The sequence below is a fragment of the Fodinicola feengrottensis genome, assembly GCF_010993775.1.
GTDB lineage: Bacteria > Actinomycetota > Actinomycetes > Mycobacteriales > HKI-0501 > Fodinicola > Fodinicola feengrottensis.
The window spans coordinates 55,414-111,695 of record NZ_WOTO01000007.1 but is presented as its reverse complement, the minus strand read 5'-3'; the positions used below and the strand labels follow the sequence as shown (position 1 = coordinate 111,695).

Below are 56,282 nucleotides of genomic sequence, written 5' to 3'. Positions count from 1 at the left end.
CGCACCCGGGGTGACCGCGAGCAGTTGGCGCAGGTCCGGGTCGCTGGCCTTGAGCTGACCGGACAGGCCCGCGAGCGAGGACGCCCACTGCCGGATGTCGCTGGCCGAGGCCTCCTGAGTGCTGAGCACGATCCTGCCGTCGGCGATCAGCTGCAGCGTCTGCGGCAGGTAGATCTGCGCGTCGTTGACCAGCGCGGTGGTGTTGTCCAGCAGCCGGTCCAGGTTCTGCCCGGCCTCGCCGTTGAACGCCTTGCCGAGCTCGTCGATCACCACCGACAGGTCCTGCTGGTTGACCGAGCCGACCAGCTTGTCCAGGTTCAGCAGGATGTCTTCCAGCGGCAACGGTGTGCCCGTACGGGACATCGGGATGGTGTTGTCCACCAGGAACGGCCCCGCGCCGGTGGCCGGCCGCAGGTCGATGTACTGCTCACCGACCGCGGACCGGTCGGTGACCACTGCCCGGCTGCTGGACGGGATCTTGGTGTCCCGGGTGAGCTGCATGGTCGCTCTTACGCCACCGGGGATCAGCGAGACCTGCAGCACCTTGCCGACCTGGAAGCCGCGGTACGTGACGGCGGCGTTCTGGAAGATGCCGCCGGCCCGGCTGAAGTCGGCGCTCACCACGTACGTGCGGTTGAACAGAGTGTCGCCCAAGCCGACGTAGTTGGCCGACACGAAGCTCACGCCCAGCAGCGCGACCAGTACGAAGACGGCCACCTGGATCTTCGTCCGCAGGGTGATCACGAGGTGCCTCCTAACAGGATGCCGCTCAGACCGCCGCCTCCGGACGAACCGCCGGGCGGTCCCGACGTGATGCCGGGCAGGTCCTGGATCCCGCCGTTCACCCCCCGGAGTCGGCTGGCTGGCCGGTATGCGACGAATCCGGCGGCAGCACCGGGTTGGTGCCGGTGCCACCGGTCTGCGGCGCCTGTATCGGGGTCTGGTTAGGCGTGAGCAGGTTGCCGAGCACGTCGGTCAGATTGAGGTCGAGGTTGATGTCGATGTTCGCGTACGCACGACCGTTGCTGATGAAGATCGCGTCGACCACGTTCTTCGGGGAACGGGAAGGTGGACAGCAGCTCCAGTCCGTTGGGCAGGTCGGTGCCGGCCTTGGTGAGCTGCGCCAACGTCGGCTGCAGGGCTTTGAGGTCAGCGATCGTGTCGGCCTTGCTGGCGTTGATGACGTGCGTACCAACCGCCCCCAGCTTGGACAGCGCCGTCAGCGTCTGGGTGAGCTGCTGGCGCTGGTCGGCCAGTACGGCAAGGCCTGGGCCGATGCTGTCCAGCGCGTTGGTGAACACGGTCTTCTGGCTGTTCAGCACCGCTGCCAGCCGGTTCAGGCCCTGCAGCGCCTTGATGATGTTCGCCTTCTGCGCGCGTCCAGACTGCCCACGAAGGTGTCCAGCTCGTTCAGCAGCGAGCGGACCTGCGGCTCGCGGCCGGACAACGCGGTGGACAGCTCCTTGTTGATCGTCTGGATCTGTTGCAGGGCCCCGCCGTTCAGGACCAGGGACAGCGCACCCAACACTTCCTCGATCTCCACGTCCCGGCTGGTACGGGACATCGGGATCAGGTCACCGGAGGACAGCCGGCCGACCTCCTGGCCGGCCGGCGGGCTCTGCAGGTCCACATACTTCTCGCCGAGCAGGCTGGTCTGCCGGATGCCGGCGGACACGTTGTCCGGCAGCACCACCGACTTCTCCAGGTTGATGGTGACCATCGCCGCGTATTTGGCCGGGATGGACGCCGGCACCAGGTCGATCTCGCCGACGCTGCCGACGGTCACGTCGTTGACCTTCACCGCTGACTGCGGCACCAGGTCGAGCACGTCGGCGAACTCGATCTTCACCTGGTAGCCGCCGGTGCCGGCGACTCCGCCAGGCAGCGGTACGCCGTACAACCCGTCGAACTTGCAGCCAGCGACGAAAACCACCAGGCAGCTGAGCAACGCGACCCAGCGCACCACCGGTCTGCGGCGGGAGAGCACCATCAGTTGCCCTCCGCTCAGGATGCCGCCGACCGTACGGTCGATGGTGCCGGTCAACCCGGAGCCAGGCACCGGGAGGTTGACCCCGCCTCCAGTGCCCGTGGGCGTGCCGTTGGCGGGTGAGGCACCGTTGCCGAAGGTCGGGTACGTGCCGCCGGGCAGCGCGGAATAACTGCAGGGCAGCGCTCGTACCGGCGGGAGCGCGGCCAGCGGCTTGAGGATCGCCGGCACGATGCCGGTGTTGCAGCGGGTGATCATCTGCACCAGGCCGACACAGGTGTTCCGCAGCGACTCGTCCTTGGCCAGCACGTTCGCGAGCTGGAACCCGCCACACAGGGTCAGCGCCGGGTCGAGCCCGGAAATCGCGTCGTCGCGGGTGTCCAGGGTGCCCGAGGTGGCGTTGTACGCCAGCTCGACGTTGCTGATCGCGAGCGGCGCCACATCCAACACCTCGGCCAGCGACGCCTTCTGCTTGACCAGGATCGCGGTCAGGCTGCTGAGCTGGGCCACGTCGGTGGACAGCGACGTCCGGTTCTCCTTCACGAACGACTGCACCTGCGCGAGCGCGATCGACAGCGCCTTCAGCGACGCGGCAAGGTCTGCCCGCTCGCCGTTGAGCTGGCTGGACACCTGCGCCAGCTGGCTGTTGAACGTCCGCACCTGGGAGTCGCTGGCGGCGGCCAGCGTGCTGACGAACTGCTGCAGGTTGGCGATCGTCCCGAAGGCGTCACCGCGGTGGTCCGCGAGGGTCTGGATGGCCTGCGACAGGTTCTTCGTGGTCGTGTTCAGGTTCGTACCGTTGCCCTGCAGGTTCGCGCGGCCGGTGGCGAGCAGCCGGTTGAGCGCGCCGTCCCGGTTCGCGCCGCTCGGGCCGAGCGCCACGTTCAGGTCATTGAGCGACTGGTAGATCTGGTCCAGCTCGACCGGCACCGCGGTCCGGTCGGTGCCCAGCACCGCGCCGTCCACCATCTGCGCGCCGCTCTGATAGACCGGCGAGAGCTGCACATATCGGTCGGAGACCAGCGACGGCGGCACGATGACCGCGACCGCGTCGGACGGCACCTTGTATTTGCTGTCGTAGTTCAGCTCGACCCGAACCTGGCCGCCGATGGGCGTCACCGAGGTGACGGTGCCGACCTTCACGCCGAGGATGCGTACGTCCGAACCTGCATAGACGCCGACGGTCTCGCTGAAATTCGCGGTGATCGTACGCAACGACGGCGTAGTGGCGATCCAGACGACCCCACCGATGACGGCGATCAGCAGGATGACCAGCCCAATCGGCAGGAATTTCATGCCTGGCCGATCGATGAACCGGGGCGTCTTCTCAGCGGTCTGCGCGCTCATCCGCCGCCTCCCAGCGGGTTGGTCGGCTGGCCTGACTCCGGGCAGGCGGCGGGGCTGATCGGCGGCGGCGGGGGAGCAGGCAGCCGATGATGTACGAGTCGAACCAGCGGCCGTTGCCCAGGACGTTGGCGAAGGTGCGTACGAACGGGGCGAACCGTTGCAGCGCCGCGTCCAGGTTGTTCTGGTTGGCCTGAAGCAGGCTCAGCACGCCGTGCAGCTGGTCCAGCGCGGGCTTGAGCTGGTTGCGGTTCTCCACGATCAGCGCCGTCAGCTGGTTGGCCAGCGCGGTCGAACTCACCAGCAGCGTGTGGATGACCACCCGGCGCCGGTTCAGCTCGGCGAGCAGCAGGTTCCCGTCGGTGATCAGCTGCTGGAACTGGGTCCGCCGGTCGGCCAGCAGGCCGGTCACCGTGTTGGCGCTGGCCAGCAGCTGGCCGAGCTGGGCGTCCCGGCTGGCGATCGTGGTGGACAGCTTGGACAGTCCGGTCAGCGCCGAACTCAGGTTGGCCGGGCTGCCGGCGAAAGTCTCGGAAATGGTGTCGAAAGCGGCGGCCAGCTGGGTGGTGTTGATGTCGCCGACCGTCTGGGCGAGTCCGCTGACCGCCTGCACCACGTCGAAGGGCGAGGTCGTCCGGCTGGTCGGGATGTCGCCACTGAGCTTCCCGCCACCGGTCGGCACCACCGCCAGGTATTTCTGGCCGAGCAGCGTCTTGATCCGGATGGAAGCCGTCGTCGTGCTGCCCAGCGTCAGCTGGCCACTGTCGATCTTGAAACTGACCACCACATGGGTGCCGCTCAACGAGAGGTCCTCGACCTTGCCAACCCTTACGCCGGCGATCCGCACTTCATCGTCCGGCTTCAGTCCGCTGGCGTCCCGGAAATCCGCCGCATACGTGGTGCCGCCGCCGATCAGCGGCAGGTTGCCGGCGTTGAACGCGATCAGCATGACCAGCGCGATCACCACCACGCCGACGATGCCGATGACCAGCTGGTTGCGCTCCCGAAACGGCTTCACTGGCCACCCCCGCTGCAGGGGTAGCCGGACCGGTCGATCGGGCCGACCTGCACCTTGCCGACCACCGGGAGGGTCGTGTAGCCGCCCATCGAGCACAGGTAGAAGTTGAACCACCCGCCGCCGTAGCCCAGCGCGGTCAGCTTGCTGAGCTTGGTGGGCAACCGCTGCAGGACACCGTTGACCACGTCCGAGCTGCCGTTGAGGGTGGCGGCCACGGTGTTCAGGGAGGCAATGTCCGACTTGATCGACGGCCGGGCGTCGGTGAGCAGACCCGCGGTGCTGCTGCTCAGGCTGGCGATGTTCGCCAATGAGTCACCGATGGCCGTACGGTCCGAGGCCAACCCGGAGACGAACCGCTGCAGCTGGACGATCAGGTTGGACAGCTGCGAGTCCCGGCTCACCACGGTGGCCAGCACCGAGTTCAGGTTGGTGATGACCTGGCCGATCAGCGCGTCCCGGTTGGCGAGCGTGTTGGTCAGCGAGGACGTACTGGCCAGCAGGCTGTCCACCGTGCCGCCCTCGCCCTGCAGCACCTGGATGATCTCGAAGGCCAGGTTGTTCACGTCTTTCGGGTTCAGCGCGGTGAAAAGCGGCTTGAATCCGTTGAACAGCACGGTCAGGTCCAGGGCCGATTCGGTACGGGCCACCGGGATCAGCGCGTCCGGCTGCAGGTCACCGACCGGGCCGGGGCCGTCGGTGAGCGCCAGATAGCGGGTGCCGACCAGGTTCCGGTAACGGATCCGTGCGTTCGTACCGACCGACAGCTTCACCGTGTTGTCGACGGAGAAGGAGATCTCGGCGAGCTTCGCGCCGATCACCTTGATCGAGCTGACCGACCCGACCCTTACGCCGGCGACCCGCACGTCGTCGCTCACGTTCAACCCGGTCACGTCGGTGAACTGCGCCCGGTACGTGATTTTGCCGCCGAAGCTGGTGGACGCGATCGTCACGGCCAGCGCGGCGGTCAACACCGCGGTGACCGAAATGAAGATGATCAGCTTGGTCAGCTGGCTGGAAACGCTGAGTGCCGACTTCACCCGATCACCTCTTCCGTTCGATGTGAGAGCGTCACGACAAGCTCACCTGGGCTCCTCTGGCCATCGGCCCGAACAAGAGTGTGGCGACCGGTGGCACCTTGCTCGGCGACACCCCCAGCACCGGCGCCAGCATCAGGTCAATGGTCTGCCGGTCCGCGGTCGTACCAGCGGTGCCCATGTCGCCGCCGCGCGGATCCGCGCCGGCTGTCAGCAGGTCCGTCGTGGTGCCGCCCAGCGGCAGCGGGTTGCGGGCGATCCCGAAGTCGTAGCCGGACGGCGCCTGCGCTGCCGGGAACGGCACCGGTGGGTTCGGCATCCCCCAGCAGTTCGGGCCGCTGTTCGCGCCGTACTCCGGCTCGTCGTGGCCGGGCAGGTATTTGCCCTGGTTGCGAACGACTTCCACGGTGATGTGGATGCGGTTGTCGTAGATGATCTTCTCGGCCCTGGCCTCGGTGTCCGTCAGACCCTTGAGGAAGCATGGGAACTCCGGCGAATACTCGGCCAGCAGCTGCAGGATCGGCCGGGACGAGTCGGCCACCTGGATGATCTGGTTGCCGTTGGTCTCCAGCAGCTGCCGGGTGGTGTTCGCGGTGACCGTGGTGGACGCGAACAGCTTGGCGAGGTTGGTCTTCTGGTCGACCACTGTGTTCGCGGTGGTGGTCAGGTTCTTCAGCAGCGCGAGGATGTCCGGGGCGGCGTCCGCGTACGTGTTGCTGACCGACGCCAGCTTGCGGATGTCCGCCTGCAGCGCCGGCAGCGCGCCGTTGAGCTGACCCAGGTAGTCGTTCAGCGTCACCAACGTGTCGCCGAGCTCGTTGCCGCGCCCGTTCAGCGCGGTGGCCACCGCGTTGAGGGTGATCGACAACTTCTCCGGCTGCAGCGTGTGCAGCAGCGGCAGCAGCTCGTTGAGCACCTGCTGCAGCTCGGCGGAGTAGGCCGAGCGGTCCTGGAAGATGGTCTGACCAGCGCGAACACTGTCGCCGGAAGGCTGCTGCCCTGGGTGACCAGCGAGACGTACTTCTCGCCGAACAGCGTCTTGGGCAGCAGCTGCGCGATCACGTTGGCGGGAATCAGGCCGACGCTGTCGGGCTGCAGCGCCAGGGCGATCTTCGCGCCGGTCCCGTTGGTGGAGATCGTTCTCACGTCTCCGACAATCACCCCGCGCAGCTTCACGTCCGCGCCGGTGTTCAGCTGGTTGCCGGCCTGGTCGGTCTGCAGCGTGACCATCACGACCGGCGTGAAGACGTGCTGGAACTGCAGGATCGACAGGGTCACCAGGATGGCGAGCAGCAGCAGGAACCCCAGGCCCAGCAGCCGGGTTTTCAGCACCTCACCGAACTTGCTCATTCCCGTCCCCTCTACCCGGTGATCCGGACCGTCGTGGTGGCACCCCAGATGGCCAGGCTGAGGAAGAAGTCCACCACGTTGATGGCGACGATCGCGGTTCGTACGGCACGGCCCACCGCGGTGCCCACGCCAGCTGGGCCGCCGCTCGCGTAATAGCCGTAATAGCAGTGGATCAGCACCACGATGACGGCGAACACCAGCACTTTGACGAAGGACCAGAGGACGTCGACCGGGGGTAAGAAGAGATGGAAGTAGTAGTCGTACGTGCCGGCCGACTGCCCGTTGTAGAGCACCGAGATCGTACGGGTGGAAAGGTAGCTGGAGAGCAGCCCGATGATGTAGAGCGGGATGACCGCGATGAAGCCGGCGATCATCCGGGTCGTCACCAGGAACGGCAGCGACGGCAGGCCCATCACCTCGAGCGCGTCGACCTCTTCACTGATCCGCATCGCGCCCAGCTGGGCGGTGAAACCGCAGCCCACGGTCGCGGACAAGGCGAGGCCGGCGACCAGCGGCGCGATCTCGCGGGTGTTCACGTACGCCGAGACGAAACCGGTGAACGCGCTCGTACCGATCTGGTTCAGTGCCGCATAACCCTGCAGGCCAACCTCGGTGCCGGTGAAGAACGACATGAACGCGATGACGCCGATGGTGCCGCCGATGACCGCGAGACCGCCGGTCCCGAACGAGACCTCGGCGAGCAGCCGGAGAATCTCCTTCTTGTAGCGGGTGAGCGTGCGCGGAGTCCAGGCCAGCGACCGGACATAGAACGACATCTGGCCGCCCAGGTCGTCCAGGGCGGCGAGCGGTCGCTTGTAAAGCGAGCTCAGGTCGGCCATCTCCCTACGAGCCCTTCGCCGGCACGACCTGGAAGTAGATCGCGGTGACCACGAAGTTCACGAAGAACAGCAGCATGAACGTGATGACCACGCTCTGGTTCACCGCGTCACCGACGCCCTTGGGACCGCCGCCGGCGTTCATGCCCTTGTACGAGGCGACCACCGCGGCGATGAAGCCGAAGATCACCGCCTTGATCTCCGCCGACCACAGGTCCGGCAGCTGCGCGAGCGCGGTGAAACTGGCCAGGTAGGCACCCGGCGTACCACCCTGGATGATCACGTTGAAGAAGTAGCCGCCGGACACGCCGACCACACTGACCAGGCCGTTCAGCAGCAGGCCAATCAGCATGCAGGCGACCACCCTGGGCACCACCAGGCGCTGGATCGGGTTGATGCCGAGCACCTGCATCGCGTCCAGCTCTTCGCGGATCTTCCGGGAGCCGAGGTCCGCGCAGATCGCCGAGCCGGCGGCACCGGCGATGAGCAGCGCGGTGACGATGGGGCTCGCTTCGCGTACGACCGCGAGCACGCTCGCCGCACCGGTGAACGACTGCGCGCCGAGCTGCCGGGTCAGGGTGCCCAGCTGCAGCGCGATCACCGCGCCGAACGGGATGGACACCAGCGCGGTCGGCAGGATGGTCACCGACGCGATGAACCAGGCCTGCTGGATGAACTCACGGATCTGGAACGGCCGGCGCGGCAGCGACACGACCGTGTCCAGACCGAACGAGAACAGGTTCCCGGCGGTCCGCAGGCCGCCGGTGATCGGTTCGGAAGCCATCAGCTCCCGTTCCGGTCGGCGAGTGTGCGTGGTCGACGCTGACCAGGCTGGATGTGACATGCAGCTAACCCTCCACGCGGGGTAATGCCAGGGTGTCGTCGTCCGCACGGCCAGCGGGTTTGGTCCAGCCCGAACTCTGCGCGTGCCTGGCGTTGCCAGCAGAGCCTGCCACCCCGGGCGGGTCCTGGAACGAGCCGGGCGGCGGGGTGACCCCGTTCGCCTGGCACCACGCGCCCGGCGGGCGCTGGCCGGCCCGGACCTGGCCGTCGGTGGGCAGCAGCTGCAGCGCGATCGGCGGCAGCGGGGGCATCTCGTACCCGGCCTGCCGCTCGGCCTCCAGCTCACCCACGTCCTTCTCCTCCGACATCCCGATCGGGCCCTGCCGCTGGGCGTTCAGGAACTGTCTGACGACCGGTTCCTCGCTGGACAGCAGCATCTCCCGCGGCCCGAACATGGCCAGGTGCCGGCGGTAGAGCAGGCCGATGTTGTCCGGCACAGTACGCGCGGTGTTCACGTCGTGGGTGACGATCAGGAAGGTCGCGCCGATTTGCTGGTTCAGGTCGACGAACAGCTGGTTGATATATGCCGTGCGGACCGGGTCCAGGCCCGAGTCCGGCTCGTCCACCAGCACGATCTCCGGGTCCAGCACCAGCGCTCGGGCGAGGCCGGCGCGCTTGCGCATGCCGCCGGAGATCTCACCGGGCAGCTTGCGCTCGGTGCCGGCCAGGCCCACCATTTCCATCTTGTCGTCGACGATCCGCTTGACCTCGGACTCGGACTTGCGGGTGTGCTCGCGCAGCGGGAAGGCAATGTTGTCGTACAGGTTCATCGAGCCGAACAGGGCGCCGTCCTGAAACAGCACGCCGAACAGCTTGCGGACCTCGTAGAGCTTGCGCTCGGACAGCTTGGTGAGGTCGTTGCCCTGGATGGTGATCGAGCCGCGGTCGGGCTTGAGCAGCCCGATCAGGTTCTTCAGGAAGACCGACTTGCCGGTGCCGGACGGACCCAACAGCACCGAGATCTCGCCGGCCGGCAGCGTCAGGCTGACATCGGACCAGATGACCTGACGCCCGAAAGACTTGGTCAGACCCTCGACCTTGACCTCAACGCCCATCACGCACCCCCTCCCGGCTAACCGAACCAACGACCCTGGAAGTCGTAAGTGACGCGGAACGCATCATGCCGCCTACCGTCTCAGCTGTCCGTGGAATGCGCTGATTGCCGACGAGCTTGTGGCTCCGTACGGCAGCAGCGCCGAGGTCCGGCTGACCCGCTGCACCGAGGCTGTCACGTGACGCAGCCCACGGTGATCGGCATTACGTTACTTCCCAGTAACGGGTACGTCGAGTCACTCGTAGGAAGTCACAGCACGCAATTGTTCCTTACCGCACATAGGTGACAATCCCCTGCCCCCAGTTTTTGGCCCGCCAGCGCTCGCCCCTCGCGGCGCGGAATGCCAGGTCTGGGTGTTGCCTCACCACGTCGAGTGCGGGACTTTATCCCGCAGTCACCCTCGAGTGCGGGATAAAGTCCGACACTCGAGGAAATCCTGGTGTTCTGTCCAGCCAATCGGGCCGCTCTACATAGGGTGCGGCGCGAAACTGTCGTACCCGGGTGACATTTTGAGCCCCCGCCCTTTCAGAAGGGTGGGGGGTGGGTGGCGGGTTTTCATTACGTAAGTTGACGCGCGCGCGAGATAAGCGCGCGTTCAATTGGTCCAGAAAATGCCCGCAAATGCGCGATTGTCACTTTTTTTGCCCACCTACCGCGCTAGAACGGGCAACAAAGTGGCAATCGGGCACCACCATTGGATGTCCGATTGTCACGTCCCGGCTCATTTCCGCAGCTCAAGCACCGACCGTCGTGATAATCGGAATCCGATTGTGCAGTTCCATCAAGATCATGCTGTGGTTTCGAAAGGGAGTGGGTACGCGTCTGGGAAAGGACCGGTCACCCACAGCTGGCCGCGCACGCGGGCGTGCGTTGCTGGAGGATCGCCGGCCAGGAGGAGCAGCATGCCGGTGGCGCCGGGTGGTACGGACGCTGGCACATACAGGCCGTCGAGCAACTGGTTGTCGCTGCTGATCAGACCCATCCGGGGCGCTGGTGCGTCCTGCCACAGGTCGGCTGCCTCGACCGCCAGCCGGTGTGGATCCAGCTGCAGCGTCACCGGTGTCACGCCGATCGAGGTGAACCGCAGGGCCAGGCTCGAGCCGGCCGGCAGCGAGAGAGAACATCGGCGGCCAATCGGATCGCGGCGACCGGCTCTTGGACCGCGCGCTTGCGGAGCAGTTGAGCGTACGCGCCAAGCTCACCGGCGAGCGCCGATCCGACTTCCACTTCGCGGCTCTGGTCACCGGCGCGACCAGCAGCCGCGGCCCGCTCCCTGACTGGCCGGCGGCGGCGCGTACGCGCTCGGCCAATCGGCCAGCGGTGGCGAGCTCACCGTCGGCCACCGTGGTCCGGAACGTGCCGGCGAGGTCTCGCTGGTCAGGCTCACCGGAGGTCAGCAGCCAGTGCCAGGCCGTGCCGTCCGGCCACACCGCCAGCACTTCGTCGATGCCGGGCAGCCGCCAGGTCACCGACAGGACGGCTCCGGACAGCGGCAGGTCCATGCTCACACCGTCTCGGCTTTGAACGGGTCTTCCCGGTCGTGGCGCAGCCCAGGCGCGCTGTTGAACTTGTTCGCGAGGTCACTGAACTGGTCCGCGCGGAAAGTCAGGCTGTTGTCGCTCATCATGTTGGCCGTACCGTACGTGACCGCCTGCGGCGGCGCGGTGGTCCCCGGATTGACCGCGGTGGAGCCGGCGGCGGCACCCTGAGCGGCGGTCGCGGCGGCGGCCTGGGTGGTCAGCTGGGTGTGCATTGAGGTGGCCAGCGCGGCGATCGCCGGATCCTTCGGGGCGGTGGTCGCGACGGAGCCAGCCGGAGTGGCCATCACGGTGTCCACCTCCTGGCCGACCGCGGTGGTGAGCGCGGTGACACTGGTCTGCAGGACCGGCGTGATCTCCGCGCTGAGGAAGGCTCGTACGGCGTTCTGCGCCGCCAGCGTGGCGGCGCCGCGCGGATGGAACCGCTGATCGCGTGGGCCAGCGCCCGGCCGCTGGTCAGGGTGGCCGGCGTTGGGGTGACACCGAGGGCACGGAAAGCGGCGGCGACCGACAACGCGCTGGTCAGGTCGGTCTTGAGAGTCGCGGTGTTCAGGGCAGCCGGGGCGGCCGCGGAGAATGCCGCCCAACCGGCCGGCAGGGACTCCAGTTGGCGCAGGATCGAGCTGGACGGTCGTACCCGGTGGCACCCGGCCGGTCTGCAGCGCACCCACCGACTGATTAGTCACCGCCTGAGCGTCAGCCGCGGACGGGCCGCTCATCGCCGCTGCCCACAACCCGCTCGGGGTGATGCCGCTGCCCTGGATGTTGATGTTGATGCCGATCCCACCGACGTTGGCGGCCGTGTTGTGGACCGCCATCAGCGCGTTCCAGTACTGGCTGGTCACCAGTGCGTTGACGGCCGCCGGCGCCATCTCCGCCTTGACGACCTTCCCGGCCATCGCGGCCGCGCCCCTGGCCGAGCCGGTGACGCCACGTACGGCCGCGGCTACCCGAGGCGCGAGCCGGGCACTGGTCGGCGGCACGGCAGACTCGAACAGAGCGCGGACGGCCGGGTCGGAGATCGCGGCGCGCAACTGGCCGCCGAGCGCGGTGACCATCGGCACCGACCCACGCTTGAGCGCGGCCGCGATGTTGCCGGTGGCCCTGGCCAACTGGTCGTAGAGCGGGCGGGCGAGCGCGGCCAGCACCATCCGGCGCACCGCCTGGTTGTCCATCGCGGCCTGCCGCACGGCCGCGGTGCCTGGGTCCATGTCGTGCAACAGTGCGTGCATCTGTGGGTTGGACTGCGAATACTCGTCCGGGAGACCGATCAGGTGGCCGTACTCGTGGGCATAGATGGCGGTCTCGGGGAAGGGGTAGTTCGCGCCCTTGGTCATGTAGTAGTGGCCAGCGTCGATCGGATGCTGCGGACCGCCAGCCGTGGTCGCCTGCCCGAAAACCGCGATCTCCACGTCCGCCGGGGAGGCCAGGTCCCACACCGGCACCGCCCGGAACACCAGCGGCAGCTGGACCGGGCCGCCCGGGTCCGGCGAGAACCACGAGCCGACGCCGGTCTTGGGCTTGCGTACGCTCACCAGCTTCCCGCGGTTGTTCCAGGTGCCAGGTGCGTCGGTGCAGACCTTGGTCGCCCACGCGATCCGCGGGTCATTGGGCGCGAGCGCTGTCCTCGGCCCGGTGTTGCCACCAGTGGGCGTACGGGCCTGGTCGAAGAACCGGATGCGTACGGTCACGGTGGCCACCTCGGGCGTACCACCGCGGCTGATGTCGGCACGCGCGCCGGTGTTGCCGCCATAGACAGCCGGTGCCGCCGTCGCACCCGGACCGGCCTGGTTGAACAACGTCTCCTGCCGAGTCCCAAGCGTCACCGGCACCCGCTGGACAGCGGCCCGGTCGGCGGTCACGGCCCCGGTCACAGCCCGGTTGCCAGCGCTCTGTTGAAGACGCAGCAGCTCTTGGGTCGCCGTGCCCGCCCGGGACCGGGCCGGCGCGGCCCGGTCGCGCGAGTCCGCAGGTGTGCTCAGCCGATCCTTCATCAGCACCCCCGGGACACTCCGTCCGCGCTTTACCCCACGCTAGCGCAGTAACTTTGGCGGCAGTACCTGCCGCGCGCATCGATTCACGCCGGACGGGGCGCCCCCAAAAAAACGGGCACCCGGCAACGCGAATCGGTCGGCCTACGGCCGACGCGGTGTCTCCGGCGGCAGGGTTCCTGGCGAGGGTGGGTACGGCCGTCAGCCTCTGGATCGCTTCCCCGGATCCGTCATCAGCCCTCTCTCACCTCACCGATGCACGAGAGCCCACCAACGGTTTCCTCCAAGGGGAAAACCAACAGGGCGGCCATCCGGAGGATGACCGCCCTGTTGGGATGAAACGTGGAACTACTTGAGGGTGACGGTCGCGCCGGCGCCTTCGAGCTGCTCCTTGGCCTTCTCGGCCGCTTCCTTGTTGACCTTCTCCAGGACGGCCTTGGGAGCACTGTCGACCAGGTCCTTGGCCTCTTTCAGGCCGAGGGAGGTCAGCGCGCGGACCTCCTTGATGACCTGGATCTTCTTCTCACCAGCGGCCTCGAGGACGACGTCGAACTCGTCCTTCTCGGCCTCGGCCGGCGCGGCGTCAACCGGGCCACCAGCGGCCGCGATGGCGACCGGAGCGGCGGCGGTGACGTCGAAGGTCTCCTCGAACTCCTTCACGAAGTCCGAGAGCTCGATGAGCGTCATTTCCTTGAACGCGTCGAGCAGTTCAGTGCTGGACAGCTTCGCCATGTCAGGTTTTCCTTTCGTGCACATTCGGGGCCGGCAGCCGACCCGCAGATCTTTCGGGTTCGGGCTGCTAGCCCTCGGCGCCAGCCTCGGCGGCTGCGTCGGTCGTACCAGCGGCCGGGGACTCGGCCGCCTTCTTCTCCTGCAGGGCGGCCATCGTACGGGCGAACTTGGAAGCCGGCGCTGCGAAAACAGCGGCCGCCTTGGCCATGTTGCCCTTCATGGCACCAGCCAGCTTGGCCAGCAGAATCTCGCGGGATTCCAGGTTGGCCAGCTTGGTGATGTCCTCGGCGGTCGCCGCGCGACCCTCGATGACACCGCCCTTGATCACCAGCAGCGGATGCGCCTTGGCGAAGTCGCGAAGGTGCTTCGCGGCCTCGACCGGGTCGCCGCCGACGAACGCGATGGCCGTCGGGCCGACGAAAAGCCCGTCCAGCCCGTCCAGCCCGGCGTCCTTGGCAGCCCGCGAGGTGAGGGTGTTCTTGGCGACGGTGTATGTCGTCTCGCGCCCCAGCGAGTGACGCAGCTCGGTCAGCTGCGCCACCGTGAGGCCGCGGTATTCGGTCAGCACCGTAGCGGACGAGTCACGGAACTTGCCCGCGAGCTCGGAGACCGCCTGGACTTTCTCGGACTTCACCGTTGTCTCGGCAGCAGTGGCCACTTCGACCTCCTCTCGTACAGCTCGGCTGGCGCCCCACGGAACGAAAAAAACGCCCCGGCGCGAGAAGGCACGGGGCGTGGGGCGAGCTGCTCTTTCGAGGCCCGGCAACACTGTCCGTCCATCCTGCGCGGGCCGCTCACACGTTCGTGAGCCCTTCGGCCGAGCCCTACGGCCCAGCAACCAGCGGTCTTCGGTTGGATCAACTACTGAATATACGTCACCGCTCGTACCCGCTGCGCGGCACCCCCACAAACGCCACGATGCCCTGCCGCTTTCGCAGCAGGGCATCGTGGAAACCGAACTAGGCGGTCGCGTCGTCCTCGACGAGGAAGTTGCGGGTCCGGTTCGGGTCGACCTGAATGCCCGGGCCCATCGTGGTGGCGAAGGTGACCTTCTTCAGGTATTTGCCCTTGGCCGCGCTGGGCTTGGCCCGGCTGACCTCGTCGAGCGCGGCGGCGTAGTTCTCCACCAGCTTCTCCACGTCGAAGCTCGCCTTGCCGATCACCAAGTGCAGGTTGGACTGCTTGTCCACCCGGAAGTTGATCTTGCCACCCTTGATGTCGTTGATCGCCTTGGTGACATCGGGAGTGACGGTGCCGGTCTTCGGGTTCGGCATCAGGCCGCGCGGGCCGAGGATCCGGGCGATCTTGCCGACCTTGCCCATCTGGTCCGGAGTGGCGATGGCGGCGTCGAAGTCCAGCCAGCCGCCCTGGATGCGCTCGATCAGGTCTTCCGAGCCGACCTCGTCGGCGCCGGCGGCGGCGGCCTCGACGGCCCGGTCACCGATCGCGAACACGATCACCCGGGCGGTCTTGCCGGTGCCGTGCGGCAGGTTGACCGTGCCGCGGACCATCTGGTCGGCCTTGCGCGGGTCGACGCCGAGCACCATGGCGACCTCGACGGTCGCGTCGTACTTGGTCACCGAGGTCTGGGTGGCCAGGCGCGCGGCCTCCAGCGGGCTGTAGAGCTTCTCCCGGTCCACCTCGGCGGCCTTGCGGTATCCCTTGCTGCGCTTCACGTGCTTTCCCTTCGATTCCTGCTGGGGTGTGGTTGGCGGGCCAGCGCGTGGCCCTCCCACGTACGGGCGGATGGTCCGCCCGCGACAACTACTGACCGACGTTGATGCCCATGGAGCGGGCCGTGCCGGCGATGATCCGCTCGGCCTGGTCGATGTCGAGGGCGTTCAGGTCGGCCATCTTCAGCTCGGCGATCGCGCGGACCTGGTCCTTGCTGACCGTGGCGACCTTGAGGCGGTGCGGCTCGCCGGAGCCCTTCTCGATGCCAGCGGCCTTCAGCAGCAGCCGGGCGGCGGGTGGCGTCTTGGTGACGAAAGTGAAGGACCGGTCCTCGTAGACCGAGATCTCCACCGGCACCACGTCGCCACGCTGGGCCTCGGTGGCCGCGTTGTACGCCTTGCAGAACTCCATGATGTTGACGCCGTGCTGGCCGAGCGCCGGACCCACTGGCGGCGCCGGGGTGGCCGCGCCGGCCTTGATCTGGAGCTTGATGATGGCCGAGAGCTTCTTCTTCGGGGGCATGTCTGTCTTTCCTGAGGTGATGTCTGGCTGGGAGTGGTGGGTGGCTAGATCTTCGAGACCTGGTTGAAGTTCAACTCCACCGGAGTTTCCCGGCCGAAGATCGAGACCAGCACCTTCAGCTTCTGGGCGTCCGGGTTGATCTCGCTGATGCTGGCCGGCAGGGTCGCGAACGCGCCCTCGGTGACCGTGACCGAGTCACCGACCTCGAAGTCTACGACCTTGATGGACTGCTTGGCCGGCTCCTTCTCCACCGTCGGAGCAAGGATCTTGACGACCTCTTCCAACGACAGCGGGCTGGGCCGGTCGGCCCGGGTGGTGGCACCGACGAAGCCGGTGACGCCGGGGGTGTTGCGAACCGCGGACCAGGACTCCGGCGAGAGCTCCATCCGGACCAGGATGTAGCCGGGGAAGACCTTGGCCTGCACCTGCTGGCGCTTTCCGTTCTTGACCTCGGTCACCTCCTGGGTGGGGACCTCGATCTGGAAGATGAAATCCTCCATGTCCAGCGACGAGATCCGGCTCTCCAGGTTGGTCTTCACCTTGTTCTCGTAGCCGGCGTACGAGTGCACGACATACCACTCGCCGGGGGCGATCCGGAGCGCCTCACGGAGCTCCTCCACCGGGTCGACCTCGTCGGCCTCCTCGGCTGCCTCGCCCTCGGCTGCCTCGTCCTGCTCGTCGCCCACCGCTTCAACGTCGCCCTGGGCGTCGGCGTCAACCACACCGACGGGTGCGGTCTCGCCGGCCTCGACGCCGTCAACTGACGGGCCGGCCTCGTCCAACTCGGGCACGCGTTCGCTCTCTTCCTGGTTTGACATTGCCTTACTCAGCCTTACTTGGTTTCGCCGGTGGCTAGCTGCTGGTGCCGCCGCCGAAGACGAGCAGCGCCAGCCGCTCGAAGCCGACATCCAGCCCGGCGACCAGGGCGACCATGACCACCAGGAACACGACCACGACCAGCGTGTAGGTGATCAGGTCCTTACGGGTCGGCCAGATCACCTTGCCGAGTTCCGCGACGACCTCCCGGACGAACCGCAGCACCCAGCAGCTGACCGGATTCGTACGCCCGCCGCCACGCTTGGACTTCGGGCGGTCCGACTTGCGGTCGCTCTTGTCCGATGAGCGCCGCGACTCGCCGGACTCCTCAGCGGAGTCGTCAACCGCATCAGCGTCGTCCTGCGTCGTGTCGGTGTCGTCCGGCAGCACCGCGTCAGCCTCATCGTCGGCCGGTGCGGAGCCTTTGCCCTTAGCCACGCTCGCCTCTTCCATCGTCGGTTTCCCACCGGGAAACGGCCGGTGTCACGTCGTTGTTCCGTGTCTTGGAGCGCCACCGTCGCCCAACAGTGCAGGGGTGACAGGACTCGAACCTGCAACCTGCGGTTTTGGAGACCGCTGCTCTACCAATTGAGCCACACCCCTCTGACCTGCACCGCGTCTTTTTGCGACAACCGGCCCGCACGCGCCGACTGCCGATCCAACCCGGCCGAACCACACTGCCTCCCGCCAACAAGCCCCTGCCAGGGGCATGCTTGCACAGAGGGCGGTGTGACCCCAGTGCGCCAGTGTAACGAACCCACTGTGGGTTCTCCCCATCCGGGATCCGTATTTCTGGCGGCAGTGCCTGCCGCGCACGTCGTTTCTGGCGGCAGTGCCTGCCGCGCGCATCGAATCACGTCGGACGGGGCGCCCAAAGAGCGGGCACCCCGGCGACGTCATTCGGTCGGCCTACGGCCGACGCGGTGGTGGTCGAGCTGGGAGCATCCCTGTCGCGTCTGCGGCTGACGTGACGGATGAGGCGCCTTTGTTGTTGATCAACACAGTCAGCCGGAACAAGTCACTCCAGCAACTACAGCCTCAGACACCTCAGGACACGTCAAAATTTTCGTCGACGCGCGTCCTCAAACCCACCCCCCACCCGATCTGGGTGGGGGCTAATTTAGACAGGGGGGTACGACAGTTTCGCGCCGTAGCGGGTACCTCGGTGGAGCACCTAACGCACACATCGTGGCGAAGCCGGGATCACGCCGCCCAACCGCGGGCGGTGGACGTAGCTCGCCGTGAGAGTAGTGGTGCCCGCCCTTTTGGGCACCCACCCGACTCGACCACAACGCGCCGTACACGCCCAACTCATCCACCACCGCGCCGCGCCCACCCAACCCAACACAACCCCCCCGCGCCGTGCCTACCCCCAACCCAACCCAACCACCACCGCGTCGGCCGTAGGCCGACCAACTCGCGCCGCCGGGGTGCCCGCCCTTTGGGCACCCCGTCCGGCGCGAGTTGACGCGCCGCGGCAGGAACTGCCGCCAGCTACTCAGAGTAGTCGGCCGTGATCCAGCGGTCTGGTCGTACGGTGAACAGGGCCGCACCTTCGCCGGGCATGGCGGCCGCGAACTTCTTGCCGTCTTCCTCACCGAGATAGCGGATCGCGATCGCTTCCCGGATGTCGGTCGGAGTCGGCTTCGCCACGTCGATGATGGTGCCTTCGACGATGACGTACTGGTACGGCGGCTCTTCCTGTTGGACGATGACGGTCACCGCGCCGGCCTTCTCCCATGCCCGCGCTTTGCGACTGGCGGCGCCGGTGTTGATCAGGATGTTGCCGCCCGGCTCGTATCCGTACCAGATCGGTAGGGCCACTGGCGGTCGCCCGTCGTCTGCAGCCGCGGCGACCACCGCCACGTGCTTGCCCGCCAGGAACTTCTGCCGGTCCTCTTCGCTGAATGGCTTGGACATCTGGACCCCTCGTCGGTTGGGAGAGCTGTGACCGGAGCAACCAGCCGGCTGCCGAGTTGATTCCGGGCCGGGTTGCCGGTTTTGGCCGGTAACAGTGTGATAACTCCGTACCTTTCCAGGCCCCCGCTGCGACTGCCAGCACTAGGGTCCGGAGGATCTGACATCCAGCGACGAACGAGGTCACACCTGTGAGCGCGCCGACGGCGGAATCCGCCCCTCGCGACACCCGTTTCTTCGGCCAGCCGCTTGGGCTGGCGACATTGTTCAGCACCGAGTTCTGGGAACGTTTTTCTTATTACGGCATGAAAGCGATCCTGCTTTTCTATATGTACTACGAGACCACCCAGGGCGGCCTCGCGATCCCGAAGGCCACCGCGGCCGCGCTGGTGTCGATCTACGGCGCGATGATCTACATGAGCCAGGTGCTGGGTGGCTGGGTCGCGGACCGGCTGCTGGGCAACCAGCGTTCGGTGCTGACCGGTGGCGTCATCATCATGCTCGGCCACATCACGCTATCGATCCCCGGCGGCGGGCAGCCGGCGCTCTATATCGCCCTGCTTCTCATCATCATCGGCACCGGTCTGCTCAAGACCAACGTGTCCAAAGTGGTCGGTGACCTGTACGACAAGAAAGACCAGCGCCGGGATGCCGGGTTCAGCATTTTCTACATCGGCATCAACGCCGGCGCGTTCCTCGCGCCACTGGTGTCGGCGCGGTGTACGGCGCGACGAATTTCCACGTCGGCTTCATCTGCGCGGCGGTCGGGATGGCACTGGGCCTGGTCACGTACACCCTCAGCCGACGCCTGCTGGGCAGCGCGAGCGCCCACCCGATCAGCCCGCTGACAGCGGAAAACCGTGGTTCGGTGTTCCGCAACATCGGGATCGGCCTGTGTGCGCTGATCGTGCTGATCGCGATCGCTGGCTTCTTCCGGCTGTTGACAGTCGGTTTACTGGTGAACGTTGTCAGCGTGCTGAGCATCCTGCTCCCGATCGCGTATTTCACCGTCATGCTCAGAAGTCCGCGTACGAGCGCGGTGGAGAAGTCGCGACTTTGGGCATATATCCCGCTTTTCGTCACGTCGGTAGTTTTCTGGCTGATCGAGGAGCAGGGCTCGGTGGTGCTGGCGATCTTCGCCGACCAACGTACTGACCTGCACGCGTTCGGCATCACCCTGCTGCCGTCTTTCTTCCAGAGCATCACCGCTCTGGGTCATTGTGCTCGCCCCGATTTTCGCTTGGGCGTGGACAAAACTCGGCAGCCGGCAGCCGTCGACACCGCACAAGTTCGCGTACGGTGTGGCGATCGCCGGGTTGTCGTACATCCTCATGACGGTGCCTGGGCTGCTGTACGGGACGACCGTCAAGGTGAGCCCGTTCTGGCTGGTGGGCAGCTACTTCATCGTCATCGTCGCGGAAATGCTGGTCTCGCCGGTCGGCCTGTCCACCACCACCCGGCTGGCACCGGCCGCCTTCGCCTCACAGACGATGGGCCTGTGGTTCCTGTCCGACGCGGCCGCCCAGGGCATCAGCGCCCAGGTGGTCGGCTTTTACCAGGCCAGCACCGAAGTTTTCTACTTCGGCGCGATTGGCGTGGGTGCGATCGCGGTCGGAGTGCTGCTCTACTTGGCGACTCCGGCAATCGTGCAGCGAATGGAAGGCATCAACTAGGAGCGCCGAACTTTGCCGCATCGACGCGATGTGCGCCAAACGCACGCATCGCGTCGATGCGGTCGGCCGGGTTCGAGTTAGACGGGCGGGCGTACGAGTGCGCGGGCCCGGTTGAGGACCTTCTCGCCGTCGACGGTGACCGTGAGGTCGACCTGGACGCGGCCGTCGTCGAGTTCCTTGGTCACCTTGGCCGAGACCGTCAAGGTCGTGCCGGTGTCGTCGTCAGGGACCTCTACGAGGCTGGAGAACTTCACCGCGTACTCACTGACGGCGGCCGGGTCGCCGGCCCAGTCGGTGAGCGTACGAGCGGCCACCGCCATCGTGTACATGCCGTGCGCGATCACCCCCGGAAGACCCAGCGCCCGAGCGGCGCGGTCGTTCCAGTGGATCGGGTTGAAGTCGCCGGACGCGCCGGCGTAGCGGACCAGGTCGGCCCGGGTGACGGTGAACTGGCGCTGCGGGATCTCGGCGGTCACTCGGACTCCTCGGGCCGGTGCAGCAGCGTGGCGGTCGCGGAGGTGACCGCCCGCCGCACCATCCACAGTGGACACCTCGGTCTTCACCGTGTAGATCTCGGCGCCGGAAATGCGGCGCAGGCTCTCAATACTGGTACGGCTGACCAGCCGGTCACCGGCCACGATCGGGCGGTGATGGACGAACCGCTGGTCGCCGTGCAACAGCCGATGCAGACGCAGGCCCAGATCGGCGATCACCTGGTTCAGCGCACCGAAGCTGATCACCGTGACGAAGGTCGGTGGAGCGACCACGTCCGGATGACCCAGCTTGGTGGCAGCCGCCGAATCGCCGAAAGCCGGGTTCGGGTCGCCCATGGCGGCCGCGAACTCGGCAATCTTCTCCGCACTGACCAGATAGGGCCGGTCGCTCTCGTACGTCCGGCCGACGACCTCGTCAGTCACTGGCGGCTAGCGGGTCTCGCGGTGCGCGGTGTGCTTGCCGCAGTTGGGGCAGAACTTCTGCAGCTCCATGCGGTCGGGGTCGTTGCGACGGTTCTTCTTGGTGATGTAGTTGCGGTTCTTGCACTCCACACAAGCCATCGTGATCTTCGGGCGGACGTCGGTGGAAGCCACGGCGCAGAGCCTCTTTCACATCAGGGCGTACGCCGAGGGACCTCAGGCGCACATCAACACGGACTATCAATCAGGATAGCTGTCCGGCCAGAACGACCGCACAGCCCTCCATCTTACGTCAACACCGTCACCACGTACGCCCCACCCGGACGCCAGACGGACCACAACCATAGAGACGGTCACCATGCGGACGGACGCAACCACAGGAACGGTCACCATACAAACGCGAACGCCACCACAGGGACGGAACCCAGCCCCGGCGCGAACGCGCCACCCACTGCCAGACTCAGCACATCGGGGGGTCCGGGGGCTTGCCCCCGGGGCGGGGTCTGAGGGCCCCGCCCCCAGGGCAATGCGAACGTGACCAGGTCCGCGCTCTCCGCGGACACACGTCACCAATCACGGTAGCGGTGGCCGGACTTGAACCGGCGACACAGCGATTATGAGCCGCTTGCTCTACCATCTGAGCTACACCGCCGCAACGAGCTGCGGCTCGCTTGGAGCCCCTTTACGGAATCGAACCGTAGACCTTCTCCTTACCATGGAGACGCTCTGCCGACTGAGCTAAAGGGGCCAGTCTTGGTCGCGGACCGACTGCTTCCGAACCGAGTTAGAGCGTACACGGCGGCCTTGGGTGCTGTGAAACGGGTTCCGGTAGTTCAGAGCCGGACGACGCGCAGGCCGCGCAGGGCTCCTTCGCCGGTGGGTTCGGTACGGGCCGCCATCCAGGAGTCGAGCCGCTCCGGCGGCAGCGGCCGGGAGAACAGGAAGCCCTGCGCGATGTCGCAGCCGATGTCGCGCAGGAGGTTGAGGGTCATCTCGGTCTCAACGCCTTCGGCCACCACAGTGATGCCGAGGTGCCGGGCGAGGTCGACGATCGACCGTACGATCGCGAGGTCGCTGGCGTCGGTGGCCATGTTGAGTACGAACGACTTGTCGATCTTGAGTTCGTCGACCGGCAGGTGGCGCAAGTACGACAGGGACGAGAAGCCGGTGCCGAAGTCGTCGAGAGAGAGCCGGATGCCCTGGTCTCGCAGCGACTGCAGGCCCGGCAGCGGCCGCTCGGCGTCGGAGGCGAGGCCGCCCTCGGTGATCTCCAAAGTCAGGTGCGCGGGGTCGATCGCGTGCTCTTCGAGGAGCGCGGCGACCTCTACCGGGAAGTCCACATCGCTCAGGCAGCGCGGCGACAGGTTGACCGCGAGGTCGATCTGCCGCCCCTCGGCCCGCCAGGTGGCCAGCTGCGTGAGGGACTGACTGAGCACCTCGATCGTCAGCGCCACGATCAGGCCGGAATTCTCCGCGACCGGGATGATGTCGGTCGCCGAGACCAGGCCCCGGTCCGGGTGGTTCCAGCGTACGAGCGCCTCGACACCCACGAGCGCGTCGTTCGACAGCGCCACCTTGGGCTGGAAATGGGTGCTCAGCGAGCCGGACTCGATCGCCCCCGGCGCAGGTCGCCGGCGAGGCCAATCCGCGCCACGCTCCGGGACTCCAGGGCGGCGCTGTAGATCTGTACGCCCCGCGGGTTCTTGACCGCTTCCCGCTGCGCCACCTCGGCCCGTTGCAGCAAGCCGTTCGCGTCCGACGCGTGGTCGGGATAGAGCGCGACACCGACCGAGCTGGTGATGTCGAACGGCACCCCGTCCGTACCGCTGGCTTCGGTGAGGACGTACTGCAGTGCCACCGCCGTCGCCACCGCACTGTCACTACCGTCCACTCTCAACAGAATGGCGAACTCGTCGCCGCCGACCCTGGCCACCAGCGCGCCGTCCGGTGCCCGCGCGGACAACCGGCTGCCCACCTCGGCGAGCAACTTGTCGCCCACGTCATGGCCGAGCGTTTCGTTGACCTCGCGGAATCCAGCCAGATCCAGGAAAAGCAGCGCCACAGCCTCGCCCGGCGCCGGTTGCACACCCAACGCCTCGGTGATCGCGGACGTCAACCGCCGCCGGTTCGGCAACCCGGTCAACGCATCGTGGTACGCGTCGTGCCGCAACCGATCAATCAACCTGGAATTCTCGACCGCGACAGCGGCGTGCGCAGCCAACGTCTCCATCAACCGTACGTCTTCGCGCTTGAAGTACTCAAGATCACCGAGCCGGTTGACCACCTCAAAACAGCCCACGACCGCATCGCCCGACCGCAGCGGAACCGCGATGATGTCACGGACCCCTCGCGCCGCAATCGGTCCTTGAAGCGCCTCCTCAGCAGAACGATGGCGAGGGGCTATATACAGGGTTTCTCCTTGTTGAAGCACATGTCTTTCGATCGCGTCTGTCTGAGTCGATTCGTCAGCGACCTCGTCGACGACGCCATTGGCGTCAATGCGAGCCGTGAGCCGCACTTCCGGATATCGCCGCTCAGCCGGGATCCAGAGAGTGGCGCTCTCCGCGTTCAGCAATTCTCGCGCTCGCGTGAGCAACACGTCTGCTATCGCGCCTCGTTGCGGGCAGCGGCCACAACCGTGGTGAAATCGTACAGATCAGACAGGTTCTTATTCTGCCGAAGAAATCGCGCGAAAGTCCTATATCCGACTACAAGTACAGCCCCGAGTACGAACAACAGCGACAGGGCGTAGGGATTGACCGACAGGACAATCAAAACGACCAAAGCGGTCGCCACGTTGAGAGCACCAGTCACCGCGGAGTACAAGAGGGTGCGGAGCACGTGAGCGCCCGGAGTTACGCCCTGGACTACGCAGATCACCGCCACTACTGAACAGAAGCCAAACCCCATCGCAGCGCCGCCGCTGGCAAACGCGGCGAGCCAACCGCTCCAGCTCGTCGGATCGTGCTGATCTATCCGGTCGAATACCAGAACGGCGATCGCGACCTCAGCAGCGTACGAGAGCCCGTTGTAGACGGACTTCATTACCGACGCGCGTCGCACCGTGAACAAGATGAGGATGGCGACTATCCGCGCAACCAGGATGCCAGCTGGCGGGGAGGGTGAACAGCCCGATAACCAAGGCAACTTCGGAGAGCGAAAAAGACTGCACCTGTCTGCGCAACTGCAGGTGGATCTGAGTGCTCTCGCAGACGAGGAAAACGAGAGTCAGGACCGCGACCAGGATGGGCGACCCCAACGGCAGTCCTGCCGTTTCGTACCGCCCGGCCAGCACGCCGATAGTAATGACGGCCAACACGCCGTCCAGCGCAAACAGCATCCAAAGGCGAGAACGACTCGCAGAGTCCCTCGGCTGAGGCGCGATCATAGGAGCTCCCGACCCAGGTTTCCGCTTTGTTACATAGTCGTTAGTTCCAGCCGTTACCAGCCGGTTGATCAACCAACGCATTCCAGCTGACACCGTCGGGTAGTGCTGGCGCGTTGTCAGCCGAGTCTGCGACCGAAGCAGACGCATGTGATATCAGTACCACGGCCAACGAGCCGGCGACGACGCCGAGAGCAACGAACGCCACGACTGCTGAGGCCACCGCTACCACCACCTCCGCACAGTTGCTGTCATCTGTCGTGCCCCCACCGGTTACGCACGGCCACCACCGCGCGAGGATCCATCAAGCTGCCCGGGTATTCCCTGGCCGACTCTCATCTTCGCATGAATGGAAGGCCGCGCAAGCGGCTTCAGCCGTTCGGTTGAGAGGCTAGACCAGGCAAACGTCCCATATCTGACGGCCCACAGTGGACAGTGATTTCGAGGCGCCTCCCACTCGCGAAGAATGTCGGTTAAGTCGCAAGTAAGGCTACATCAGGTCCATACCAAAACGAGCAAAACAACGCATCTACCAGCGATTACTTTCCGTGAGGTGGATGCGACCCACTATCACGCGGACTCACGGCGCGTCATGGTCCCTACCCTTCTCCGAAGGCGGTCCGGCACTCTAGGCTTACAAGCGTGCTCGCCGCGTGTGCGGCTACACAGCACAGGTGAAATCGAGCTGCTGACCGTCGGAGGAACCATGCGGATGGGGGCGGAGTGATCGATCGGTCATATTGGTGGTTGGATCCTCAACGTTGCCGCTCTGACTTCATTCGCCGACAGAACCGTCTATGCCGAGTCCGTGCTCCGAGTCGCCCGCACGCACGCGCTGACTCTGCTTGTCCCCGACAGCGCCCTCTACGACGCGTACGACGCCCGCCCCAACGGCGGTCCGGCGCTGGCCCGACTGCTCTCCGAGCCGGCCACCTGGCTGCACGACCGGGCCGAGGTGCCGTCCGACGCGATGAACCAGTTCTACAACCTGGCCGAGGGTGACACCACCGCGGCCCACGTCGCTTACCTGGGCAGCAAACGCGGCTGGCCGGTCCTCACCGACAAGAGCGCCGCGACCGCGCTCCAGCGGATCGTCCCCGATCTCTGGATCGTCCCAGCGTAGACAGACAAAAACCGGGCGGACCCCGCTAAGGGATCCGCCCGGTTTCGTACGCTAAGACCTCAGCGACCTCGGGTCGTACGCTGGAAGCGGTACGTCCGCACCGCGAGCAACATCGCCGCGAGCAGGGCCAGCCCGTGCGCCAGCAGGCCGTTCCAGACCATCGCCATCGGCGCCGCGTGCGCGACCCGGAGCGCGTCGTGCACAGACAGACAGCCGGCCGACCAGGCCAGCAGACCGGCAGACAACCAACCGAAGCCGACGACGAACCGCCGCGGCAGCAGCAGCCGACCGGCCGACCGCACCGCCAGCGCGGCCAACAGTCCAATGAGGACAGCCACCGACGGAACCCATTCGGGCACCAGGACAACCGCGGCGACCTCGTCCGACATGTACAGCTGCAGAAGGACCGCCACCAACGCGGCCGAAGCCGCGATCACCGCGGCCCAACTGCGGCCGACGACCAACGCTTCACGCAACTGCCGCTTGGCCGCGATCTCGAACGGTGACTCGCGACGAACCGGTACCGCGACCAGGCTGCTGTCGATCATCCGGACCACTGGGCGGACACCCGGAGCCCGTCGCTGCACCGGTGCGAATCGCACCGTCGTTCGCCGACGTACGCCGGTCGCTACCCCCGTCATGCCCTCTCCCACCGTTGCCACTTCATTGATGATGGTTGCCCCGAAGTGGAAAAACATCCATCTATGGGCGGTGACCCCTACTGACTAAAGGAGGATTCTTGGTCCGCCTCAGGCCGCCGCCGGTAAACCCTTGCACTTAGAAAGACGCTCGCCGCGAAGACCCGGTTGCCGGTTCTCTTTGTGACACAAGTCACATCACTGGGCCAATCGAAGGGCTCTGACCTGGACATCCGCGCGGAGCTGGGCCACATCGAGCGTACGACAGACCCCGTCGGCGACCACCTGACGGCCGGCCACCCAGGTGTCCCGTACGTGCCGACTGCCGGCCGACCAGACGAGATGCGTGATGACGTCGGTGGGAGTCTCGATCGGGACGAACGCGGAGTCCTCGGTGTCCAGGTGGACGAGGTCGGCCCATCGACCGGCCTCCAGAATCCCGATGTCGTCCAGGCCGAGCGCGGCCGCCGCCCCGCCACCACTGGCCATCCAGAACGCCTCCGCCGCCGGCAGCGCGGTCGCGTCCATTGTGGACAGTTTCGCCAACTGGCTGGCAAGCCGGATCTCGTGCCACAAATCAAGGGTGTTGTTGGACGCCGGGCCGTCGGTGCCCAGGCCAACCCGTAGTCCCGCGGCCGAAAAGACTGGCACTCTGGCGATGCCGGACGCGAGTTTGGCGTTGCTGCTGGGGCAATGCGCGACCGACACGTCGTGGCGGCGGAAGATCTCGACATCCTCGTCAGAGAGCCACACCGCGTGCGCGGCGATCAGCTGGGCCTCGAGGACGCCATGGTCAGCCAGCACCTGCGGCGAACTCGTCCCGTACGTCTCGCGCAGCTCGGCGTCCTCGTTCTGCGTCTCGGCCACGTGGATGTGCACCAAAAGATCGGCCGCTTGGGCCTGTTCCGCGACGGTCGCGAGGAACGGGATGGGCACGGTGTAAGCCGAATGTGGACCCAGTGCGATCCGCACGCACTCGCTCATCTTTCGCGTAGCGCACCGCGTGATCGAGCGCGGCCGCCAGCTGACCGTCCAATATGGACAGCTGAGCGGTACCGGGCGGCGCGAGCAGCGGGGCGGCCGCCACCAGCCGGGCACCGGAATCCGTGCTGGCGGCGATCATCGCGTCCGGATGGAAATACATCTCCGAGCTGGTGGTGACCCCGCACCGCAGCATTTCCGCGCTGGCCAACGCCATCCCGGCATAAACGTCGTCGGGAGTCAGGCGGCTCTCCCGCGGCCACATCACGTCCCGCAGCCAGCGCTCCAGCGGCAAACCCTCGCCAACGCCCCGAAAGAGCGTCATCGGCGCGTGGCAGTGAGTGTTCACCAGGCCAGGCAACAAAGCCCCGCCCAGGGTGGTCGCCGGCCCGTCGACGACGGGAGCGTGCGTGGCTGGCCCGACAAACTCGATACGGCCCGAGTCGTCGACGTCGACCACGCCGTCCGGGATGACCGTGCCGGCGCGGTCGCCGAGCACCACCCAGCGGGCCTGGTACCGGGCCGTCACGGCAGCTCCCCGCGGTCGTAGCGAACCACGCAGCGGTCGGTGACCAGCGCGGTGACAAGGTCGGCCGGCGTCACGTCGAAGGCCGGGTTGATCGCGCCGGCGGCTTCTGGAGCCACTCGTACGCCAGCAAAACCGAGCACCTCGGCGGCGCCGCGGTCCTCAATGGACACTCGGTCGCCACTGGCGGTGTCCCGGTCCACTGTGGACTCCGGGGCGACCACGAGAAACGGTACACCAGCCCGATGCGCGCCCAGCGCATGAGCGTACGTGCCGACTTTGTTGACCACGTCGCCGTTGGCGCAGACCCGGTCGGCGCCGAGCAGCACCACATTGGCCTCACCACGGGCAAGCAGGAACGGGCCGGCGCCGTCGACCGCGATCCGGTACGGCACGCCCAGTCGCTCCAGCTCCCAGCCGGTCAGCCGGGCGCCCTGCAACAGCGGCCGGGTTTCGCTGGCGACGACGACGCTGGCAAGCCGTTGCCGGCGATGGATTTCGCGTACGACCGCCAGCGCGATGCCGTCTCCGGTGGTGGCGAGCAGGCCCTTGTTGCAGTGCGTGAGCACCCGAGCCGGCGCGTCGCCGAGCAGCTCACCGACCACATCGGCGCCACGCGTCGCCATCGCGCGGCTGGCGGCCTCTTCTTCGTCGCGCAAGGCCAGGGCGGCATCTCGTACGGCCGGATAGCCGCCAGCCAGCGCGCCGGCCGCCCGATCGACGCCACGGGCCAGGTTGACCGCGGGGGGCCGCGCATCACGCAGCGCATCGATCTCGGCCGTCATGCCCGCGGTCGCATGCCAGGCGGCCAGCGCGACGCCCATCGCGCCGGCCACTCCGAGCGCCGGCGCACCTCGTACGGCCAGCCGCCCGATCGCGTCGGTGACCTCGACCGGCGTACGGCAGCGCAGCATCACCAGCTCAGCGGGCAGCAGGGTCTGGTCGATCATCTCGACCACCGGCCCATCCCGAGTGTCCAGCAGGTCGACGGAACGCACACCAGTAAGCGTACTGACGTCAGGCGAGCCGGTTGGCCAGGATTTCGGGCAAGGCCGGCAGGTCCAGGTGCTCGGCGAGGAACCGCGCCCGGTCGGCGTAGACGGCCGGATCGTTGGCCTCGTGGCCAGTGTCGTACCACCGCAGTTCCTTGGGTTCGCCAGCGGCGGCGAAGAACGTCTCCGACTCGGCCACGCTGACCCCGATGTCGAACCGGGCAGACTGGAACAGCAACGGGGTCGGCGCCGCGTCGGCGATGAAACGCACCGCGTCGTACGGACTTATGGACTCCAGTAGCGCGGCAAACTCGTCCGGCGGTGTGTGTCGCGCGTTGTGCCTGCACCATGGGGTGCTGACTGTCTCGGTAGTGGAAGCTCAGCCCGGACAGCCCGACCTCGAAAACGAAGCAGCTGAACCGGTCGTCGAGGCCACTGACGGTGCCGGCCATCATCGCGCCCGCGCTGTGCCCGACGCAGCCGATCCGGTCGGTCCGCTGGAGCAGGATGTCCGCACCCCTGCGGATCGCGTAAATCGACTGCCGGATCATCGGCGCCTGCTCGCCGGACGCCTGGTAGGTCACTGGCAGCGACAACGCCACCCCGCCGGCTTCGGCTACCCGGATCGCCTCCGCCAGGAAGCCCACCCGTCCGCCAGTCGAATGCTGGAAGACCACGCCGGCCCGCGCTGGCGCGTCTTTGGGCGACACCAGATACGCGTCAACCGGCTCGCCTTCGACGTTCTCGAAACGGCAGTCCGCGATCACCACCCCTGGCCGCTCGGCCACCGTCTCAACGGTCAGCTCAAACGGCTTCCCAGCCTCGTACCCGAGATCCACCATCCGCAGAACACCCTCCAAGGAAACGTCGTTCGCCCAGTTTGCGAACCATCCTCGCGACAAACCAGACATTCCGCCCACAGGCGCGAAGTTCGTGCCGACTGTCCACTTTGTCATGCACCATCAGGCAGTTGACTACCCGGCAAAAGTCGCCCCAACCTTTTCGACAACTCGGGCGTCTGTAGTAGAGAAAGCTGAATAGCGCGCCCATCAGGGCGCCCACGGATCAGGCCCATCCGTCGCATTCCCTCTTACTCCCTCGTGCGGCGGGTGGGTCTGTGCTTATGGCGGCAGTACCTGCCGCGCGCGTCAACTCGCGCCGGACGGGACGCCCAAAAAGCGGGCACCCCGGCGGCGCGAGTTGGTCGGCCTGACGGCCGACGCGGTGGGGGTTGGGTCGGGCGGGGAAGGTCGGCAGTGTTTCTGGCGGCAGTACCTGCCGCGCGCGTCAACTCGCGCCGGACGGGACGCCCAAAAAGCGGGCACCCCGGCGGCGCGAGTTGGTCGGCCTGACGGCCGACGCGGTGGGGGTTGGGTCGGGCGGGGAAGGTCGGCAGTGTTTCTGGCGGCAGTACCTGCCGCGCGCGTCAACTCGCGCCGGACGGGACGCCCAAAAAAAGCGGGCACCCCGGGCGCGCGAGTTGGTCGGCCTGACGGCCGACGCGGTGGGGGGTGGGTCGGGCGGGGTCGGCGTCCACGTGGTCCCGGTACGCGATGGGACTAAGGCGAGCGGAGAACCTCCGTACCCACCGCGTCCACAGGGTCGCCGGTACGCGGGTTGAGCCGGGCGGAGAACGTCGGTATCCACGGCGTTCGCCTGGTGCACCGGCACGCGGTGGGGGGGGGGGTTGGGCCGGGATGGCGAAATGCGGGCGGTGTGCTGGTGCGCGGATAATGCGTGCGGGAACGTACGGTGACGAGCCAGGCGTTGGACGGGCGCTGGGTTTTCGTACATGCGCAGGAGGGGTTGTGCACCGCCATCACAACGGCTTGAAGACGGCGGTGTTGCTCGGTGGGTTGTCCGGGATCATCCTGCTGGCTGGGTACGCGCTCGGCGGCACCACCGGATTGCTGATCGCGCTGGCGATTTCCCTGGTGGTGAACGGGGTCAGCTACTTCAACTCGGACAAGATCGCGCTGCGGTCGATGCGGGCCTACCCGGTCAGCGAGGCGCAGGCGCCCTGGTACTACTCGATGGTCCGAGAGCTGGCGACCGCCGCCCGGCAGCCGATGCCGCGGTTGTACGTCAGCCCGACGAACCAGCCGAACGCCTTCGCGACCGGCCGCAGCCCTCGGCACGCGGCCGTCTGCGTGACCGAGGGCATCGTGCAGGTCTTGGAGAAACGCGAGCTGCGGGCCGTCCTGGGCCACGAGCTGTCGCACGTCTACAGCCGCGACATCCTGACGTCGTCGGTGGCCGGCGCGCTGGCCAGCATGATCACGTACTTGGGCTACCTGGCCTGGTTCATCCCGATGGGCGGCTCCGGCGACGACGACCGGCCAAATCCGCTGGTCGGGCTGGTGATGCTGATCCTCGGCCCGATCGCGGCCGGGCTCGTACAGCTGGCCATCAGCCGCTCCCGGGAGTACGAGGCGGACGCCGACGGCGCCCGGCTGAGCGGCGACCCGCTGGCGCTGGCCGGCGCGCTGCGCAAGATCGACATGGGCGCCGCCTCGCTGCCGCTGCCCGAGCAGTCGAGCCTGGTGTCCACCAGCCACCTGATGATCGCCAACCCGTTCCGCGGCGGCGGCCTCACCGCGCTCTTCTCCACCCACCCGCCCCCATGCCGGAGCGGATCCGCCGGCTGGAGGAAATGGCCGGCTACCGCCGCTGACCGCTAGCGGTAGTTGGTGAACTGCAGGGCGATGCCGAAGTCGCCCTCTTTGAGCAGGCTGATGACGCCCTGGAGGTCGTCCTTCTTCTTACCAGTCACCCGGAGCTGGTCACCCTGGATCTGCGCCTGCACACCTTTGAGACCGGCGTCTCGTACGGCCTTGGCGATCTTCTTGGCGTTCTCCGACGAGATGCCCTGCACGATCGTCGCCTTGATCTTGTAGATCTTCCCGGACACCGCTGGCTCATCGGCGTCCAGCGCCTTCATGCTGATGCCACGCTTGATCAGCTTCTCCCTGAGAACGTCCAGGGCCGCGCTCGCGCGCTCCTCCGTCGACGCTTCGATCGTCAGCGCCTCCTCGCCCGTCCAGGCCACCGACGCACCCGTACCACGGAAGTCGAACCGGTTGGACAGCTCCTTCGACGCCTGGTTGAGGGCATTGTCGAACTCCTGACGGTCGACCTTGCTCACCACATCGAACGACGGGTCTGCCACCGCTACCCACTCCCTTTCGCACTGACGGCGGGGCCGGCGTGCAACCGGTCCCGGTACGTTCGTTATCCTGCCTCAGGCCGGTGCGTACGGGCCGAGTGACCCACTGGGCACCCGGCGTGGGCGTGCTGGCAAGATCGACAACTGAACACGCAAGATCCCTGGCGGGTTGCCCGAGTGGTCAAAGGGAGCGGTCTGTAAAACCGCCGGCTCAGCCTACGTTGGTTCAAACCCAACACCCGCCACCAGCTGTGAACGGCTCCTGACCTCCGGTCCGGAGCCGTTTTCTTGTTGCGGTCATTTTGTTCCTCCGGCGTGGTCAGCAGCCGGCGGTGCAGTTCCTCGGTCATGACGTGGATGGCGCGGGTCAGCTCGGTGTTTGTCTTGAGCTCCAACTCCTGTTCGACGAAGTCGTGGTCCGCCTTTATCTGCTGGAATTCGGCCTGCCGGTTCTGGCCGATCATCACAAACGTGGACAGAAAGATCGCCTCGAGCGACACGACGAGGGTCAGCGTGGGCCAGGGGCTGGGCTCGATGAACAGCATCCAGAGGCCGAAGCCAATCGCGTGGATGTAGACGAACATCATCGAGCCGGCGAACTTGGTGATGGCGTCCGCGACGCGAAGTTGGATGCTGCTGGCCCGCTTCGCGAGGTGCTCGACGACGGCCGGGTGGTGCAGCGGCGTGGCAGCGGCGGTGGACGTGCTCATGTGGCAGCTCCTTCTTGTTGGCTGACGTAAAGGATCTCGGTTTCGGCTTGTCGCCGCTCGGCGACACGAGTCTTTTGTCTGCCCTTTTGGGGCCGCGCCGGCACTGTCCTCACCTTTACTGTGTCGCGCATGGGATTGTCTGTGACCGTTGGTCTTGAACAAAGTTTCGTCGGCTATGACGACGAAGGCGTTGAGTACGCCCGAAAGTCGATGGCTCTGCTCAGCGAGGGGCTGGCCACCGAGGGCATCGTCTGGGCGGAGCCAACGCCGGCACCGCTGTCCGGAAACCGGGCCGCGCTGGACGGTTTCTCGTACTCACTCATCCACTACCTGCGCCGCGTGCACGCCCGGATCATCCTGGAAATGCCGGTGCCGCCGGTGTCCAGCCCGGACGAGCTCTCAGCGGACGATGACCTCGTCGACGAGGTGGCGATGGACTTCACGTCACATCTGATCTACCACTCCGATTGCGACGGCACGTACGTCCCGGTCGACTTCCCGGAACCGGTCGAGGTGGACAGCGTCCTGACCGGGTCAAGCCAGCGGTTGCTCGCCGAACTCGTGGACTGCGCGGAGCCGCTCGGCATCGTCGTCTTGACCAGCGACGGCACTCTTTCCGACGCGGAAGCGGCCCGGGTCGCCGCGGTGCCCGAAGACCACCCGTTCCGGATGGAATGGGAGGTCTGGCTCACCCTCCATGAAGCGGCCCGCATCAGTGTCGCGACCGGCCACGCGATTGTTTTCCACTAACTACCAACGGAAGTCGAGAGTGGCTTCGAGTCCTGGTACGCCGTGGAAATCGGTGGGCAGCAGGCTGAGGCTGGTCATCTTTTCCTGACCAACGCGGGGGGCATCGCGCTGACGTGGTACGCGTCAGCGCTGATCCGGCCGAGCCACGTACAACCGCCGCCCGGATGGTGCCGGAGAATGTCGTAATACCAAACGGTGTTGTCCAATTCCCAGGTCAGTCGCAACTGGGCGGCCGTACGCGCCGAGTTGACGGCCGACTTTTCCAGCGCGAAGCCCAAAGGTTTGGGTCCGGGGCGGCAGCGGCCGGGAGCGTCGATGATCAGCTCCCCCAGGCGTACGAGGCAGTCAGTCGTGACGCCCGTACGGCTGTGAACGCCAACCGAGAGAGCGGCGATCGTACGATTCGCGAACCTCCCAAGGTCGACCGTCGCGCGGGTCCACCTGCCGAGATTTTCGCGCACCGCGCCGGACAACGGGAGCCACTCGGTGGCGCCCGCCCGGTCCTGAAAAGTCAGCCCCAGGCTGACCAGGCTGCCGGCATTGGCCTGGTAAACGAGACTGGCCGTTAATGCGGAGCCACCCACCGAGATCGCGGTCTTATACAGCCGCACCTCGGTTCCGTTCGCTGGGCCCAGCTTCCCGGAGATAGTCACCGAATTGCCGCCAGTGAATGCGGTCGTGTGGTCGTAGTCGACCGTCAGCGCGGAGCCGTTGCCGCCAGCGTACGGCTTGGTCCACCACTGCCAGGTCGGCAGCAAGTCCTGGATGCCGGCATGGAACCAAGGTGCGTCGCCAACTTTGTCGCCGTTGAGATAGAACGCCGTGCCCTGGCCGGTGCCGAATCGAGTCACGAACGGAACCGAGCCGATCACCGACCGCTCGGCGAAGAAATTCGCGGCCCCGAAGTTGGCGCCCGCAGGCACTGGTGCGGCCGGATTTTTTCGCCGCACCTGACCAAAACCGGCGCTCGTAGTCGTAGGTCGCCGCCGCGATGGCCGGGACACTCGGGTCGGCCGCCTGCTGTCGGCTCCAGCGAACGGTGTCCTGCACCGCGTCGAACATCGCCACGCTCGCCTTGGCCGGCGCGCTCCCGTTCGCCGGCACCGGTGCGGTCGCCTTGGCCCAGTATCCGGTCGGGTCCACCGGCGGCTGGCCCTGCCACCCGCCGCCTTCCATTTCGATGCCGAAAAACGCCGAGTTCAGCAGGTCAAGGCCAGCCTTCTTCGCTTGCGTGACACTGCTGTCGACCTCCGGCTGACCCCACCAGTAGTTCAGGAAGATGGTGTCGCAGTGCCCGTCCAGCAGCCAGCCTTCGTTCACCGCGGTGAGCGCGTTCTGGTACGACAGGTTGCCGTCGACGCCGAGCGAGTCATACCACTGCAGGTGGAAGGTTTTCAGCCCCAGCTGGGAAGCACGCGCCTTCATCGCACCGAACATCGCCATGATCTTCGCGACCTGCGCGACTGGCACCGACTCCTCGAAGTTCAGGAAGTAACCGTCGAAGCCGAAAAAAGCGGCCAGATCGACGAGTTTGTCGCCCACCACAAACCGGCCACTCTCGTCCTGCGCAAGGAAACCGTGCGGGTCGCCAGCCGACATGTACGGGTTGCCGATCGCTCCGAGGGCGATCACGCCGTTGCGGTGGGCAGTGTCGACGTATGCCGGGTTCGGCAGGCAGGTAATCGACTCGTTCGAGGCCGGCCAGCCACTAAAAATGTCCTGATACTGGGAAAACCGCGGCACATAGACGTTGACCGAGGTGCCATACCGTACGTACTGGAATTCCGCGGCCTTGTCCGCATGCTGAGTGGTCACCGCATAGTCGGTGCCGTCGGAGGGGTTATAGCGGGCCTGGTCGGAGGTCAGCGGCATGTAGACCTGCGACAGGTTCGTCGCCCGGGTCCGCGGGTCCAACGCGGGCTGCGCCTGAGCCTGGGTCAGCGCCGGAATCCGTGCCGCCAACGGCACCCGGGATCGCCAGAACTTCGCATCCGGGTCCTTTTCCGGCACGTACGCCAGCAAATCAGCGATTTTCGCCGACGTGTCCACCTCGAAACCCGGAAAACCGCCTGCCGTACCCGGCCAGACCGGTGCGATGCTACCGGCCGCGGCCGGCTCGGCGGCCCCCACGCCGGACCCGCCATCCCCGCAACCAGGCCAGCGGCGCCTGCCGCCACGAGGAATCCCCGACGGCTGAGACCTCCGCGCCGGACCTCGTCGTCATTCCGAGCTTGCGGTGCTGACATCGGCGTTACCCCCAGCGCGACGCGTCGGACGTCCACTTAATCGCTTTAGCTAAGGTGGTTCCGCCGGGCCTGTCAAGGCCGCACCCTAGCTCGGGGAACTTGAGCGGCAGTGCGAAAGTGGGTGCCTTCTGCCAGCGGTGGGTCGTGGCCCCCGAGGAACTGATGTCCCTCAGCTGCGATTTGCTCAGGTCGAGCACGATGCGCCCGCCGCGAGTGTCGGCGGGCACCAGGAAGGTGACCGGCACAGGTGTGATCCCCGAAGTGTCCAACAGGATGGTCGTACGGGCATGCCGGTCGGCGGGCACCACCGCCCCACTGGGCAGATGGAAGGAAAACGCGGTGGAGTCGTCGCACTGAACTTCGGTCGGATAGAGAAAGCTGCCGTAAAGGACGGGTGCTGGCACGGCGAGGAAAGCCTTTCCCGGAGGCGCCCAGCCGTTGCCAGGAAAGTAGTTGACGATCGATGCGACTTGTTTGCTGGTCGACAGTCCGACGGAAGCGGAGATTTTCGGTGGTCACTGGTTGGCCATAAAAGAAGGCCGTCGCCGTCGCTGATCCCGTCCAGGCGGCGTCGGACTGGAACTGTTGGTACGGATTGTCGATCACTTTTGCCGTCCGCAGGTCCATCTCGGCCATCCGGCCGGCATCGACCAACTGGAGACGTATTGGCGTCGTCGGCGCCGCGCCCACCACAATCACTTGGGTTGTCGAGGAATTCTCCGACAGCGGCAGGTTCTTCAGGTCGGTCGACTGGTCTCCCACTTTGAGCTTAACGACAACAGGGTTTGCCTTGCCCGGTGGAAAAGCAGCGTAGGTGACCATCTGATCAACGGCCGCGACGAGCAGTTTCTGGCCGGGCCGCGCTCGTATCGCCGACGTGTGCAGATCCGCCGCCTCGTGGGAGTCGAGTTCATCCCCGACCGCCGACCACGAGATGCCAACACTGCCGTGCGGGCCGGCCAGTTGCGCTTCTTTCGTGTAGTTCCAACCACCAGGGTTCGGCGGGGACAACGGTGTGGTGGTGACCCGCAGGCCTGACCACTCCGGACTCCGGGGCGGTATCGAGTTCTCGACGATGAGAACCACCGAACCCGTACCGACAGCGGCCAGTACGGCCACCCCCGCGGCACCCTTGATGACCGCTCGCCGCGACCTCCGTCGCCGTTCGGCGGCGGCCTTTTCAGTGGCCAGCCGGTGAATCTCGAGCAGGTGCTCGGACTGTTGCACGCGTTGCGCCAAAGCGGCCATGACCGCCGGCGGGAGCCAGGGGCCAGCCGGGCTCGGTGGCGCGGACACCAAAAGGAAGTCCAACAGCGGCTGGGCCGTCGGTCGCCGCTCGGCCTGTTTGTCCAGGCAGGCAAGGGTAATCTCGCGCAGCCAAGGGGTATCCAGGCCAGTGAGGTCTGGTTCGGTGTAAAGCGTTCGGTAGATCTGGGCGGGCATCGGGCCATCGCCGCCAAAAGGTTCCCGCCCAGTCGCGGCATACGCCAATACGGCACCAAACGAGAAGACGTCTGAGGCGGGGCCCGTCGCTTGACCAGCGGCTTGCTCGGGGGACATGAATCCCGGCGAGCCGACCAGGAAACCGGTCTGGGTGAGAGCTTGCTCGCGTCCAGCGCGCGGGAAATCCCGAAGTCGATCACCCGTGGCCCGTCGGCCGCAAGCAACATGTTGGAGGGCTTGAAATCTCGGTGGACGAGACCCACCGCGTGAATGGACCGGAGTGCTTCGGCCAGACCTCCGGCGAGCGTACGCACGCTTTGGACCGGCAGTGGACCGAAATCGCGGACCGCCTCATCCAACGCGAGCCCTGCCACGTACGCGGTGACAAGCCAGGGCTGGTCGGCGTCTGGGTCAGCATCGATGACGGGCGCGGTAAAAGCACCGCTGACCACCCGAGCCGCGGCAACCTCACGGTGGAATCGCGCGCGGAACTCCAGATCCCCGGCAAACCGGGCCCGGATAACCTTGACAGCCACCAAACGGCCGCTGGGGGCACGCCCGAGATAGACCACGCCCATCCCACCAGCGCCCAGCCTGCCGAGCGTCTCATAGCCCGCGATGAAGGCCGGATCAGTGCCAGTCAACGGTTCCATCACCGCACCGCCCTCAGCGCGACGATGCCCGCCCCCGTTTGGACGTAGATCAGCTCCCGGCCAGCGATCGTCAGCTCGCCAAAGTCGGAAAGCTCCCGGGTGTCCAGCACCTTTCCGGTGCGGGCGTCCACCGCGGCCAACTGTTTGACATAATTTTCGTCCTGGATGACGTAAACAACGCCATTGAGCACTGCCGGCGCACCGTTTGGCACGTTCGGGTTGGACACATCCAGCTCCCACACCTTCTTCCCGGAGGCGGCGACCAGCCCGAAGGCTTTGTCCTTGCTGCCATGGAAATAGACCATCCCGTCGGCCTCCGTCGGCTGGGTGCCGGCGCCAAACTGGTCATCTTCGGCGCCAACCGGGAAAGCCCATCTGAGTTTTCCACTGGTGGCGTCGTACGCGTGCAGAGTGCCACCCTGCGCTCCGAGGTAGAAGGTATTGCCCACCAGCACCGGCGCGGCAACTGGCCCCGTCGTTTGCCAACTCACCTTTCCGCTGGCGGCGCCGATCGCGAGGAACCGACCTTGGTTGCCATAATAGAAATGATCACGGCCAGCGAGAAACTTCGCGTCCAGGGAAGAACTTGAACCCGTCTGGTAAGACCACACCTGTTTCCCAGTGCGCGCGTCTATACCATGGATCGCCATTGTTCCGTCGTCCACTACACCAACGATCTGGCCGCACACCAGTGGCGGTATCAGGCCGCTTAGGGCGAGGCCGTGCCAGCGCTCAACCCCCCCCCGTGCGGGCATCAACGGCGGTGAGAGAGTTGTCGGGAAGGGGACCTTGGTAGTAAAGAGTGTCGCCCGAGACTGTCGCCGGGCCGTACCACGCGTCACTGTTAGCCCAGGCGCTCCGACCGGTAGTCGCGTTGAAGACGTTGGTCTCGTTGCCAGTGAAAACATAAACATTTCCATTGGCCACCACGATGTCGGGTCGGTCGGGATATTCCCTGGTCTTCGCCGTCCAGAGCTGACGCCCCGTCTGGGCGTCCAGGGCATACAGGTTGTCGGGCGCGGTGAAAACGAAGGCCAGGTTGCCGGCAACCACCAGATGCGCGCCTTCTTCGTCGAAGCTCCATGGATATCGCACGGAATGCTTGACTGCCACGAACGTGCTGCAACCGCCGATACAGGCGGCCACGCCAGCGAGGCCGAGAGCGCCCCGAAAGAGCGTGCGCCGGCTGATCAATCGCCCGAAGGCGGTGTCATCGGCCGAGACGTAAGGCCGATAGCGGGCCGGCAGAGTGGCGTTTTCGGCCGTACGAGTCCGATCCGCGATCTCGACCAGCACCGCCGGCGGCAGCCAGTGACCACCGGCGGCGGCCACCTGCCGCACGATCGGCTCCATCCCTTGCATCACTCGTTGCAAAGTTGGCCGCACAGCCGGATCTTTGGCGAGGCAATAGGCCAAAAACTGCCGAAGATGCTCATCGGGCACCGCTGCCAGACTCGGTTCTTCGTTGACTACCCGATAAAGCTGAGTGTGGGCCGGCCCATCTCCGAACGGCCCGGCGCCGGTGGCGGCGAATGCCAGCACGGCACCGTACGAGAACATGTCGCTGGCGGTGCCGACCTTTTCACCGAGTGCCTGCTCAGGCGAAACGTACGCTGGTGAGCCCAGCGGCTCGGCCGTACGGGTGCGGGAACTGGCGCCAGCCAGGGCGGCCAGACCAAAGTCGATCAGCCGCGGCCCGTCGGTGAGGAGCATGACATTCGATGGGGTCAGATCATGGTGCACAATCCCGGCTCTATGGACCGCCGCGAGCGCTTCGGCGAAACCAGCGGCGAGCATCCACACCGTCGCTGCTGGCAGCGGCCCATGCCGAGTCACCGTCTCCTGCAAGGAAATGCCGGGCAGGTACGCGGTGGCCAGCCACGGCATGGTCGCCGTGTCGCTGACATCGGCTTCCACCATCGGCGCGGCAAAGGCGCCGGCCAGCACGCGGGTGGCATCGACCTCCTGACGGAAACGCTGCCGGAACGCGGGTTCGGCGGCGAGTTCCTCGTCCATCACTTTCAGGGCCACCAGCCGGCCGCCAGCGGAACGGGCCAGATAAACCACGCCCATGCCGCCCGATCCAAGGCGCGACAACAACAGATAGCCGCCAACGCCCGCGGATCGGTCCCTGTCAACGGCCGCACCGCGCTCGCCTCCCTTCGCTAGGCCCCATCATGACGCGCCCGCGCAATCCCTGCTTCACGTCCGCTAACAACGGCCGGCGACCATGTCCATCAGGCGTTCGAGGACTCCGCCTTGGCGAAGGCCGTCGTGCTCGAACTCGTTGGTCACCCAGGCCCGCGCGTTGTCGATCGCGCGTACGGTTTCCAGCTGTAGCCCCGAATCCACGTACATGTCGTCGAAATAGACGGCCGCGGCCACCGGAACCTGGTTGCTGGCGAGCCGTTCGAGATCGTAGAGCGGCGGCCAGTCATCGGCCGCCGCCAACAGATCGGCGGCACCGGCGAAAGGGCGCAACGCGGCGATTTCGTCGAACATCCAACGAAACATCGTCTCGCCAGTGAACAGCAGCGGATCCGCCTCGGGAGAGAACTCCGGCAGGTCCGCGATCGCCCGCTGCGCCGACCAGGCGGTCGCGCCCTTTCCCTGCGCGTACGTGAATTCCTGCAGCGCGTAAATGGGAGTGTCGACAAATCCGGTCGCGGACATGATCTGGTGGCGGAATCCGTCGGCGAGCTCGTCGCCATGCCACGCCTCCTCCAGGAGCCAGTGCACCCGCTCATAGCCGTCGCTCATGCCAAACGAGCTGCCGATGAGCCGAAAACGCCGAGAGGTCAACCGGTCGCCGTCGGGCAACCGTACGTCCGCGGACTCCAGATGGTCGGCAATCCGCCGGACCACCGCCACATCCTCCGGATAGCGCCGATAGTACGCGGCGTTTTTGGCCGCCACTCTCGGAAGAGTGCGGGCGTACACTTCGTCAGCGGTGGCCGTCAGCCCGGCCAGTCCGCCGGTGACATAGCACGCCCTCAGGCCCTCGGGCGCCTTCGACAAATACGTCAACGTGACGAAGCCGCCGTAGCTCTGCCCGAGGGTCTCCCACTGCGCTTCACCGAGCAGTTGGGCTCGGATCAGCTCGGCGTCAGCGACAATGCTGTCAGCCCGAAAACAGCGCAAGTACGCGGCCAGCGCGGCGGCGTCCATGCCGCGGACCGTACGCGCCGTCACCGGCGTGCTGCGGCCTGTGCCGCGCTGGTCGAGCAGCAGGACCCGGTGAGTTTTTTCACGGCGCGGCCAAGCCAACTGTCAGCACCGGTCGGCCGCGGCGACTTGCCGCCCGGCCCACCCTGCAGGAAGAGCAGCCAAGGCACCTCCTTGCCGGCATTGTCCGGCGAGACCGCCTCGCGCGCGAAGATTTCGATGGCCCGCCCGGTTGGATCAGTGTGGTCCAACGGCACAGCGAAGACATGGTCGGTCAGCACCAGGCCTGGAAGTTTCAAGGCTCACCCTTCTGAAACAGTTTAGGTCTATTTTAAAGTGCCGGCCCGGCTTCACGTACCACCTCGCGAGCGGGTTTGTCCTGCCGCAGCCCAACAAAACGTGGATGCCGGAGCCGGCCGTCGCCGGTCCACTCGCTGAACTCGATTTGTACGACCAGCTCCGGCTCCACCCACCCAGTGCACGGTCCGTTCGTCGACCTTGTCCCGGACCGGGTGCGAAAAAGGCGAGGTGGACCGGATCAGCGGCTCCATCCGGCGGCGAAGGTCACGCAAGGTGCGTTGATCGAAACCGGTGCCGACTTTGCCGGCGTAGTGCAGGTCGCCGTCCGCATAGTGCCCCATCAGCAGCGCACCGAAATCCGAGCGCGAGCCCTGCGGGTCGGTGAAACCGCCGACCACGAACTCCTGACCGTACGAACATTTGAGCTTCAGCCAGTCTTTCGACCGGCCGTGTTGGTACGTGGACGCGGCCCGCTTGGCAATCAGGCCCTCCCAGCCGGACGCGCATGCCTGCCGGTAGAAATCCTCGCCATTCTCGTTGCGGTGGCTGGCATAACGAATCGGGTCATCGAAATGGAAACCGGCCCGCAACAAGGTTTTCCTGGCCCGCAGGTCCAACTGGGTGAGGTCGACCGATGAGTACGCCAGCAGGTCGAACAAATAGAGGAAAACCGCGATGCCAGTTGCCCGCGCCTTCGCCGGGTCGGTCAGGTGCATCCTTGGTTGCAGGCGAGAAAAGCTGGTCTGCCGGCCGTCGAAGGCGACGATCTCGCCGTCCGCGACGAACCGGGTCTCCGGCTGGTCGTCAAGCGCGTCGACCAGCTCTGGATACGCCCGGTCCATGGTCTTGTTGTTACGTGAGAAAAGCTGCGGCCGGCCGCCGTCCCGTACGACGATCGCCCGGACCCCGTCCAGCTTGCGCTCGAAAATCCAGTCCGGGTCGCTGAACCGCCGATCGGTCAGCGTCGCCAGCATCGGCTCCTGAAAGCCGGCCGCGCCCAACGGTCGCAGCCGGCTCGGATCGATCTTCGCCCACGGATCTCCCACAACCATCCCCCTGACCAGCCCTTACCGCACAATAGACGCAGGCGGCCTACGGCACTGGGAAGCCGTGCAGGGTGACCGGACCGGCCGTCGGGTCCAACTCAGCGGATTGGCTGACCCCGGCTGGCGGGATGGTGTCGATCAGCTTGGGAACGCCGTTCGGATCAAGCGCGCAGATCGGTGAACTCACGCCGCCCCTACACACCCCGAAGGCGTAAGGCTGCGCGGTGGCGGCGAAAGCCCGGGCCTTGTCTGTGGTGAATCCGTCCTGCCCATGCAGCGCCAGGGTGAAAACCCAGCCGCTGGTCGGGGTGCCCAGGGCGGCGGTCGGCACCGCCATCGTGATGGTTTTCGAGACCTGGCTGGCGGTCACGCTGACCGGACCGAGCGAAGTGCCGCTCGCGTCGGTGAAAACCGGGTCGGCGAAGCCTTGCACCTCGATGAACCGCGACCATGCCGAGTCGGCGGCGATTGCATAGTTTCGGGACGGGTACGCGGCTGTCGTGGCATCCGGTCCCTTTGCCGGGTCACGTACGTAAACATCGAGCAGTTGCGCGCCGAGCGGGGATCCGAAGGTCGGCGTCAAGTCCGCCAGAGTCGCTCGTAAATAGGTGGTCGCACCGGCGTTGATCACCTGGAAGCGGGTCAAATCAAAGGCACCTGCCTGGAAATCGCTCGCGGTCGGGTACGCGTACGTGCCCGGTCCGGCGTCGTCGCCGGCCGGATCGGCGGTGTCCAACACCACCGTGCCAGGGACCGCGTCCGAGCTGATCGACACCTGCGCATAACCGGTCGCCGATCCCTTGCTGGCGGCCGCGGTGATCGTGTTGGCGCCAAAACCCAGTGGCACCGTCGCGGCGTACGAGCCGTCCGCGCCGGCGGTCGTCGTGACCAGCCCCGGGCTGCCAGCGATTTCCGTAGGAGTGGATGCCACACTAACCGTCGCGCCAGCTATGGTCTTGCCCGTCACTTGAATTTTCGCGTCAGGTGTGGAAACTCTGGCGCCGGGGAAGTAATCGTCAATGCCAGCGCGGTCGGTGCGGGATGCGCGACATAGCGCGAGCGGACGATGTCCGGCTGCTCGATCGGGGTGGTCCGTCCGATCGACAGCGTCAGCCGCGCCTCCTGCGCCTGCGCCCAGGTCAGCGGCGAGGCCGAACCAGCCGCCTGTCCATTGTGGAATCCAAGCGACGCGGTTTCCGGCGCGGTGCCGTACGGGGAGGCCGGCAGGTCCGGATTTTCCCAGTCCTGTTCGGGAACCAGCCCCACTCCGGAGGCGTACGAATGCATCGCCGCCAACAGCGCGGCCGCGCCGGACTGGTCCCCCACCGCGAGCTGGCGCTCGGCCCGCTCGCCGGACAGCACCGGCCACAGGTGCCCAGAACCGCTGTTCCCTGTCGGCCATGGTTTGCCATTGGGCGTACACGTGGTCGGATCCGGTTCATAACAGTCGCCGTAGCCGTCTTCGCTGCCGGACTGGCTGGTGCCATAACGATAAAAGCCCTGCCCGGATGGCGTCGTCCGGCCAATAGCCTGGTCCACCACCGGCAACGACCGCGTCACGTCCGGGTCGTTGGCGGGCAGGATTCCCAGTCGTACCAGCTCAAGGAAACCGCCGTCGACCACCGCTCGCTGATCGGCGGTGACGCTGCCGTTGCCCAGACTGTACGAGACAGCCGCATTCGGGTCACCTGTTTTGGACAGTCGAAGGAAATACCGCCCGGGCAGGTACGGGCCGGAGGTGGTGACCGTCCAGCCCTTGATCGAGCGCTGGAAATAGTCAGCGGTCGCGCGGTAAACGCGGGCCGCGGCGGGATCTTGGTGCAGATCGGCGATCCGGCCGGCGGCGACCAGACCGGCGATCTCGGCGGCGATCGTGGAGGGGCGAGTAGCCGCCCTGCTCTTCCCACCGCTCCGAGCCAAAAGACGGCCCGTGCGCGACCACGAAGTCGGCGGCCTGCCGGATTTTCGGCCACAGCGCGGCATCGCCGGCGAGGCCGGCCTGATAGGCCATCAGGATCGGATAGGCCGACTCGTCCAGCTGGTCACCACCGGTGTCCGGCGCTTTCTTGCCGTTGAGCAGCGAATTTCGCGGCATCCGGCCGTCCGCCAGCTGCTGGTGGTCAAAGAGAAAACGGACCGTGTCACGAGCCGTGGAAATATCACCGGCGGTCAGCAACCCAGTGTACGCCTCGTAGAGATCTCGTGCGAAAACTTCTCGGTACGAGCCAAAATAGACCGCCTTTCCGTCTGGATTGTCGGCCGCGCTGACCGCCTGACCCCATGGACTTGCCAGCGACGCGACGATCGCGCCCGGGAAGGTCTTGTCCTCGCTGGCTTTCACCACATTCACGCTCAGCCAATACGCCGACCGCAGCTCCTGCGTTTTCGCCGGCGAGACGCCGGGGAAGGTCGTCGGCGGCTGCCGGAGCTGCCGGTCATACGCGGCCCAGCCGGCGGCATATCGAGCCAGCGTGAAGCCGAAGGGCCAGGCCAGCGCGGCACCCGCGACGGCAACCGATTGGTCAGCGTTACGGCCAAAACCCAGCGCCAGCGTGACCGGGCCGTGGCTGGTATCCAACCCGCCGGTCAGCTCCACATTGCCGTGCTGAGCGCTCCCGTACGCAGGCGTCAATCCGCGCGCGGTGTCCAACTGCGTCAGGCCGTCACTTGGCGTACCAACAAAACCAGCCGACGCCTCGGTGAAAGGCCGGTTTGCCCGCAACGCCAAGGATGTTGGCAGCGCATAGTCGCGATTCGCCGCATTCGTCACGGTGTTCGGGTCGGCGGCGGTCAACGCGGCGGTCTGGGCTGTCGCATCGTCCGCGCCACCGTTCGTACCGCCACCGCCGCCGTTGCCATTCACGCTCGGGTCCAGCCGTACGAACAGCTTCAGCCCGCGGGTCGCCCCTTCGAACCGGACGGCCATCACCACCGCGGCCCGGTCCGGATCCGTGGCATAGGTCGTCACGATCCGATATCGGCCGTTTTTTTTGGCTGTGCAACCACTTCGCAGGACATCCCGGACGGATCGGCCTTGCGCGCCGAATAAGTCATATCCCGGCTCTGCAGGTCGGTGAATGTCTGGCCGTCGGTGACCACATACTGCATCGTTTCGACATTCGTGTTGTCCACGGTGGGACTGTAAACGTCGGACAACATGCCGCCGGCGACGGTGAACCACACCTTCGACTGCCGGCCCGCGGCCGTACCAACGCAGTCCTTCCGCGCGTTGTCAAAATGCGAAGTGGTCCCCGGCTCACCGGGCGCCGCAATCACCGCTCCGGCGGCCGGCGGCGCCCCCCCCAGAAAAGCCGCCGTCAACCCAGAAACGACCACCGCCGCGAGTAAGCGCATGCGGCAGATCACATCACCTCCCGCCACCGGTGTCTACGTATGTTCTGCGCCCCCCTAAGGGCTGAAGCTGTCGGCGGCGCGCAGGGCCACCGCGGCGAGGTTGCGGTATTCGGTGGCCAGTTCGGCTGGTTCCACGATGGTCAGTTCGGCGTTCAGCAGCAGCAACCAGCGCGCGACGCTGGCCAGTGAGTCCGCGCCGACGTGCAGTACGCACGCCGTGTCGCCAACCGGCTCAATCCAGCCCCAGGCCGGGTCGATCCACATCTCGATGGCGGCGACCGGCGCCTCGACGCGTACGGTCGCGTGGGACCTGTTGGGTTTGGATGGCCAGGTGTTCCACCACGTACGCCTCAAGATCCGGGCTCGGCGGCTCACGGTCGGCGGCCGGGCGGTCGGTCGCGCGGTGAAGTCGGTGAGCTCGTCGACGCGCAGGGTTCGCCACTGTGCCAAGTTGACCTCCCATGCCACGACATACCACCGCTGACCAGCGCGTACGAGACTCAGCGGGTCGAGCAGGCAGTCGGCGCCGTCGTACGCAGCGGTGGGCCCGGCGCCGCTCCCGGCAGGCGACCGCGACGGCGATCAGGGTCTCCACCGCGACCGGGGTCGGCCGTTGGCCGCGCATCGTGCCGTGCGGGGTGTGCCGGACCTGGCAGACCAGCGCCTCCACCTGACCGCGCAGCCGGCGCGGCATCACCGCGGCGAGCTTCGTCAGCGCTCGTACGGCACTGCCGCTGACCAGCTCCGCACCGGAGACATTGAACTCCTGTAAGGCAAGAACGGTGGCCACCGCCTCGTCGGCGTCGAACATCAGCGGCGGCAAATTGGCGCCGGGAGCGAGGTGATAGCCGCCGTCGGCGCCATAACGCGCGTCGACCGGATAGCCGATCGCCCGCAGCCGGTCGACATCCCGGCGGATCGTACGAGTGGACACCCCGAGTCGTTCGGCCAGCTCGGCGGCGCCCCATTCGTGCCGTTGCTGCAGCAGTTCGAGTACGCGCAGAAGTCGCCCGGCGGTGTCCCACATAACAGTCCACACTAGCGGACAAGATCTGTCCGCCATGACTCCTAACGTCGTTCTCGGAACCAACGAAACAAGGAGTCACGATGACCACGAACGAACACTCGCCGCGTCGCCCTTTCGCAGCACCGCACCGGCACCGAATCCACCGTCGGACTGACCGCGATCGACAAGGTCGACCTGCCCAGCCTGGATGCCGGCCAGGTCCTCGTACGTACGACGTACGTATCTGCAGCTCACCGCCGTAACGGCGGACCTGATGCGGCAGGATCCGGGGCTGCCGATGCCCGGCTACCAGCTCCGCGAGGCGCCGTGGGGGCCGGCCGTCGGTACGGTCGTGGAGTCGCGCGATCCGGCACTGCCGGTGGGCACCGAAGTGGTGCATCGGGCGGGCTGGCAGGAGTACGCCGTACTGACCTCGGCGCAGGCGTATCCAGTCGATAAGGCGCTGCCGGCGGCCTACTACGCACTGAACCAGGGCGTCACCGCGTACCACGGCATCGTGGACATCGCCGAGGTCAAGCCGGGTGACGTGGTCTTCGTGTCCGGCGCGGCCGGCGGCGTCGGGTCGCTGGCCGGGCAGATCGCGAAGGCGGTCGGCGCGCGCGCGAAGGTCATCGGTTCGGCCGGCAGCGCGGCGAAGGTCGACTACTTGACGGGCGAGCTCGGGTTCGACGCGGCGATCAACTACCGCGACGGCGACCTGCTCGGCCAGCTCCGGGCGGCCGCGCGCGCGCCGACGGAATCGACGTTTTCTTCGACACGGTCGGCGGCGACACTTTCGAGGCGGCTGTGCAAGCCGCCGCGTACGCCGCGCGGTTCGCGCTTTGTGGTGCGTTGGCTGGACAACTCGACAGCGGCGTCGGCGCGCATCCGCGGCTGGACATCATGACCGCGATCGTGAAGGAGCTGGTGATCAAGCCCTTCCCGACCCCGCACACGCCCGCCCAGATCCAGGCGTGGAACTCGCATTACGGTCGGTGGCTCGCGAGCGGCGAGATCGCCTACCCGGCAACGATCCTGGACGGCGGCCTGGACGTCGCCGCGAGCGCGCTGGACGAGCTGCTCGCCGGCAAGCACCGCGGCAACGTACTGATCAGATTTTAGGCATCTCAAACATAGCCATAAAACCGGACGCGAAGCCCAGCGAGCCGTCCACTTTCACCTTGCCGCGGAGGAACATCATCGCCGGCGACGCCGACCCGGTGGCCAGCCTCAGCAGGTCCGCCGGGCCGGTCGTAATGGTGGTTTTGGCGTCATCGCTGGGATTCTTCGACACCGTACAGGCGCGGTCCTGGATCACCACGCTGTAGTGGTCAAGGCCGCCAGGTCCGCTGCCGCCGGTCACCCGAAACTGCATGACCACCCGGCCATCCCGGGCCCGCTCGGGCCGGAAGTAGTCGGCCATCCGGCGGAACAGCTCGTCCAGGATCCGCCGGCGTACGGCTGGCACCGCGGTCGCCGCCTCGATCTGGCTGCCGGACGCTTTGCCAATGATCCGCAGGAAAGTCGCGGCGTCCATGGTGGACAGGTCGACTTTCGCGCCGCCGGCGGCCAGGGTGTCGATAGCGGACAGCAGGTCGGCGAACTCGCTGCGACTCAGCCGCCGCGGGTCGATCCGGCGGGCCACCATCTCCATGTCCACGTCCGCCAGCGCCGGGTCGTCCGGGCTCAGCCGTTTGAGCGCGGCCACCAGCTCGCGCGGGCTCAACCTCGCCACCGCGGCTTCGCTCAGATCGACCACACCGGCCTCCATTCGTCGCTGTGGAGGGTATCCCCATCGAAGGTTGGATGCCTGACCAAGACAGTCGACTTGGTCGTCTTCACGAGTAGGGTGACTCCGACGATCGGGGTGGACGATGGCGCGGGTGTCGGCGGACGAGCGGCGGCAGGACCTGGTGGCCGCGGCGATCCGGGTGCTGGCCCGGGACGGCGTGGCCAAGGCATCGACCCGGGCGATCGTCGCCGAGGCGGCCATGCCGCTGGGCTTCTTCCACTACTGCTTCCGCTCGAAGCAGGAGCTGTTCATGCAGGTCATCGGCACCATCAACGAGCGCAACCGAAGGGCCGCGATCGACGCCGTACGGCCGCATCGAAGCCTGCCGGACACCTTCGGGAGAGCCTGCGGGCGTACTGGCGACTGGTCGAGGAGAACCCTGGCGAGCACCAGATCACGTACGAGCTGACGCAGTACGCGTTGCGTGATCCCGAGCTCGCCGAGGTGGCCCGCAAGCAGTACGAGGGCTACCTCGAGGCAGCCATCGACTTCCTGGAGGTGGCCGCCGCGGCAGCTCGGATGGAGTGGACCGTGCCGCTGCGGGTGCTGGCTCGGAGCCTGCGCAACATGCTCGACGGCGTCACGCTCGCGTGGATCGTCGATCGGGACAACGGGGGGGAAGCGACGGCGGTGCTCGACCATTTCGCCGTCCAGCTGGCAGCGTCCGCCCGGAGAACGACCGACTGAAGTTGGACAATCGACCAAGACCCTTGACATAGAATGCGACGGGCATCACTCTCGTTCTGGACAGGGCTGCGCCGCCGGCCGCCATCCCGCAGGGCAGGAGTCGCGATGACGACTGTCGATTCCGCAGGAACCCAAGAACGACGCGCTTTCGACGAGCCCACCACGCTCGTACGGCCACGCTGGATCACCTACTGGACGCTAGCCGCTTTTGGCATGTATATGGCGTATTACGCGGTCCAGCAGATCCTCATTCCCAAGCAGACCAACGAGATCACCGGCAACAGCGCGGCCGCGGTCAGCGCGCAGGCGCTGGCAAAAACATCGTCGCCGCGGTCGTCACGATCGTGGTTTGTGTGCTGGCCGGCGAGCTTTCGGACCGTACGCTGCATCGTCGCGGCCGCCGGCAGATCTGGGTGATCATCGGCGCGCTCGTTTTTGGCGGCGCGCTGATCGTGCAAGGCATCGCGCACACCGTCTTCCTGGTGGTGGCTTTTTTGGGCGGTGGCCCAGGTCGGCGTCTCCTCGATGACGGCCGCCATTCTCGCGACCGTGCCGGACGAGGTGCCGGTACGACAACGCGCCCGAGTCTCGTCATGGTTCGGGGTGGCGCAGTCCGTCGGCCCGTTGCTGGGCATCATGCTGGTCACCCCCGTGTTGCTGGGCGTGCCGATCGGCTACACCGCGCTGGGGGTTTTGGTGGTGTTGCTGGCTATTCCGTTCGCGCTGCGCACCAGGGGCGTACGCCTCACGGCCGCGCAACGTCGGCCGCTGGATCTGCGGGCGGTGGTCGTCGGGATCGTCCAGCCACTCAAGCATGCCGACTTTTCCTGGGCGTGGACCGGAAGATTCTTCATCCAGCTGTCCAACGCGCTCGGTCAGCTCTATCTTTACCAGTTCCTCAAGGATCGGGTCCATGTCGACCCGGACCTGGGCACGCTCATTCTCACCGTGCTTTACACCGTTTCGGTGGTGGCGGCCTGTTTGCCGTCGGGCTGGCTGTCGGACCGTACCGGCCGACGCAAGCGGATGGTGATGATCTCGTCGACGCTGCAGGGCATCGCCGGACTAATTTTCGCGCTGTCGCCCACGATGCCCGGAGCCATCGCGGGCGCCATCCTGCTGGGGCTGGGCTACGGCGCGTACATTTCCCGTCGACCAGGCGCTGATCACCCAGGTGCTGCCGCATCCGGAAGATCGCGGCAAGGACCTTGGCGTCATCAACATCGCGAACATGCTGCCGTACGTGCTGGCCGCCGCCCTCGGCGGTGTGGTGATCAACATGCTCGGCGGCTACGTCACCCTTTACGCCTTGGTGGCGGTGACCGGAGTGATCGCCGCTTTGGCTGTCTGGCCCATCAAAAGCGTCAAATAACCCTGAGGAGAATGCGAATGACGTCCGTTTCCGAGCTGCACGAGATTTTCGCGTCGCAGAAGGCCGCCTTCGGGCAGCAGGGCGCGCCGAGCCTGGACGAGCGGCGCGCCCACCTTGGCGCGCTCGCGCAGCTGGTGGTGGCGAACCGGAGTCGCATCAGGGCCGCGATGTCCGCGGACTTCGCGGTGCACCCGGAGCTGTTCACCGACCTGATCGAGGTGCTGGGCGTCGCCGGCCGGGCCGCGTACGCGGCGGAGCAGCAGCTGGCACAATGGGCCCGCACCGCAGGAAAGAGAGGCCGACCCCGGCCTTTTCGGATCCGCCCGCGCGGCGATTTCGTACCAACCCAAAGGAGTTGTCGGCAACATCGTGCCGTGGAACTTCCCCTTCGACCTGTCTTTGGGCCCGCTGGTCGAAATGCTCGCGGCCGGCAACCGCGCGATCATCAAGCCATCCGAGTTCACCCCGGCCTGCGGTGAGCTGCTCAAGGACATGATCGCCGCGACCTTCGACCCCGACCACGTTGCGGTGGTGACCGGCGAACTCGAGCTGGCCACCGCTTTCGCGGCGGTACGCTGGGATCACCTGCTCTACACCGGCAGCCCGGAGGTCGGCCGCAAGGTCGCGGTGGCCGCCGCGCAGAACCTGGTGCCGGTGACTTTGGAGCTGGGTGGGAAGAATCCGGCGATCGTCAACGAGGACAGTGTCGACGCCGAGACGGTCGGCCAGATCCTCGGCGCCAAGATGATCAAGAACGGACAGATGTGCATCACGGTGGACTACTGCCTGGTGCCGCGGGCGAAGATGCAGGAATTTGTGGATCTCGCGCACAAACACGTCGTCGAGCGGACACCGGGGTATTCCACCACGGCCGACTGCACCGGCATCATCAGCGAACGTCATCTCGACCGGCTCACCGGTTTGCTGGAAGAAGCCGGAAAGAAAGACGGCCAGGTGGTCTCGCTGGAGCCGGACGCGAAAATCGACCGTTCCACCCGACAGATGCCGATCTCGCTGGTGGTGGACCCGTCGGACGACCTCGCCCTGATGCGGGAGGAGATTTTCGGGCCGATCCTGCCGATCAAGCCTTACGACTCGGTGGACGAGGCGCTCGCGTACGTCAACGCCGGCGAACGCCCGCTCGCACTTTACGTCTTCTCCAAGGACAACTCGGTCGCTGACTACGTCCTTGACCGGACGACTTCAGGCGGTGCCTGCGTCAACTCCTGCGCCCTGCAGGGCGCGCTCCCGTCCCTCGGCTTCGGTGGCATCGGGCAGAGCGGCTCCGGTCGCCACCACGGCATCGAGGGCTTCCGGGAGTTCTCCAACCCGCGCGGAGTGGTGCGTAGGGGCGAAAACGACCTCGTCGAGGCGCTGCTTCCGCCGTACGGGCCGCTGGCCGAAGCCGTCGTGACGGCTGCGCTCAACGGCCCGCAGGACTGATCCCTATCCGCCGAGGGCGGCCACAATCGTGGCCGCCTGATGGTTGGCGCCGAGCTGGGTCGGGTGGAACGGCACCGCGATCAGCGGGTCGCTGGACAGCGGCAGGACGGCCGTGACGTACTGCCTGGTGGGCAGCTGGCAGAGGTCGTGCCCAGTCATCCCGGTGTTGGTGTTGAGAAGACCGACGTGCTTGCTGGCCGCGACCCGGGCCAGCATCGCGTCCATTTCGTTCACTTTGGCCCGCAGCCAGGGAATGTCCTCGTTGGCGAACTGAATATACGGGTAGCATCCGGCGGTCGGGAACGGGTTCATGTAGTTGACCACCTCGATCTCGCGTGCGGTGAGCGGGCCCGGACGCCGGCGATGACGTTGGCGATTTTTGCTGCTGCCTGGGCGATCGCCTGCGAGATCTTGTCAACACCGCCAACGACGAACTTCGGTTGACAGGACGCGCCAAGCGGGCTCGGCAGCGTCGCTCCGGGCACCGGCGTGAGCGACGGCAACAGGCTGATGCAGCCCTCGACCATCCCGACCAGACCCACGTCGTTGCCGCCGATGCCAATCGTCACCAGGTCGGTTTTCGTCGTGAGCCGATCAAACTGCGGCGTGTTCGTACCACCCAGCGGCGCGCTTTGCGGCCCGGCCATGTTGTCGGTGATCGCGCCGCCGCAAGTCGCGTCCCGGAAGGTGGGCACGCCGAGCGCGGCGGCCACCTGATGCGGGTAGTCCCTGGCACTCTGCACGCAGCCGAACGGGACGTATTTCGTGGTGACGTTGAGAATGTTCACGTCCGCGGACCAGGAATCGCCGAGCGCGACATATTCCTGGACGCGGCCCGGCGGCCGATGCCACGCCGGCACCGGCGAAGACCAGCGCGACGACCATGACAAGTAAGGCAAAGCGGCGATACGGCATCGGCGTTTTCCTTCTACTGCGGTGGATGGGAAAGAGCACGGAACAGGACCGGCCAGAAGGTCTCTTCCAGGTGGCCAGCCGGCAGCCGGTCCGGCTCGACCAGGCTTTGCGCGAGGCTGCCGTCCCGGATGGAAATGAACAGACGGGCGGTTTGGTCGGGGTCGTACGCGACCGTACGACCGGTGCGTTCCAGGAGTTTTGCCAGCAGGTCCACGATGTGGGCGCGCAGCCGGGGCGTGGTGCTCGGCGAGGACCTGGCGGGCCTGCGGATGACGAATCGCGTAGAGGGTGAATTCGGCGGAAACCAGGAACCAGGCCGCTTCGTGAGCGTCGACCTGCGCCAGCTGTTTTATCACCCGGTCCAGCGAGACAGCCTCCTCGTCGAGCTCGGCGAGCGCCCGGTCGTACCGCCCACCTCGTCTTCGGAGTGCGCGTCGAACAGCGCGTAGAAAAGGTCGTCCATGGTCGCGAAATTGGAGTAGAACGCGCCTCGGGTGTAGCCGGCGCGCTCGCAGACCTGGCCAATGGTCGTACTGCCGAAACCCTGTTCGGCGAACAGCTCCAGGGCCGCGTCCAACAACCGCGCGACCGTCCGCGGTCGCCGCCTGGTCGGCCCTTTGGGCATTGCGTCACTTCTCCTTGACGACGTACGTGACGCGAGTCACTATACACAAATGAATCCGATACGCTAGTGAATCTGATGTGGAGTCTGCGCTGATGACAGAGCCTGACATGACCGAGCCCGACGCCACCGCACTCGCCGCGATGATCCGGCGCGGCGACCTCACCGCCGTCGAAGCCGTCGACGACGCCATCGCGCGCGCGCTGAGTGGCTGCAGCCACAGCTGAACTTCCTCACCACGGCACTTTTCGAACAAGCTCGAGAGAGAGCCAAAACCGCCGACCTCAGCGGCCGTTCGCGGGCGTGCCCTATTTGTTGAAGGACATGTACGACTACGCCGGCTCGGTCACCGGCTGGGGATCGCGGCTCAGCCGCCTCACTCCGCCGGCCGCCGCCCACGCCCCGCAGGTCGACGCGCTGGAGGCCGCTGGACTGATCATCATCGGCAAGACCGCGCTGGGCGAGATGGGCTATTTGCCCACCACTGAGCCCATCGCCTTCGGCCCGACCCGCAATCCGTGGAATCTCGAGCACAGCTCAGGTGGCTCCTCTGGCGGCTCAGCGGCCGCCGTAGCCGCTGGTGTGGTGTGCCGATGGCGGACGCGGCCGACGGCGGCGGGGGGGTCGATCCGGATCCCGGCCTCCGCGTGCGGGCTTTTCGGCCTCAAACCGTCCCGCGGCGCCTTGATCGGCAACCAAACTCCGGCTGCCGGTTTCGATGTCACCACCGAGCACTGCCTCGCTCGTACGGTCCGCGACTCTGCCGCCCTTTTCGCCGCGATGGAACGCAAAGACTCCACTTCGCCGGTCGGACACGTGACTGGGCCGACCAACCGCCGACTGCGTATCGGCTATTTGCAGGACAGTCTCAGCGGCCACGCTCCGGACCCAGAAGTCGCCGCCGGCGTAGCCGCGGCGGCCGCACTGCTGGAAAAACTCGGCCACCTGATCGTACCGACCACACTACCGCTGGACGGGCCTGGTTTCCTCGCCGAATTCACCAAAGTCTTTACGGCAAGCGCCCTCGACGTAGTCCAGCTCATCACGGCGATCACCGGTACGGCGCCCGACGATTCCGTCCTGGAACCGCTGACCCTCGCGTTCGCCGCATTCGCCGGCAGCCTCCCGGCTGGTTCCCTCGACGCCGCCCGCGCCAACCTGACGGCAGCGGCCGGACCGTACGAACGCTGGTTCACGGACCTGGACGTCATTCTGTCTCCCGTCCTGCTGCAGCCACCTGTCCCGATTGGCTACATCACTGGCGAACTTGACCTGCCCACTGTCACCGAACGGCTCAGTGGGTATTTGTCGTGGACTCCGCTTTCCAACGCGGTCGGCGCACCGGCGATGAGCGTCCCGTTGCACTGGAGCAGCGACGGCCTGCCGATCGGCATCCAGTTCGCCAGCAAAGTCGGCGACGAGCGAACATTGTTCGAGCTGGCGTACGAATTGGAGGAAGCCCAACCTTGGACAGACCGGCGGCCCCCGCTGGTCGCTTAGGAATCCGCGTTCTCGTTACCTGCCAGCCATGTCATTTGATCGTCGCTGAGTTCCACGTCGAGAGCGCGCAGCGAGCTGTCGGTTTCGGCCAACGTCCGCGGCCCGATGAGCGGAAAAGTCGGGAACGGCTGGTGCAGCACATACGCCAAGGCGATCGCGGTGGTGGGGACGCCGAGGTCAGCGGCCAGTTTTTCGGCGCGCGCCAGCCGGCCAAAATTGGCTTCGCTGTAATAGCAGCGTACGAGCTCTTCGTCGGACCGGTCAGCGGGCCGCGCCCGGCCGGTGAAGAAACCGCGGCCTGACTGGACCATGGCAGCAACGCGACCTGGCGGTCCCGCAGCCAGCGCCACGACCGCGGGTCGGTGACGTGCTCGCACCCGTCCCACGGCACGGCGTAAGCCTCGGCGAGGCTGAAATGGTTGCTCAGGCCCGAAAGCCCGACCAGACCATGATCGGACGCGTACGCTGCTGCCTCGTCGAAACGCGCCGGCGTCCAGTTGGAGACGCCGTACGCTCTTACCCGTCCAGCGGCCCGCTGCTCGTCCATAGCCTCGACGAACTCGCCCACCGGCACCTCAAGATTATCGCGGTGCATAAGGTAAAGATCGACGTGATCCGTCCCCAACCGTGCCAGGCTCTGGGCCAACTGCCGGCCAATGGAGGCGGGATCGCAATGTGGAGTGTGCGCGCCCTTGCCAATGATCACCAGCTCATCGCGGTTTCCACGGCCGCGCAGCCATTGGCCGAACAGCTCCTCAAGCCGGCCGCCCCCATATAGCCAAGCGGTGTCGAAAGTATTGCCGCCCTGCTCGACGAAATCGTCGAACATCACACTCGCGTACCCGAGATCGGGCTGGTTGTCGACGCCCATGACCAGCCGCGACACCGGCTGGTCGAGTCCGCCGATCCACCCGTACCGCATCCGGTGGTCCGGCCGGCGACGCAGCGACCGGCCGTGCGCTGGGCCGGTCGGCTGGTCCGCGGGAAGGGTGAGGCCGATCGCCGCTCGCCAACTGTCCAGCGCCGCCGCGTTGCCAAGGCTGTCCGCCCAGGTCAGCTGGGGCGCTTGCCGGGCGGCGAGATGGTCCGCCACCGCGTCCGCCTCCAGCGCGTACTGCGCCGCCGCTGCCACCACGATCTCGCGCGGCTGCTCCCCCACCCGGCTCACCAGGATGCGGGCTGGCTCGTCCGGCGACGGCACCCAGGGATCGGGCACCTCCAGGA

Annotated in this window: 58 protein-coding genes, 4 tRNA genes and 10 pseudogenes (2 of these 72 only partly in view); 15 read left to right on the top strand and 57 right to left on the bottom strand. The window is 66.5% G+C overall.

Translation table 11 applies throughout. The annotated features are described in order from the left end of the window. From GNX96_RS08570 to GNX96_RS08520, 11 genes are all read right to left on the bottom strand, one after another. Window positions 1–744: the 5' portion of an MCE family protein gene (locus tag GNX96_RS08570; protein ID WP_163567655.1), read on the bottom strand. 504 nt of this gene lie to the left of the window's left edge; the window shows 744 of its 1,248 coding nt (coding positions 1–744); its start codon is at window positions 742–744; the stop codon falls past the left edge of the window. A 200-nt stretch (window positions 745–944) separates the two neighbouring features. Continuing rightward, complete coding sequence (locus GNX96_RS08565; RefSeq protein WP_163567654.1) at window positions 945–1,322, bottom strand: Mce/MlaD family protein; 378 nt, start codon at window positions 1,320–1,322, stop codon at window positions 945–947. A gap of 14 nt (window positions 1,323–1,336) precedes the next feature. Continuing rightward, window positions 1,337–3,334 (bottom strand): MCE family protein, encoded by a 1,998-nt coding sequence (locus GNX96_RS08560; RefSeq protein WP_163567653.1) that lies wholly within the window; start codon window positions 3,332–3,334, stop codon window positions 1,337–1,339. Continuing rightward, window positions 3,315–4,349 (bottom strand): MCE family protein, encoded by a 1,035-nt coding sequence (locus GNX96_RS08555; protein WP_163567652.1) that lies wholly within the window; start codon window positions 4,347–4,349, stop codon window positions 3,315–3,317. Before GNX96_RS08555 ends, GNX96_RS08560 begins: the two co-directional genes overlap by 20 nt. Continuing rightward, the gene (locus tag GNX96_RS08550; protein ID WP_163567651.1) at window positions 4,346–5,386 is read right to left on the bottom strand and encodes an MCE family protein; all 1,041 of its coding nucleotides are present in this window, start codon (window positions 5,384–5,386) and stop codon (window positions 4,346–4,348) included. Before GNX96_RS08550 ends, GNX96_RS08555 begins: the two co-directional genes overlap by 4 nt. A gap of 31 nt (window positions 5,387–5,417) precedes the next feature. Then, entirely contained in the window at window positions 5,418–6,308 is an 891-nt protein-coding gene (locus tag GNX96_RS08545; RefSeq protein ID WP_279579837.1) for an MCE family protein, read from the bottom strand. Beyond that, window positions 6,215–6,733: an MCE family protein gene (locus tag GNX96_RS08540; protein WP_163567649.1), complete on the bottom strand. Its 519-nt coding sequence runs from the start codon at window positions 6,731–6,733 to the stop codon at window positions 6,215–6,217. The genes GNX96_RS08545 and GNX96_RS08540 overlap by 94 nt, the downstream gene beginning before the upstream one ends. Window positions 6,734–6,744: 11 nt before the next feature. Continuing rightward, the gene (locus tag GNX96_RS08535) at window positions 6,745–7,572 is read right to left on the bottom strand and encodes an MlaE family ABC transporter permease (RefSeq protein WP_163567648.1); all 828 of its coding nucleotides are present in this window, start codon (window positions 7,570–7,572) and stop codon (window positions 6,745–6,747) included. A gap of 4 nt (window positions 7,573–7,576) precedes the next feature. Then, the gene (locus GNX96_RS08530; protein ID WP_163567647.1) at window positions 7,577–8,353 is read right to left on the bottom strand and encodes an MlaE family ABC transporter permease; all 777 of its coding nucleotides are present in this window, start codon (window positions 8,351–8,353) and stop codon (window positions 7,577–7,579) included. A 64-nt stretch (window positions 8,354–8,417) separates the two neighbouring features. Further along, window positions 8,418–9,467 (bottom strand): ABC transporter ATP-binding protein, encoded by a 1,050-nt coding sequence (locus GNX96_RS08525; RefSeq protein ID WP_163567646.1) that lies wholly within the window; start codon window positions 9,465–9,467, stop codon window positions 8,418–8,420. Between the two features lie 786 nt (window positions 9,468–10,253). After that, window positions 10,254–10,523 carry a hypothetical protein gene (locus GNX96_RS08520; protein ID WP_163567645.1) on the bottom strand — a complete coding sequence of 90 codons (270 nt, stop codon included), beginning with the start codon at window positions 10,521–10,523 and terminating at the stop codon, window positions 10,254–10,256. A gap of 98 nt (window positions 10,524–10,621) precedes the next feature. On the opposite strand from GNX96_RS08520, the gene GNX96_RS08515 reads away from it, so the two are divergent. After that, complete coding sequence (locus tag GNX96_RS08515; protein ID WP_163567644.1) at window positions 10,622–10,990, top strand: hypothetical protein; 369 nt, start codon at window positions 10,622–10,624, stop codon at window positions 10,988–10,990. Here the strand turns inward: GNX96_RS08515 and GNX96_RS08510 are convergent. From GNX96_RS08510 to GNX96_RS08470, 9 genes are all read right to left on the bottom strand, one after another. Next, a complete protein-coding gene (locus GNX96_RS08510) occupies window positions 10,971–12,998 on the bottom strand; it encodes a hypothetical protein (RefSeq protein WP_163567643.1) in 2,028 nt (675 codons plus the stop codon). The two genes, GNX96_RS08515 and GNX96_RS08510, sit on opposite strands and share 20 nt — an antisense overlap. A gap of 345 nt (window positions 12,999–13,343) precedes the next feature. Then, entirely contained in the window at window positions 13,344–13,727 is a 384-nt protein-coding gene (rplL, locus tag GNX96_RS08505; protein WP_163567642.1) for a 50S ribosomal protein L7/L12, read from the bottom strand. A 67-nt stretch (window positions 13,728–13,794) separates the two neighbouring features. Further along, a complete protein-coding gene (rplJ, locus tag GNX96_RS50220; RefSeq protein ID WP_279579836.1) occupies window positions 13,795–14,361 on the bottom strand; it encodes a 50S ribosomal protein L10 in 567 nt (188 codons plus the stop codon). Between the two features lie 325 nt (window positions 14,362–14,686). Then, window positions 14,687–15,403, bottom strand: a complete 717-nt coding sequence (gene rplA, locus GNX96_RS08495; RefSeq protein WP_163567640.1) for a 50S ribosomal protein L1 — start codon at window positions 15,401–15,403, stop codon at window positions 14,687–14,689. Window positions 15,404–15,491: 88 nt separating this feature from the next. Continuing rightward, window positions 15,492–15,923: a 50S ribosomal protein L11 gene (gene rplK, locus GNX96_RS08490; protein ID WP_163567639.1), complete on the bottom strand. Its 432-nt coding sequence runs from the start codon at window positions 15,921–15,923 to the stop codon at window positions 15,492–15,494. 44 nt (window positions 15,924–15,967) lie between these two features. Further along, entirely contained in the window at window positions 15,968–16,741 is a 774-nt protein-coding gene (gene nusG, locus GNX96_RS08485; protein WP_163567638.1) for a transcription termination/antitermination protein NusG, read from the bottom strand. A gap of 34 nt (window positions 16,742–16,775) precedes the next feature. Then, window positions 16,776–17,177 carry a preprotein translocase subunit SecE gene (gene secE, locus GNX96_RS08480; RefSeq protein WP_279579803.1) on the bottom strand — a complete coding sequence of 134 codons (402 nt, stop codon included), beginning with the start codon at window positions 17,175–17,177 and terminating at the stop codon, window positions 16,776–16,778. 92 nt (window positions 17,178–17,269) lie between these two features. Next, a tRNA-Trp gene (locus GNX96_RS08475) sits at window positions 17,270–17,342 on the bottom strand. Window positions 17,343–18,233: 891 nt separating this feature from the next. Continuing rightward, window positions 18,234–18,659 carry a pyridoxamine 5'-phosphate oxidase family protein gene (locus GNX96_RS08470; protein ID WP_163567636.1) on the bottom strand — a complete coding sequence of 142 codons (426 nt, stop codon included), beginning with the start codon at window positions 18,657–18,659 and terminating at the stop codon, window positions 18,234–18,236. Window positions 18,660–18,847: 188 nt separating this feature from the next. Here GNX96_RS08470 and GNX96_RS62910 point away from each other — a divergent pair. Next, window positions 18,848–20,329: pseudogene (locus GNX96_RS62910) on the top strand (peptide MFS transporter). Between the two features lie 77 nt (window positions 20,330–20,406). On the opposite strand, the gene GNX96_RS08460 reads toward GNX96_RS62910, so the two are convergent. The 7 genes from GNX96_RS08460 to GNX96_RS08430 all read right to left on the bottom strand — a co-directional run bounded on the left by GNX96_RS08460 (window position 20,407) and on the right by GNX96_RS08430 (window position 24,288). Beyond that, window positions 20,407–21,246: an FAS1-like dehydratase domain-containing protein gene (locus tag GNX96_RS08460; protein WP_163567635.1), complete on the bottom strand. Its 840-nt coding sequence runs from the start codon at window positions 21,244–21,246 to the stop codon at window positions 20,407–20,409. A gap of 6 nt (window positions 21,247–21,252) precedes the next feature. Next, on the bottom strand, window positions 21,253–21,417 hold the full coding sequence (gene rpmG, locus GNX96_RS08455) for a 50S ribosomal protein L33 (RefSeq protein WP_163567634.1): 165 nt from the start codon (window positions 21,415–21,417) through the stop codon (window positions 21,253–21,255). Window positions 21,418–21,822: 405 nt separating this feature from the next. Further along, a tRNA-Met gene (locus GNX96_RS08450) sits at window positions 21,823–21,895 on the bottom strand. 20 nt (window positions 21,896–21,915) lie between these two features. Next, a tRNA-Thr gene (locus GNX96_RS08445) sits at window positions 21,916–21,991 on the bottom strand. 85 nt (window positions 21,992–22,076) lie between these two features. Further along, window positions 22,077–22,817, bottom strand: a complete 741-nt coding sequence (locus GNX96_RS08440) for an EAL domain-containing protein (protein ID WP_279579801.1) — start codon at window positions 22,815–22,817, stop codon at window positions 22,077–22,079. 20 nt (window positions 22,818–22,837) lie between these two features. Further along, a complete protein-coding gene (locus tag GNX96_RS08435) occupies window positions 22,838–23,842 on the bottom strand; it encodes a sensor domain-containing diguanylate cyclase (protein WP_279579800.1) in 1,005 nt (334 codons plus the stop codon). A 5-nt stretch (window positions 23,843–23,847) separates the two neighbouring features. After that, complete coding sequence (locus GNX96_RS08430) at window positions 23,848–24,288, bottom strand: hypothetical protein (RefSeq protein WP_163567632.1); 441 nt, start codon at window positions 24,286–24,288, stop codon at window positions 23,848–23,850. 1,148 nt (window positions 24,289–25,436) lie between these two features. Here GNX96_RS08430 and GNX96_RS08425 point away from each other — a divergent pair. Then, window positions 25,437–25,751 (top strand): hypothetical protein, encoded by a 315-nt coding sequence (locus GNX96_RS08425; RefSeq protein WP_163567631.1) that lies wholly within the window; start codon window positions 25,437–25,439, stop codon window positions 25,749–25,751. Between the two features lie 59 nt (window positions 25,752–25,810). Here GNX96_RS08425 and GNX96_RS08420 read toward each other — a convergent pair whose 3' ends face one another. The 5 genes and pseudogenes from GNX96_RS08420 to GNX96_RS08405 all read right to left on the bottom strand — a co-directional run bounded on the left by GNX96_RS08420 (window position 25,811) and on the right by GNX96_RS08405 (window position 29,748). Then, the gene (locus tag GNX96_RS08420) at window positions 25,811–26,392 is read right to left on the bottom strand and encodes a hypothetical protein (protein WP_279579799.1); all 582 of its coding nucleotides are present in this window, start codon (window positions 26,390–26,392) and stop codon (window positions 25,811–25,813) included. Between the two features lie 195 nt (window positions 26,393–26,587). Next, a complete protein-coding gene (locus tag GNX96_RS50205) occupies window positions 26,588–27,325 on the bottom strand; it encodes an amidohydrolase family protein (protein ID WP_279579798.1) in 738 nt (245 codons plus the stop codon). 76 nt (window positions 27,326–27,401) lie between these two features. Next, a pseudogene (locus tag GNX96_RS67090) lies at window positions 27,402–27,830 on the bottom strand (amidohydrolase family protein); the annotation flags it as partial. 65 nt (window positions 27,831–27,895) lie between these two features. Further along, on the bottom strand, window positions 27,896–28,894 hold the full coding sequence (gene mtnA, locus GNX96_RS08410) for an S-methyl-5-thioribose-1-phosphate isomerase (protein ID WP_163567629.1): 999 nt from the start codon (window positions 28,892–28,894) through the stop codon (window positions 27,896–27,898). Further along, window positions 28,843–29,748, bottom strand: coding sequence for an alpha/beta hydrolase family protein (locus GNX96_RS08405; protein WP_163567628.1), 906 nt, complete (start codon window positions 29,746–29,748; stop codon window positions 28,843–28,845). The genes mtnA and GNX96_RS08405 overlap by 52 nt, the downstream gene beginning before the upstream one ends. 948 nt (window positions 29,749–30,696) lie before the next feature. Here GNX96_RS08405 and htpX point away from each other — a divergent pair. Further along, window positions 30,697–31,562 (top strand): annotated as a pseudogene (htpX, locus tag GNX96_RS08400) (zinc metalloprotease HtpX). Window positions 31,563–31,565: 3 nt separating this feature from the next. Here the strand turns inward: htpX and GNX96_RS08395 are convergent. Then, window positions 31,566–32,057 (bottom strand): YajQ family cyclic di-GMP-binding protein, encoded by a 492-nt coding sequence (locus GNX96_RS08395; RefSeq protein ID WP_163567627.1) that lies wholly within the window; start codon window positions 32,055–32,057, stop codon window positions 31,566–31,568. Window positions 32,058–32,217: 160 nt separating this feature from the next. Between GNX96_RS08395 and GNX96_RS08390 the strand changes: the two genes are divergently transcribed. Then, window positions 32,218–32,302 (top strand) — tRNA-Tyr (locus GNX96_RS08390). A 141-nt stretch (window positions 32,303–32,443) separates the two neighbouring features. Here the strand turns inward: GNX96_RS08390 and GNX96_RS50195 are convergent. Continuing rightward, window positions 32,444–32,599, bottom strand: a pseudogene (locus tag GNX96_RS50195) (DUF1003 domain-containing protein); the annotation flags it as partial. A 306-nt stretch (window positions 32,600–32,905) separates the two neighbouring features. Between GNX96_RS50195 and GNX96_RS08380 the strand changes: the two are divergent. Further along, entirely contained in the window at window positions 32,906–33,514 is a 609-nt protein-coding gene (locus GNX96_RS08380) for a hypothetical protein (protein ID WP_163567626.1), read from the top strand. 74 nt (window positions 33,515–33,588) lie between these two features. Here GNX96_RS08380 and GNX96_RS08375 read toward each other — a convergent pair whose 3' ends face one another. The 17 genes and pseudogenes from GNX96_RS08375 to GNX96_RS50155 form a co-directional block, all read right to left on the bottom strand. Beyond that, the gene (locus GNX96_RS08375) at window positions 33,589–34,125 is read right to left on the bottom strand and encodes a hypothetical protein (protein WP_163567625.1); all 537 of its coding nucleotides are present in this window, start codon (window positions 34,123–34,125) and stop codon (window positions 33,589–33,591) included. Then, the gene (locus tag GNX96_RS08370) at window positions 34,112–35,644 is read right to left on the bottom strand and encodes an endo-beta-N-acetylglucosaminidase (RefSeq protein WP_279579797.1); all 1,533 of its coding nucleotides are present in this window, start codon (window positions 35,642–35,644) and stop codon (window positions 34,112–34,114) included. Before GNX96_RS08370 ends, GNX96_RS08375 begins: the two co-directional genes overlap by 14 nt. Window positions 35,645–35,664: 20 nt before the next feature. Further along, a pseudogene (locus GNX96_RS62900) lies at window positions 35,665–35,760 on the bottom strand (twin-arginine translocation signal domain-containing protein); the annotation flags it as partial. A gap of 72 nt (window positions 35,761–35,832) precedes the next feature. Continuing rightward, entirely contained in the window at window positions 35,833–37,341 is a 1,509-nt protein-coding gene (locus GNX96_RS08360) for a hypothetical protein (protein WP_452124465.1), read from the bottom strand. Between the two features lie 53 nt (window positions 37,342–37,394). Next, window positions 37,395–37,781, bottom strand: a pseudogene (locus GNX96_RS50190) (protein kinase domain-containing protein); the annotation flags it as partial. A 74-nt stretch (window positions 37,782–37,855) separates the two neighbouring features. Then, window positions 37,856–38,611, bottom strand: a complete 756-nt coding sequence (locus GNX96_RS08355; RefSeq protein WP_279579796.1) for a PQQ-binding-like beta-propeller repeat protein — start codon at window positions 38,609–38,611, stop codon at window positions 37,856–37,858. Further along, complete coding sequence (locus GNX96_RS08350) at window positions 38,589–39,953, bottom strand: protein kinase domain-containing protein (protein ID WP_279579834.1); 1,365 nt, start codon at window positions 39,951–39,953, stop codon at window positions 38,589–38,591. The genes GNX96_RS08355 and GNX96_RS08350 overlap by 23 nt, the downstream gene beginning before the upstream one ends. A gap of 114 nt (window positions 39,954–40,067) precedes the next feature. Continuing rightward, a complete protein-coding gene (locus GNX96_RS08345) occupies window positions 40,068–41,048 on the bottom strand; it encodes an alpha/beta fold hydrolase (RefSeq protein ID WP_279579795.1) in 981 nt (326 codons plus the stop codon). Then, window positions 41,045–41,320: a hypothetical protein gene (locus GNX96_RS50185; RefSeq protein ID WP_279579794.1), complete on the bottom strand. Its 276-nt coding sequence runs from the start codon at window positions 41,318–41,320 to the stop codon at window positions 41,045–41,047. Before GNX96_RS50185 ends, GNX96_RS08345 begins: the two co-directional genes overlap by 4 nt. Window positions 41,321–41,352: 32 nt before the next feature. Then, window positions 41,353–42,295: pseudogene (ligD, locus tag GNX96_RS08340) on the bottom strand (non-homologous end-joining DNA ligase). 118 nt (window positions 42,296–42,413) lie between these two features. After that, window positions 42,414–43,334, bottom strand: a complete 921-nt coding sequence (locus GNX96_RS50180) for a glucodextranase DOMON-like domain-containing protein (protein ID WP_279579793.1) — start codon at window positions 43,332–43,334, stop codon at window positions 42,414–42,416. Continuing rightward, complete coding sequence (locus tag GNX96_RS50175; RefSeq protein ID WP_390623956.1) at window positions 43,331–44,200, bottom strand: hypothetical protein; 870 nt, start codon at window positions 44,198–44,200, stop codon at window positions 43,331–43,333. The genes GNX96_RS50180 and GNX96_RS50175 overlap by 4 nt, the downstream gene beginning before the upstream one ends. After that, window positions 44,145–45,335, bottom strand: a complete 1,191-nt coding sequence (locus GNX96_RS50170) for a glycoside hydrolase family 15 protein (protein WP_279579792.1) — start codon at window positions 45,333–45,335, stop codon at window positions 44,145–44,147. Before GNX96_RS50170 ends, GNX96_RS50175 begins: the two co-directional genes overlap by 56 nt. Next, window positions 45,332–45,733, bottom strand: a complete 402-nt coding sequence (locus GNX96_RS50165; RefSeq protein WP_279579791.1) for a hypothetical protein — start codon at window positions 45,731–45,733, stop codon at window positions 45,332–45,334. Before GNX96_RS50165 ends, GNX96_RS50170 begins: the two co-directional genes overlap by 4 nt. 42 nt (window positions 45,734–45,775) lie before the next feature. Next, window positions 45,776–45,985, bottom strand: coding sequence for a hypothetical protein (locus GNX96_RS67085; protein WP_452124464.1), 210 nt, complete (start codon window positions 45,983–45,985; stop codon window positions 45,776–45,778). A 592-nt stretch (window positions 45,986–46,577) separates the two neighbouring features. Further along, window positions 46,578–46,748, bottom strand: a pseudogene (locus GNX96_RS50160) (HTH domain-containing protein); the annotation flags it as partial. Window positions 46,749–46,823: 75 nt separating this feature from the next. Next, complete coding sequence (locus GNX96_RS50155; protein WP_279579790.1) at window positions 46,824–46,982, bottom strand: hypothetical protein; 159 nt, start codon at window positions 46,980–46,982, stop codon at window positions 46,824–46,826. 19 nt (window positions 46,983–47,001) lie between these two features. Between GNX96_RS50155 and GNX96_RS08320 the strand changes: the two genes are divergently transcribed. Together GNX96_RS08320 and GNX96_RS50150 are read left to right on the top strand one after the other, a co-directional pair. Next, a complete protein-coding gene (locus GNX96_RS08320) occupies window positions 47,002–47,634 on the top strand; it encodes a zinc-binding dehydrogenase (RefSeq protein ID WP_279579789.1) in 633 nt (210 codons plus the stop codon). Continuing rightward, window positions 47,631–47,849, top strand: coding sequence for an MDR/zinc-dependent alcohol dehydrogenase-like family protein (locus GNX96_RS50150; protein WP_279579788.1), 219 nt, complete (start codon window positions 47,631–47,633; stop codon window positions 47,847–47,849). Before GNX96_RS08320 ends, GNX96_RS50150 begins: the two co-directional genes overlap by 4 nt. Here the strand turns inward: GNX96_RS50150 and GNX96_RS08315 are convergent. After that, the gene (locus tag GNX96_RS08315; protein WP_279579787.1) at window positions 47,839–48,486 is read right to left on the bottom strand and encodes an SCP2 sterol-binding domain-containing protein; all 648 of its coding nucleotides are present in this window, start codon (window positions 48,484–48,486) and stop codon (window positions 47,839–47,841) included. The genes GNX96_RS50150 and GNX96_RS08315 overlap by 11 nt on opposite strands. A 124-nt stretch (window positions 48,487–48,610) precedes the next feature. On the opposite strand from GNX96_RS08315, the gene GNX96_RS50145 reads away from it, so the two are divergent. From GNX96_RS50145 to GNX96_RS08295, 5 genes and pseudogenes are all read left to right on the top strand, one after another. Next, on the top strand, window positions 48,611–48,928 hold the full coding sequence (locus tag GNX96_RS50145) for a TetR/AcrR family transcriptional regulator (protein ID WP_279579831.1): 318 nt from the start codon (window positions 48,611–48,613) through the stop codon (window positions 48,926–48,928). After that, window positions 48,865–49,206, top strand: a complete 342-nt coding sequence (locus GNX96_RS50140; RefSeq protein ID WP_279579830.1) for a TetR family transcriptional regulator C-terminal domain-containing protein — start codon at window positions 48,865–48,867, stop codon at window positions 49,204–49,206. Before GNX96_RS50145 ends, GNX96_RS50140 begins: the two co-directional genes overlap by 64 nt. A 105-nt stretch (window positions 49,207–49,311) precedes the next feature. Continuing rightward, window positions 49,312–49,623, top strand: coding sequence for a hypothetical protein (locus GNX96_RS08305; protein WP_163567618.1), 312 nt, complete (start codon window positions 49,312–49,314; stop codon window positions 49,621–49,623). A gap of 69 nt (window positions 49,624–49,692) precedes the next feature. Next, window positions 49,693–51,057 (top strand): annotated as a pseudogene (locus tag GNX96_RS50135) (MFS transporter); the annotation flags it as partial. Further along, window positions 50,948–52,021 (top strand): aldehyde dehydrogenase family protein, encoded by a 1,074-nt coding sequence (locus GNX96_RS08295; protein WP_279579786.1) that lies wholly within the window; start codon window positions 50,948–50,950, stop codon window positions 52,019–52,021. The pseudogene GNX96_RS50135 and the gene GNX96_RS08295, both read left to right, overlap by 110 nt. 3 nt (window positions 52,022–52,024) lie before the next feature. Here the strand turns inward: GNX96_RS08295 and GNX96_RS08290 are convergent, their stop codons facing one another. The 4 genes from GNX96_RS08290 to GNX96_RS50125 form a co-directional block, all read right to left on the bottom strand. Next, a complete protein-coding gene (locus GNX96_RS08290; protein WP_279579785.1) occupies window positions 52,025–52,345 on the bottom strand; it encodes an SGNH/GDSL hydrolase family protein in 321 nt (106 codons plus the stop codon). Then, complete coding sequence (locus GNX96_RS08285) at window positions 52,330–52,881, bottom strand: GDSL-type esterase/lipase family protein (RefSeq protein ID WP_163567616.1); 552 nt, start codon at window positions 52,879–52,881, stop codon at window positions 52,330–52,332. Before GNX96_RS08285 ends, GNX96_RS08290 begins: the two co-directional genes overlap by 16 nt. Window positions 52,882–52,949: 68 nt before the next feature. Beyond that, window positions 52,950–53,150 (bottom strand): hypothetical protein, encoded by a 201-nt coding sequence (locus GNX96_RS50130; protein WP_279579784.1) that lies wholly within the window; start codon window positions 53,148–53,150, stop codon window positions 52,950–52,952. Between the two features lie 138 nt (window positions 53,151–53,288). Beyond that, on the bottom strand, window positions 53,289–53,561 hold the full coding sequence (locus GNX96_RS50125) for a TetR/AcrR family transcriptional regulator (protein WP_279579783.1): 273 nt from the start codon (window positions 53,559–53,561) through the stop codon (window positions 53,289–53,291). A 92-nt stretch (window positions 53,562–53,653) separates the two neighbouring features. Here GNX96_RS50125 and GNX96_RS50120 point away from each other — a divergent pair, with 92 nt between their 5' ends. Further along, entirely contained in the window at window positions 53,654–53,785 is a 132-nt protein-coding gene (locus GNX96_RS50120) for a hypothetical protein (protein ID WP_279579782.1), read from the top strand. Beyond that, window positions 53,766–55,058 carry an amidase family protein gene (locus GNX96_RS08275; protein WP_279579781.1) on the top strand — a complete coding sequence of 431 codons (1,293 nt, stop codon included), beginning with the start codon at window positions 53,766–53,768 and terminating at the stop codon, window positions 55,056–55,058. The genes GNX96_RS50120 and GNX96_RS08275 overlap by 20 nt, the downstream gene beginning before the upstream one ends. Here the strand turns inward: GNX96_RS08275 and GNX96_RS08270 are convergent. Beyond that, window positions 55,055–56,282 (bottom strand): annotated as a pseudogene (locus tag GNX96_RS08270) (aldo/keto reductase) (it continues 919 nt past the right edge of the window). The gene GNX96_RS08275 and the pseudogene GNX96_RS08270 overlap by 4 nt on opposite strands.

Coding starts and splice junctions, on each gene's coding strand:
- GNX96_RS08420 (WP_279579799.1), bottom strand. CDS start 26,392: ATGACGGGGGTAGCGACCGGCGTACGTCGGCGAACGACGGTGCGATTC.
- GNX96_RS08535 (WP_163567648.1), bottom strand. CDS start 7,572: ATGGCCGACCTGAGCTCGCTTTACAAGCGACCGCTCGCCGCCCTGGAC.
- nusG (WP_163567638.1), bottom strand. CDS start 16,741: ATGTCAAACCAGGAAGAGAGCGAACGCGTGCCCGAGTTGGACGAGGCC.
- GNX96_RS08525 (WP_163567646.1), bottom strand. CDS start 9,467: ATGGGCGTTGAGGTCAAGGTCGAGGGTCTGACCAAGTCTTTCGGGCGT.
- GNX96_RS08470 (WP_163567636.1), bottom strand. CDS start 18,659: ATGTCCAAGCCATTCAGCGAAGAGGACCGGCAGAAGTTCCTGGCGGGC.
- GNX96_RS50150 (WP_279579788.1), top strand. CDS start 47,631: ATGACCGCGATCGTGAAGGAGCTGGTGATCAAGCCCTTCCCGACCCCG.
- GNX96_RS08540 (WP_163567649.1), bottom strand. CDS start 6,733: ATGAGCAAGTTCGGTGAGGTGCTGAAAACCCGGCTGCTGGGCCTGGGG.
- GNX96_RS08430 (WP_163567632.1), bottom strand. CDS start 24,288: ATGAAGTCCGTCTACAACGGGCTCTCGTACGCTGCTGAGGTCGCGATC.
- GNX96_RS50125 (WP_279579783.1), bottom strand. CDS start 53,561: ATGCCCAAAGGGCCGACCAGGCGGCGACCGCGGACGGTCGCGCGGTTG.
- GNX96_RS08530 (WP_163567647.1), bottom strand. CDS start 8,353: ATGGCTTCCGAACCGATCACCGGCGGCCTGCGGACCGCCGGGAACCTG.
- rplK (WP_163567639.1), bottom strand. CDS start 15,923: ATGCCCCCGAAGAAGAAGCTCTCGGCCATCATCAAGCTCCAGATCAAG.
- GNX96_RS67085 (WP_452124464.1), bottom strand. CDS start 45,985: ATGTGGATCGACCCGGCCTGGGGCTGGATTGAGCCGGTTGGCGACACG.
- GNX96_RS08305 (WP_163567618.1), top strand. CDS start 49,312: ATGACGACTGTCGATTCCGCAGGAACCCAAGAACGACGCGCTTTCGAC.
- GNX96_RS08320 (WP_279579789.1), top strand. CDS start 47,002: ATGCGGCAGGATCCGGGGCTGCCGATGCCCGGCTACCAGCTCCGCGAG.
- GNX96_RS08510 (WP_163567643.1), bottom strand. CDS start 12,998: ATGAAGGATCGGCTGAGCACACCTGCGGACTCGCGCGACCGGGCCGCG.
- GNX96_RS08560 (WP_163567653.1), bottom strand. CDS start 3,334: ATGAGCGCGCAGACCGCTGAGAAGACGCCCCGGTTCATCGATCGGCCA.
- GNX96_RS50120 (WP_279579782.1), top strand. CDS start 53,654: ATGACAGAGCCTGACATGACCGAGCCCGACGCCACCGCACTCGCCGCG.
- GNX96_RS08355 (WP_279579796.1), bottom strand. CDS start 38,611: ATGCCCGCACGGGGGGGGGTTGAGCGCTGGCACGGCCTCGCCCTAAGC.
- rplL (WP_163567642.1), bottom strand. CDS start 13,727: ATGGCGAAGCTGTCCAGCACTGAACTGCTCGACGCGTTCAAGGAAATG.